This window comes from Allobosea sp. TWI1241 (genome assembly GCF_039673065.1).
In the GTDB taxonomy this organism is placed as follows: Bacteria; Pseudomonadota; Alphaproteobacteria; order Rhizobiales; family Beijerinckiaceae; genus Allobosea.
In genome coordinates, this window is the sequence record NZ_JBDJKW010000001.1 from 222,822 (window position 1) to 277,788 (window position 54,967).

At 69.1% G+C, this 54,967-nt stretch carries 53 protein-coding genes and 1 tRNA gene (2 of these 54 only partly in view); 20 read left to right on the forward strand and 34 right to left on the reverse strand.

The window, feature by feature from the left end; genetic code table 11:
* Window positions 1-890 carry the 5' portion of a glycosyltransferase family 4 protein gene (locus ABE438_RS01100; protein WP_346500382.1) on the reverse strand. 214 nt of this gene lie to the left of the window's left edge, so only the first 890 of its 1,104 coding nucleotides appear in the window; it begins with the start codon at window positions 888-890; the stop codon falls past the left edge of the window.
* Window positions 890-1,726, reverse strand: coding sequence for a UDP-2,3-diacylglucosamine diphosphatase (locus ABE438_RS01105; protein ID WP_346500384.1), 837 nt, complete (start codon window positions 1,724-1,726; stop codon window positions 890-892). Before ABE438_RS01105 ends, ABE438_RS01100 begins: the two co-directional genes overlap by 1 nt.
* A gap of 126 nt (window positions 1,727-1,852) precedes the next feature.
* Between ABE438_RS01105 and ABE438_RS01110 the strand changes: the two genes are divergently transcribed.
* From ABE438_RS01110 to ABE438_RS01125, 4 genes are all read left to right on the forward strand, one after another.
* The gene (locus ABE438_RS01110; protein WP_346500386.1) at window positions 1,853-2,632 is read left to right on the forward strand and encodes an SDR family oxidoreductase; all 780 of its coding nucleotides are present in this window, start codon (window positions 1,853-1,855) and stop codon (window positions 2,630-2,632) included.
* A 133-nt stretch (window positions 2,633-2,765) separates the two neighbouring features.
* Window positions 2,766-3,695: a DMT family transporter gene (locus ABE438_RS01115; protein WP_346500388.1), complete on the forward strand. Its 930-nt coding sequence runs from the start codon at window positions 2,766-2,768 to the stop codon at window positions 3,693-3,695.
* A gap of 106 nt (window positions 3,696-3,801) precedes the next feature.
* Window positions 3,802-4,422, forward strand: coding sequence for a helix-turn-helix domain-containing protein (locus ABE438_RS01120; protein WP_346500390.1), 621 nt, complete (start codon window positions 3,802-3,804; stop codon window positions 4,420-4,422).
* Window positions 4,423-4,566: 144 nt separating this feature from the next.
* Entirely contained in the window at window positions 4,567-5,889 is a 1,323-nt protein-coding gene (locus ABE438_RS01125) for a putative bifunctional diguanylate cyclase/phosphodiesterase (protein WP_346500392.1), read from the forward strand.
* Window positions 5,890-5,917: 28 nt separating this feature from the next.
* On the opposite strand, the gene ABE438_RS01130 is transcribed toward ABE438_RS01125, so the two are convergent.
* From ABE438_RS01130 to lysM, 6 genes are all read right to left on the reverse strand, one after another.
* Window positions 5,918-6,850 carry a cytochrome c gene (locus ABE438_RS01130; protein ID WP_346500393.1) on the reverse strand — a complete coding sequence of 311 codons (933 nt, stop codon included), beginning with the start codon at window positions 6,848-6,850 and terminating at the stop codon, window positions 5,918-5,920.
* An 83-nt stretch (window positions 6,851-6,933) separates the two neighbouring features.
* Window positions 6,934-7,365: a c-type cytochrome gene (locus ABE438_RS01135; protein WP_346500395.1), complete on the reverse strand. Its 432-nt coding sequence runs from the start codon at window positions 7,363-7,365 to the stop codon at window positions 6,934-6,936.
* A gap of 134 nt (window positions 7,366-7,499) precedes the next feature.
* Window positions 7,500-9,809 (reverse strand): xanthine dehydrogenase family protein molybdopterin-binding subunit, encoded by a 2,310-nt coding sequence (locus ABE438_RS01140; protein ID WP_346500397.1) that lies wholly within the window; start codon window positions 9,807-9,809, stop codon window positions 7,500-7,502.
* A 116-nt stretch (window positions 9,810-9,925) separates the two neighbouring features.
* The gene (locus tag ABE438_RS01145) at window positions 9,926-10,885 is read right to left on the reverse strand and encodes a YiiG family protein (protein WP_346500399.1); all 960 of its coding nucleotides are present in this window, start codon (window positions 10,883-10,885) and stop codon (window positions 9,926-9,928) included.
* A gap of 93 nt (window positions 10,886-10,978) precedes the next feature.
* Window positions 10,979-11,293, reverse strand: a complete 315-nt coding sequence (locus tag ABE438_RS01150) for a rhodanese-like domain-containing protein (RefSeq protein WP_346500400.1) — start codon at window positions 11,291-11,293, stop codon at window positions 10,979-10,981.
* 95 nt (window positions 11,294-11,388) lie between these two features.
* Window positions 11,389-11,832, reverse strand: a complete 444-nt coding sequence (lysM, locus tag ABE438_RS01155; RefSeq protein WP_346500402.1) for a peptidoglycan-binding protein LysM — start codon at window positions 11,830-11,832, stop codon at window positions 11,389-11,391.
* Window positions 11,833-12,009: 177 nt separating this feature from the next.
* Here lysM and ABE438_RS01160 point away from each other — a divergent pair, with 177 nt between their 5' ends.
* Complete coding sequence (locus ABE438_RS01160; RefSeq protein ID WP_346500404.1) at window positions 12,010-12,444, forward strand: GlcG/HbpS family heme-binding protein; 435 nt, start codon at window positions 12,010-12,012, stop codon at window positions 12,442-12,444.
* Window positions 12,445-12,483: 39 nt separating this feature from the next.
* On the forward strand, window positions 12,484-13,542 hold the full coding sequence (locus tag ABE438_RS01165; protein WP_346501019.1) for an NAD(P)/FAD-dependent oxidoreductase: 1,059 nt from the start codon (window positions 12,484-12,486) through the stop codon (window positions 13,540-13,542).
* 45 nt (window positions 13,543-13,587) lie between these two features.
* Here the strand turns inward: ABE438_RS01165 and ABE438_RS01170 are convergent, their stop codons facing one another.
* Window positions 13,588-15,984: a hypothetical protein gene (locus ABE438_RS01170; RefSeq protein WP_346500406.1), complete on the reverse strand. Its 2,397-nt coding sequence runs from the start codon at window positions 15,982-15,984 to the stop codon at window positions 13,588-13,590.
* 167 nt (window positions 15,985-16,151) lie between these two features.
* On the reverse strand, window positions 16,152-17,420 hold the full coding sequence (locus tag ABE438_RS01175) for a urate hydroxylase PuuD (RefSeq protein ID WP_346500408.1): 1,269 nt from the start codon (window positions 17,418-17,420) through the stop codon (window positions 16,152-16,154).
* A 149-nt stretch (window positions 17,421-17,569) separates the two neighbouring features.
* On the opposite strand from ABE438_RS01175, the gene uraH reads away from it, so the two are divergent.
* From uraH to ABE438_RS01190, 3 genes are all read left to right on the forward strand, one after another.
* Window positions 17,570-17,923, forward strand: a complete 354-nt coding sequence (gene uraH, locus ABE438_RS01180; protein ID WP_346500409.1) for a hydroxyisourate hydrolase — start codon at window positions 17,570-17,572, stop codon at window positions 17,921-17,923.
* A 74-nt stretch (window positions 17,924-17,997) separates the two neighbouring features.
* Complete coding sequence (puuE, locus tag ABE438_RS01185) at window positions 17,998-19,428, forward strand: allantoinase PuuE (protein WP_346500411.1); 1,431 nt, start codon at window positions 17,998-18,000, stop codon at window positions 19,426-19,428.
* 5 nt (window positions 19,429-19,433) lie between these two features.
* Window positions 19,434-20,948: a patatin-like phospholipase family protein gene (locus tag ABE438_RS01190; RefSeq protein WP_346500413.1), complete on the forward strand. Its 1,515-nt coding sequence runs from the start codon at window positions 19,434-19,436 to the stop codon at window positions 20,946-20,948.
* Here the strand turns inward: ABE438_RS01190 and ABE438_RS01195 are convergent.
* From ABE438_RS01195 to ABE438_RS01205, 3 genes are all read right to left on the reverse strand, one after another.
* Window positions 20,935-21,696 (reverse strand): SDR family NAD(P)-dependent oxidoreductase, encoded by a 762-nt coding sequence (locus tag ABE438_RS01195; protein ID WP_346500415.1) that lies wholly within the window; start codon window positions 21,694-21,696, stop codon window positions 20,935-20,937. The two genes, ABE438_RS01190 and ABE438_RS01195, sit on opposite strands and share 14 nt — an antisense overlap.
* 73 nt (window positions 21,697-21,769) lie before the next feature.
* On the reverse strand, window positions 21,770-23,230 hold the full coding sequence (locus ABE438_RS01200; protein ID WP_346500417.1) for a UdgX family uracil-DNA binding protein: 1,461 nt from the start codon (window positions 23,228-23,230) through the stop codon (window positions 21,770-21,772).
* Window positions 23,227-24,474 carry a putative DNA modification/repair radical SAM protein gene (locus tag ABE438_RS01205; RefSeq protein ID WP_346500419.1) on the reverse strand — a complete coding sequence of 416 codons (1,248 nt, stop codon included), beginning with the start codon at window positions 24,472-24,474 and terminating at the stop codon, window positions 23,227-23,229. The genes ABE438_RS01200 and ABE438_RS01205 overlap by 4 nt, the downstream gene beginning before the upstream one ends.
* Window positions 24,475-24,606: 132 nt before the next feature.
* Here ABE438_RS01205 and ABE438_RS01210 point away from each other — a divergent pair, with 132 nt between their 5' ends.
* Window positions 24,607-24,789, forward strand: coding sequence for a hypothetical protein (locus ABE438_RS01210; RefSeq protein ID WP_346500420.1), 183 nt, complete (start codon window positions 24,607-24,609; stop codon window positions 24,787-24,789).
* A gap of 10 nt (window positions 24,790-24,799) precedes the next feature.
* On the opposite strand, the gene ABE438_RS01215 is transcribed toward ABE438_RS01210, so the two are convergent.
* Complete coding sequence (locus tag ABE438_RS01215; protein WP_346500422.1) at window positions 24,800-26,239, reverse strand: DEAD/DEAH box helicase family protein; 1,440 nt, start codon at window positions 26,237-26,239, stop codon at window positions 24,800-24,802.
* Window positions 26,240-26,253: 14 nt separating this feature from the next.
* Window positions 26,254-27,213 (reverse strand): LysR family transcriptional regulator, encoded by a 960-nt coding sequence (locus ABE438_RS01220; RefSeq protein ID WP_346500423.1) that lies wholly within the window; start codon window positions 27,211-27,213, stop codon window positions 26,254-26,256.
* Between the two features lie 193 nt (window positions 27,214-27,406).
* Here ABE438_RS01220 and ABE438_RS01225 point away from each other — a divergent pair, with 193 nt between their 5' ends.
* From ABE438_RS01225 to ABE438_RS01250, 6 genes are all read left to right on the forward strand, one after another.
* Window positions 27,407-28,903: an ABC transporter substrate-binding protein gene (locus ABE438_RS01225; protein ID WP_346500424.1), complete on the forward strand. Its 1,497-nt coding sequence runs from the start codon at window positions 27,407-27,409 to the stop codon at window positions 28,901-28,903.
* A gap of 159 nt (window positions 28,904-29,062) precedes the next feature.
* Window positions 29,063-29,980, forward strand: coding sequence for an ABC transporter permease (locus tag ABE438_RS01230; RefSeq protein WP_346500425.1), 918 nt, complete (start codon window positions 29,063-29,065; stop codon window positions 29,978-29,980).
* 1 nt (window position 29,981) lies between these two features.
* Window positions 29,982-30,881 (forward strand): ABC transporter permease, encoded by a 900-nt coding sequence (locus ABE438_RS01235; RefSeq protein WP_346500427.1) that lies wholly within the window; start codon window positions 29,982-29,984, stop codon window positions 30,879-30,881.
* A complete protein-coding gene (locus tag ABE438_RS01240) occupies window positions 30,878-31,855 on the forward strand; it encodes an ABC transporter ATP-binding protein (protein WP_346500428.1) in 978 nt (325 codons plus the stop codon). The genes ABE438_RS01235 and ABE438_RS01240 overlap by 4 nt, the downstream gene beginning before the upstream one ends.
* Complete coding sequence (locus ABE438_RS01245; protein WP_346500429.1) at window positions 31,852-32,832, forward strand: ABC transporter ATP-binding protein; 981 nt, start codon at window positions 31,852-31,854, stop codon at window positions 32,830-32,832. Before ABE438_RS01240 ends, ABE438_RS01245 begins: the two co-directional genes overlap by 4 nt.
* A gap of 77 nt (window positions 32,833-32,909) precedes the next feature.
* A complete protein-coding gene (locus tag ABE438_RS01250; protein ID WP_346500431.1) occupies window positions 32,910-34,298 on the forward strand; it encodes a M20 family metallopeptidase in 1,389 nt (462 codons plus the stop codon).
* A gap of 125 nt (window positions 34,299-34,423) precedes the next feature.
* On the opposite strand, the gene ABE438_RS01255 is transcribed toward ABE438_RS01250, so the two are convergent.
* On the reverse strand, window positions 34,424-34,699 hold the full coding sequence (locus ABE438_RS01255) for a hypothetical protein (protein WP_346500433.1): 276 nt from the start codon (window positions 34,697-34,699) through the stop codon (window positions 34,424-34,426).
* A 128-nt stretch (window positions 34,700-34,827) separates the two neighbouring features.
* Here ABE438_RS01255 and ABE438_RS01260 point away from each other — a divergent pair, with 128 nt between their 5' ends.
* On the forward strand, window positions 34,828-35,148 hold the full coding sequence (locus ABE438_RS01260; RefSeq protein WP_346500434.1) for a hypothetical protein: 321 nt from the start codon (window positions 34,828-34,830) through the stop codon (window positions 35,146-35,148).
* Window positions 35,149-35,403: 255 nt separating this feature from the next.
* Here ABE438_RS01260 and ABE438_RS01265 read toward each other — a convergent pair.
* The 4 genes from ABE438_RS01265 to ABE438_RS01280 all read right to left on the reverse strand — a co-directional run bounded on the left by ABE438_RS01265 (window position 35,404) and on the right by ABE438_RS01280 (window position 39,573).
* Window positions 35,404-35,479 (reverse strand) — tRNA-Lys (locus tag ABE438_RS01265).
* A 272-nt stretch (window positions 35,480-35,751) separates the two neighbouring features.
* The gene (locus tag ABE438_RS01270; protein ID WP_346500436.1) at window positions 35,752-37,026 is read right to left on the reverse strand and encodes a solute carrier family 23 protein; all 1,275 of its coding nucleotides are present in this window, start codon (window positions 37,024-37,026) and stop codon (window positions 35,752-35,754) included.
* A gap of 215 nt (window positions 37,027-37,241) precedes the next feature.
* A complete protein-coding gene (locus ABE438_RS01275) occupies window positions 37,242-38,804 on the reverse strand; it encodes a 2-isopropylmalate synthase (protein ID WP_346500437.1) in 1,563 nt (520 codons plus the stop codon).
* A gap of 286 nt (window positions 38,805-39,090) precedes the next feature.
* Complete coding sequence (locus tag ABE438_RS01280; protein ID WP_346500439.1) at window positions 39,091-39,573, reverse strand: hypothetical protein; 483 nt, start codon at window positions 39,571-39,573, stop codon at window positions 39,091-39,093.
* A gap of 123 nt (window positions 39,574-39,696) precedes the next feature.
* On the opposite strand from ABE438_RS01280, the gene ABE438_RS01285 reads away from it, so the two are divergent.
* The gene (locus ABE438_RS01285; RefSeq protein ID WP_346500440.1) at window positions 39,697-40,026 is read left to right on the forward strand and encodes a hypothetical protein; all 330 of its coding nucleotides are present in this window, start codon (window positions 39,697-39,699) and stop codon (window positions 40,024-40,026) included.
* A gap of 107 nt (window positions 40,027-40,133) precedes the next feature.
* Here ABE438_RS01285 and ABE438_RS01290 read toward each other — a convergent pair whose 3' ends face one another.
* The 9 genes from ABE438_RS01290 to ABE438_RS01330 form a co-directional block, all read right to left on the reverse strand.
* Entirely contained in the window at window positions 40,134-42,206 is a 2,073-nt protein-coding gene (locus tag ABE438_RS01290; RefSeq protein ID WP_346500441.1) for a M3 family metallopeptidase, read from the reverse strand.
* Between the two features lie 77 nt (window positions 42,207-42,283).
* Entirely contained in the window at window positions 42,284-43,003 is a 720-nt protein-coding gene (locus tag ABE438_RS01295; protein ID WP_346500443.1) for an NUDIX hydrolase, read from the reverse strand.
* Window positions 43,000-44,121, reverse strand: a complete 1,122-nt coding sequence (locus ABE438_RS01300) for an endonuclease/exonuclease/phosphatase family protein (protein ID WP_346500444.1) — start codon at window positions 44,119-44,121, stop codon at window positions 43,000-43,002. The genes ABE438_RS01295 and ABE438_RS01300 overlap by 4 nt, the downstream gene beginning before the upstream one ends.
* A 4-nt stretch (window positions 44,122-44,125) precedes the next feature.
* A complete protein-coding gene (pdxY, locus tag ABE438_RS01305) occupies window positions 44,126-44,974 on the reverse strand; it encodes a pyridoxal kinase PdxY (RefSeq protein ID WP_346500446.1) in 849 nt (282 codons plus the stop codon).
* A 78-nt stretch (window positions 44,975-45,052) separates the two neighbouring features.
* The gene (locus tag ABE438_RS01310; RefSeq protein WP_346500448.1) at window positions 45,053-46,111 is read right to left on the reverse strand and encodes an HWE histidine kinase domain-containing protein; all 1,059 of its coding nucleotides are present in this window, start codon (window positions 46,109-46,111) and stop codon (window positions 45,053-45,055) included.
* A gap of 188 nt (window positions 46,112-46,299) precedes the next feature.
* Window positions 46,300-47,331: an ABC transporter substrate-binding protein gene (locus ABE438_RS01315; protein ID WP_465248529.1), complete on the reverse strand. Its 1,032-nt coding sequence runs from the start codon at window positions 47,329-47,331 to the stop codon at window positions 46,300-46,302.
* Between the two features lie 96 nt (window positions 47,332-47,427).
* The gene (locus ABE438_RS01320) at window positions 47,428-47,940 is read right to left on the reverse strand and encodes a hypothetical protein (protein WP_346500450.1); all 513 of its coding nucleotides are present in this window, start codon (window positions 47,938-47,940) and stop codon (window positions 47,428-47,430) included.
* Complete coding sequence (locus tag ABE438_RS01325) at window positions 47,940-48,725, reverse strand: ABC transporter permease (RefSeq protein WP_346500452.1); 786 nt, start codon at window positions 48,723-48,725, stop codon at window positions 47,940-47,942. Before ABE438_RS01325 ends, ABE438_RS01320 begins: the two co-directional genes overlap by 1 nt.
* Window positions 48,722-49,594, reverse strand: coding sequence for an ABC transporter ATP-binding protein (locus ABE438_RS01330; protein WP_346500454.1), 873 nt, complete (start codon window positions 49,592-49,594; stop codon window positions 48,722-48,724). Before ABE438_RS01330 ends, ABE438_RS01325 begins: the two co-directional genes overlap by 4 nt.
* 199 nt (window positions 49,595-49,793) lie before the next feature.
* On the opposite strand from ABE438_RS01330, the gene ABE438_RS01335 reads away from it, so the two are divergent.
* Window positions 49,794-50,330, forward strand: coding sequence for a DedA family protein (locus ABE438_RS01335; RefSeq protein ID WP_346500455.1), 537 nt, complete (start codon window positions 49,794-49,796; stop codon window positions 50,328-50,330).
* A gap of 313 nt (window positions 50,331-50,643) precedes the next feature.
* On the opposite strand, the gene ABE438_RS01340 is transcribed toward ABE438_RS01335, so the two are convergent.
* The 3 genes from ABE438_RS01340 to ABE438_RS01350 form a co-directional block, all read right to left on the reverse strand.
* Window positions 50,644-50,862, reverse strand: coding sequence for a hypothetical protein (locus ABE438_RS01340; protein ID WP_346500457.1), 219 nt, complete (start codon window positions 50,860-50,862; stop codon window positions 50,644-50,646).
* Between the two features lie 232 nt (window positions 50,863-51,094).
* The gene (ilvC, locus tag ABE438_RS01345) at window positions 51,095-52,114 is read right to left on the reverse strand and encodes a ketol-acid reductoisomerase (RefSeq protein ID WP_346500458.1); all 1,020 of its coding nucleotides are present in this window, start codon (window positions 52,112-52,114) and stop codon (window positions 51,095-51,097) included.
* 34 nt (window positions 52,115-52,148) lie between these two features.
* The gene (locus ABE438_RS01350; RefSeq protein ID WP_346500460.1) at window positions 52,149-52,799 is read right to left on the reverse strand and encodes a TetR/AcrR family transcriptional regulator C-terminal domain-containing protein; all 651 of its coding nucleotides are present in this window, start codon (window positions 52,797-52,799) and stop codon (window positions 52,149-52,151) included.
* Window positions 52,800-52,945: 146 nt separating this feature from the next.
* Between ABE438_RS01350 and ABE438_RS01355 the strand changes: the two genes are divergently transcribed.
* On the forward strand, window positions 52,946-53,500 hold the full coding sequence (locus tag ABE438_RS01355; RefSeq protein ID WP_346500462.1) for a DUF924 family protein: 555 nt from the start codon (window positions 52,946-52,948) through the stop codon (window positions 53,498-53,500).
* A 59-nt stretch (window positions 53,501-53,559) separates the two neighbouring features.
* Here the strand turns inward: ABE438_RS01355 and ABE438_RS01360 are convergent, their stop codons facing one another.
* Window positions 53,560-53,754 (reverse strand): hypothetical protein, encoded by a 195-nt coding sequence (locus ABE438_RS01360; RefSeq protein ID WP_346500464.1) that lies wholly within the window; start codon window positions 53,752-53,754, stop codon window positions 53,560-53,562.
* A protein-coding gene (locus ABE438_RS01365) for an FAD-dependent oxidoreductase (RefSeq protein ID WP_346500466.1) crosses the window boundary here: on the reverse strand, window positions 53,751-54,967 show its 3' portion. The gene runs 25 nt beyond the window's last position; 1,217 of the gene's 1,242 nt are visible here — the last part of the coding sequence; the start codon falls outside the window, past its right edge; its stop codon occupies window positions 53,751-53,753. Before ABE438_RS01365 ends, ABE438_RS01360 begins: the two co-directional genes overlap by 4 nt.

The following is a 54,967-nucleotide window of genomic DNA, read 5'->3' on the forward strand; positions in this document are numbered from 1 at the left end:
GCCGCCTGGCGCAGATCCTCGTGCAGCACCGCCGCGCGGCTGCCGGCGAAGACGTCGCTCGGCCCCTGCACCGGGAAGGCGGCGACCGGCAGGCCGCTCGCCGCCGCTTCCAGCAGCACGATGCCGAAGGTGTCGGTCAGGCTCGGGAAGACGAAGACGTCGGAGGAGGCGTAGATCGCCGCCAGCTCCGCGCCCTCGCGCGCCCCGAGGAAATGCGCTTCGGGAAAGGCCTGCGCCAGCGCGCCACGCGCCGGCCCGTCACCGACCACGACCTTGCTGCCCGGCAGGCGCAGCGACAGGAAGGCCTCGAGGTTCTTCTCGACCGCGACGCGGCCGACGCTGAGGAAGATCGGCCGCGGCAGGTCGAGCACGCAGTCGGGCCGCGGATGGAACAGATCGAGATCGACGCCGCGGCCCCAGCGCAGGATGTGCTCGAAACCATGCGCGCGAAGCTCGGCCTCGACGCTGTCGGTCGAGACCATCACGCCGGCCGCCGGCCCGTGGAAATGGCGCAGCAGCCGGTAGCTCCAGCGCTCCGGCACCGGCCAGCGCGCCGAGACATATTGCGGGAAGCGGGTGTGATAGCTCGTGGTGAAGCTGCGCTTCTGCGACAGGCAGACCGAGCGCGTCAGCCAGCCGATCGGCCCTTCGGTGGCGATGTGGATGTGATCGGGCGCGAAATCTGCGATCCGCGCGGCGATGCGCCGGCGCGTCGCCAGCGCCAGCCTGATGTCGGGATAGGACGGCAGCCCGATCTGCGCGAAGCCCTCGGGGGTCAGCATATGCGCGGTCACGCCGAAATCGGGCGCGGCCTGCGCCATGCGCTCCAGAGAGCGCACGACCCCGTTGATCTGCGGACGCCAGGCGTCGGTGGCGATCAGGACGCGCATCACGCCGCCTCACCGACCGGAACCGCGGCGGCGGGCCGGCGCGCCGGCAGCGGCACGGGCAGCGGCGGCAGCCGGTCCTCCAGCCGATGCTGCGGCCAGTGGATGATCTCGAAGCGCCCGTCATGGTGCTCGACCACCGCCGTGCAGCTTTCGACCCAGTCGCCGGTGTTGATGTAGGTCAGCCCGTCGATCTCGCGCCGGGCCGCGTGGTGGATATGGCCGCAGATCACCCCGTCGGCCTTGTGCCGGCGCGCCTCGTCGGCCAGGCACTGCTCGAACTCGCCGATATAGTTGACCGCGTTCTTGACCTTGCGCTTGGCCCAGGCCGAGAGCGACCAGTGCGGCAGCCGCAGCACGCGCCGGACGCGGTTGATGCCATGGTTCAGCACCAGGGCTGCGGTGTAGGCCCAGTCGCCGAGCAGGGCGAGCCATCTGGCGTTGCGCACCACCAGGTCGAACAGGTCGCCATGGATGACCAGCATGCGCTTGCCGTCTGCGGTCTCGTGCACGATGTCGTCGACCAGCGTGATGCCGCCGAACTGCAGGCCGGTATAGTCGCGGAGGAAGTCGTCGTGGTTGCCGGTGACGTAGATCAGCGTCGAGCCCTTGCGGACCTTGCGCAGCAGCTTCTGCACCACGTCGTTATGCGCCTGCGGGAAATACCAGCCGCTCTTCAGCCGCCAGCCGTCGATGATGTCGCCGACCAGATAGATCTTCGGCGCGTCGTAGGCGCGCAGGAAGGCCAGCACCAGGTCGGCCTGCGCGCCGCGCGTGCCCAGATGCAGGTCCGAGATGAAGATGCTGCGAACCTGCTTCGCGTCGTCCTCGTCGCCCATGCCTGCAGCCTCGTGCCGTTGCGATGGTGCGGCGTGTCTCCGATTTGCATTGCGCTTTGATGACGCGGCGGCCAAACCATGCACTGCCTCTGGCAGCTTCGACGACACGTCCGGGAGAGAACGAACATGGATCTTGGTATCGCAGGCCGCACGGCCATCGTCTGCGCCTCCAGCAAGGGGCTCGGCCGCGCCTGTGCACAGGCCCTCGCCGAAGCGGGCTGCACCGTCGTCGTCAACGGACGCGACGCGCAGACGCTCGAAGCCACCGCGAGCGAGATCCGCGCCAGCACCGGGGCGACCGTCGTCGCTGTCGTCGCCGACGTCTCGACCCGCGCCGGCCAGGACGCCCTGCTCGCCGCCGCCCCGAACCCCGACATCCTGGTCAACAACAATGGCGGCCCGCCGCCCAAGCCCTTCCGCGAGGTCTCGCGCGAGGGCCTGCTGGAAGGCGTCTCGCAGAACCTCGCCACGCCGCTCGAGCTGGTCCAGCGCGTGGTCGACGGCATGATCGCGCGCCGCTTCGGCCGCATCGTCAACATCACCTCGGCGAGCGTGCTCACCCCGCTGACCGGGCTCGACGTCTCCTCGGCTGCACGCGCCGGCCTGACCGCCTTCCTCGCCGGCGTCGCCCGCGAGGTCGCGCACGCCAATGTCACCATCAACAACATCCTGCCCGGCGTCTTCGCGACCGACCGGCTGACCAGCTCGACAAAGCGGGTCGCGGCGATGAAGAACATCTCCGAGGAGGAGGTGATGAAGCAGCGCATGGCCGAGATCCCGGTCGGCCGCTTCGGCCAGCCCGACGAGTTCGGCAAGCTCTGCGCCTTCCTGTCGAGCGAGCACGCCGGCTACATCACCGGCCAGAACTTCCTGATGGACGGCGGCTCCTTCCGCGCCAACTTCTGATCGCAATGGTTTGGCCCGCCGTCCCGCCTGCCGCCGGTCGGCCCTGCGCCACCGCCCCTTGGTCGGGGTGCCGCGAATGGGGTAAGTGGGAGGAGTCTTCTATAAGACGCCCGTCCCCGCGCAGGCCCCCTCCTTGTCTCCTCTCCTCGGCATCGGCCTCAAGCTGCTCTCGGCCTTGTCCTTCACGCTGATGTCGGCGGGGATCAAATCGCTCGCGGGCAGCTATCCGATCGGCGAGATCGTCTTCTTCCGCTCCTTCTTCGCGCTGCTGCCGCTGATCGTCTGGCTGGCCTGGCGCAGCGAGTTTCCCGAGGCGCTGCGGACCAACAATCTGCGCGGCCACATGAAGCGCGGCGTCATCGGCTCCACCGGCATGTTCCTCGGCTTCGCGGCGCTGATGCTGCTGCCGCTGACGGACGCGGTCGCGATCGGCTATGCGGCGCCGCTGATCCTGGTGGTGCTGGCCGCGCTCATTTTGAAGGAGCGGGTGCGCATCTATCGCTGGACCGCCGTCTGCGTCGGCTTCATCGGCGTGCTGCTGATGCTGTCGCCGCATTTCCGTGGTGACGCGCTGGCGCAGGGCTTCTCCAGCGGTCCGGCCTTCGGCGCGATGCTGGCGCTGGGCGGGGCTTTCTGCTCGGCCTTCGCCTCGGTTGAGGTGCGTATGCTGACGCGCACCGAGAAGACCGGCGCCATCGTCTTCTACTTCATGTCGCTGACCTCGCTGCTCGGCCTGCTCACCATCGTCATGGGCTGGGTGATGCCCGACCCGCGCGACTTCCTCATGCTCGTCACCATCGGCGTCCTCGGCGGGCTGGGCCAGATCCTGCTGGTCCAGGCCTATCGCTATGGCGACGCCTCGCTGGTCGCGCCCTTCGAGTATTCCACCATGATCTGGGCGACGGCGCTCGGCTGGTTCGTCTTCGGCGAATGGCCGGTGGTCGCCGTCCTCATCGGCTCCGCCATAGTCGTCGCCTCCGGCATCTACGTGATCTGGCGCGAGAAGCAGCTTGGCCTACTCAAGCGCGAAACGCGCGAGGTCGCGCCCTCCCGCCCGACCTGACGCGACGGGTTGCTTGCCGCCCGGTCCGATCCGGGGCAAAGTCCTTTTGGACAAACGAACGTTCGCTTTCCCAAACGGGACGGCCGTAGGGACAGATCAGGACGCAATGGGTATCGAGACCAAGGAACGCGGCGGGCGAGAGATCGAATCCGGTGCCCAGGTGATTTCCGGCCAGCTCGGCAAGACGATCCAGCGCCTGCGCAAGGCCTATAATCTCTCGCTCTCGGAGCTGGCCGAGCAGTCCGGCGTCGCCAAGTCGATCATCAGCCAGATCGAGCGCAACGAGACCAATCCGACGCTCGCCACGATCTGGCGGCTGTCGCAGGCGCTCGACGTCTCGATCGAGCGCGTCCTTTCCTCCAACGAGGAAGAGGCCTTCATCGAGAAGATTCCGCGGCCGGACACCCCGATCCTGGTCTCTGAGGACGGTAAGCTCAAGCTCGCCATCATTGGCTGGATCAAGACGGTCGAATGGCTGCAATGGTACGAGGTCAGCGCCGAACCCGGCGGCGAGCTTGATTCCGAAGGCCATCAGCGCGGCTCGATCGAATCGCTCTCGGTCACCTCGGGCGAGTTCGAGGTCGACGTCGCCGGTACGGTGCAGCGGGCCAAGGCCGGCGAGACGCTGCGCTATCGCTGCGACCGCCAGCATGTCGTGCGCTGCGTCGGCACCCAGCCCGGCACCGCCTTGATGGTCTGCATCCTCAAAGCGGCGGTGATGGACTGACGCCGCGAGGTTGCCGACGATCACCGCGCGCCCGCTAAAATAACAGTCTCATCATTGACGGCTTCGAAACGGGCCGGGCCTTAAGGCTGCATCGGCTTGCGCGCATCTGCATGGGCCCTCGACCACCGATCCGCCGGCCCGATCATGCACCGCGCCCGTTCCAAGACCGATGACGGGAAGCACTTCCTGCTTCTCTGCAAGATATCCGCCCTCATCGGCCTCGCCATCGGCCTCACCTGGGCCGCGCTCTTCGCCGCGACCCAGCATTGGCACCAGGCGGCGAGCCTGGCGCTGCTGGGCCTCTCGGTCGTGCCGTGCTGGCTCATCGCGCGGCGTGGCCATTTCTCGCTCGGCCTGCAGCTGACGCAACTCGCCTGCATGATCTTCGTGATCGCGTTCTCGCTCGTCTTCGACACGCCGACCGAGACGGTCCCGCGCACGACGCACCTGTTTCTCCTCGTCATCGCGCTCGTCGGCTACATGAACCTCCAGCGCGGGCCGTCCCTGTCTCAATGCGCGCTGATCGCTGTCTGCATGGCCGCTTTCGTCGTCCTGGCGGCGACCACGCCGATCTACCCCTTCCCCGAGCCGGTCCAGGACGAGCTGCACGCGGCCAGGGCCTGGGTCAACGCGCTGCTCGTAGCATCCCTGCTCTGCGGCGGCATCCTCGCGATGAGCGCCGAGTTCACCAAGACACAGGCCTCGCGCGAACTGGGCGCAGCGCTGTGGGGCGACCAGTTCGCGCTGTTCTATCAGCCGCAGGTCGACGCGCAGGGTAGGCTCGTCGGCGCCGAGGCGCTGCTGCGCTGGAATCATCCGAAGCGCGGCCAAATCCCGCCGGCCGAATTCATTCCGATGGCCGAGGCCAGTGGCTTCATGCCCCGTCTCGGCAACTGGGTGATGCAGGAGGCCTGCCGCACGCTCTCGGCCTGGCGCGACAAGCCGGAGATGCGCGAGGTGGTGCTGGCCATCAACGTCTCCGCCGCGCAGTTCCTGATGCCGGATTTCGCCGACCAGGTCCGGGCGACCGTGCGCAATTACGGCGTCCGCCCCGCCATGCTGAAGCTGGAATTGACCGAAAGCGTCTTCGTCGCGGACATCGACGCCGTCATCCGCAAGATGAAGGCGCTGAGCGAGGCCGGCTTCGCGATCGCGCTGGACGATTTCGGCACCGGCTACTCCTCGCTGAGCTATCTACGGCAATTGCCGCTGGCACAGCTCAAGATCGACCGCAGCTTCGTGCGCGGCATCACCGACAATCCGCGCGTCGCGGCCGTGACGCGCAACATCGTGCAGATGGGCCAGGACCTCGATCTCGAAATCCTGGCCGAGGGCATCGAGACGCCGGAACAGCTCGCGATGATGCAGGCCTATGGCTGCGCGACCTTCCAGGGCTTTCTGTTCTCCAGGCCCCTGCCGCTCGAAGCCTTCGAGGGGTTCGCGCGGCAGAGCCGGCAGGAGGCCTGATCGCGGGTTGCGTCACGCGCCGGCGGCCTCAGCCCGGATTGGCCTGCGGCCTCGCCGGGCCCTGCACCGCCGGCAGCGACTTGAGATACTCGGCCATCGCCAGCCGGTCGGCATCGGACAGCTGCGCGGTGTTGCGGATCACCACCGCCATCGATCCGCCGACGCTGTCGAAGGACGGGGTGAAGCCGCTCTTGAGCAGCTCGGCGATCTCCTCGACCGACCATTTGCCCAGCCCGCTCTCATGCTGCGTGATGTTCGGCACCCAGCCCTTGCCCTCGGGATCGGGGCCGCCGGCCAGGCGGGTCGCCGGCACGATCGCGCCCAGGCTGTTGCGGGCCGAGTGGCATTCGGCGCAATGCCCGGGGCCGTTGACCAGATAGGCGCCGCGATTCCAGCTCTCGCTCTTCGCCGGATCCGGCCGGAAGGGCGAGCCGTCGAAGAACATCAGCTTCCAGCCGCCGACGATGCGCCGGATGTCGAAGGGAAAGGCCAGCTCGTGCGCCGGCGCCCTGCCCTCCACCGCCGGCAGCGTACGCATATAGGCCAGCAGGTCGTTCAGCGCCTGCGGCGGCATCAGCCGGTAGGAGGTGTAGGGGAAGGACGGGTAGTAGTGATGGCCGCCGGGCGAGACGCCTGCGGCCATCGCCCGGATGAAGTCCGCCGTGCCCCAGTTGCCGATGCCGTCGCGCGTATGCGGCGAGATGTTGGGCACGTGGAACTTGCCGAAGGGCGAGTCCAGCACCAGCCCGCCGCCGAGGCGGGTCTTGTCGTCCTGCCCCGGCGTCGCATGGCAGGAGGCGCAGCCTCCGGCGGCGAACAGCACGCGGCCGTTCTCCAGGTTCGGCGGCGGCAGGGTGCCGATCTCCGGGCCGGGCGAGACCACGCGCGGATCGGTCAGGACGAAGAAGCCGGCCAGCCCCAGCGCGATGAACAGCAGCAGCGTGATCAGCAGGCGGCGCATCCCGTCCCCGTCTTCAGTCGGTCTTCGTCGTCTACGCACCCGGCGCGGTCCGGTTCACCCGCCCGCGCCGGGGCTCGTTCGTCTCAGCGCTTGATCCGATAGGTCTCGTGGCAGCTGCTGCAATTCTTGGTCGCCTCGCCGAAAGCGGTGCGGAAGGAGGCGAGGTCGGTCACAGCCGCGCCCTTGGCCGCGGCCTCGCCGAGGCGGGCGAACGCCGCCTGGAAGCCGGCCTTGTCTTCCCAGATCTTCGGGGAGGCAGTGGTCTCGCCGCCCATCTTCGCGGTCTCCGGATAGAACTCCGGCATCGCCTTGGCGGCGTCGGCATAGACCTTGAAGATCGCCTGCGCCTTGGCCGCGTCGAAGGGCGTCTGCTCCTTGGCGATGGCCGCGCCATCGCGGGTCGCAGCACCGACGGCCTTCATGGCGTCGCGCCGGGCCGCGATCGGGTCGGCCTGCGCGAGAACGGCGGTCATTCCGACGGCCAGGCCGGCTGCAACGAGGACGGTGCGGATCATGCGTCGATATCCCTTACACAGGCCGAGGCCGGAATCGGCCCCGTTTGGAATATCTCCAATCAAGCCGATGACGATGACGGCTCCAAGTCGCATTCGCGTGAGCGGCGGGCGCCCCTTGCGGGACGCCGCAACGCTCAGCCGTGATAGCCGGCCTCCCGCAGGGCGCGGAACACCTTGACCGGCGTCGCCGGCATGTCGATCGCGGTGATGCCGGCCGCGCGGTTCAGCGCGTCGACCATCGCGTTCATCACCGCCGGGCAGGCACCGATGGCGCCGGCCTCGCCCGCGCCCTTCACCCCCAGCGCATTGGTGACGCAGGGCACGTTGCGCGTCTCGAACCGGAAGTTCGGGATGTCGATCGCCCGCGGCAGCGCATAGTCCATGAAGGTGGCGGTCAGCATCTGGCCGCTGTCGTCGAAGCGGATCTCCTCCATCAGCGCCTGGCCGATGCCCTGCGCCGCGCCGCCATGCACCTGGCCCTGCAGCATGATCGGGTTCAGCGTCACGCCGAAATCGTCGACCACGACATAGTTGAGGATCTCGGTGCCGCCGGTCTGCGGATCGACCTCGATCTCGACCACATGCGTGCCGTTCGGATAGGTCGCCTCCGGCGGTTGCCAGCTCTGGTGGACGCGCAATTGCTCGGCACCGGCGCCCGGCAGGGCCGCCAGCGCCTTCAGGTCGATGCTGCGATCGGTGCCGACGATGCGCACGGCGCCGTCGACGATCTCGAGATCGCCGGTGCTGGCTTCCAGCGCGTCGGAGGCGAGCTGCTTGAGATTGCCCGCCAGGATGCCGGTCGCCGCGTCGAGCGCCGCGCCGCCGACGGGAATCGAGCGCGAGCCGCCCGTGCCCGAGCCGGTCGCGATCAGGTCGGTATCGCCCTGCACGACGCGGATGCGGTCCATCGGGATGTCGAGATGCTGCGAGACCAGCTGCGAATAGGCGGTCTCGTGGCCCTGCCCGTTCGACTGGGTGCCGATCAGCACGGTGACCGTGCCGTCCTTCTCCAGCATCACAGTCGCGCTCTCGGGGCCGCCGCCGCCGCAGGCCTCGATATAGCAGGACATGCCGATGCCCCGCAGCTTGCCGGCCTTGCGCGAGAGCTTGATGCGGTCGCGGAAGCCCTGCCAGTCGGCCACTTCCATGGCGCGGCGCATATGGCCCTCGAACTCGCCCGAATCGTAGACCGGCCCGGTCTGCGTCACATGCGGCATCTCGCCGGGCTTCACGAAGTTCAGCGCCCTCACCGCATCGGGGCTCTTGCCGGTCTCGCGCGCGATCGCGTCGACCAGCCGCTCGATGAGATAGGCCGCCTCGGGCCGGCCCGCGCCGCGATAGGCGTCGACCGGCATGGTGTGGGTCAGCACGCCGCGGATCTGCACATGCACCGCCGGGATATTGTAGCAGCCCGGCGTCATCGTGGTGCCGACCCAGGGGATGAAGGGCCCGTATTGCGAGAGATAGGCGCCCATCTCGGCGGCGAGGTCGACCTTGAGGCCGATGAACCGGCCGCGCTTGTCGAGCGCCATGGTCGCAGTCGTCAGGTTGGCGCGGCCATGGGTGTCTGCGAGGAAGTGCTCGGTGCGGTCCGCGACCCAGCGCACCGGGCGCTTGAGCTTTTCCGCCGCCACCATGGCGAGCGGATATTCGCGGTACATGAAGATCTTGGTGCCGAAGCCGCCGCCGACATCGGGCGTGATCACCCGGATGCGGGCCGGGTCGACCTTGAGGATGTTCTTGGCGAGGATGTCGCGCGTGCCATGGCTGCCCTGGCTGCCGAGCGTCAGCGTCCAGCGCTTGGCCGCCTTGTCGTAGTCGGCGATGCAGGCGCGCGTCTCCATGTAGTTGGAGGCGAGACGGTTGTTGACGATGGTGATCGAGACCATGCGGTCGGCCTTGGCGAAGGCGGCCTCGGTCTTGGCGCGGTCGCCCTGCTCGGCCTCGAAGGCGATGTTGCCGCCGCGGTCGGGCCAGACCTGCGGCGCGCCCTCGGCCAGCGCCTCGGCGATGCCCGTGATCGCCGGCAGGGTCTCGAACTCGATCTCGATCGCCTCGGCGGCGTCGCGGGCCTGGAGCAGCGTATCGGCCACCACGAAGGCGATGGCCTCGCCGACATGGCGCACCGTATCGGTCGGCAGCACCGGCACGGGCAGCGACGTCACCGGCTCGCCCGAGGCTGTCTTGATCAGGCCCTTGCAGGGAATGTCGCCGAGATGGGCGATGTCCTCGCCCGTCAGGATCAGGCGCACGCCCTTGCGCTTGCGGGCGGCCTCCTTGTCGACGATCCGGAACTTGGCATGGGCATGGGGCGAGCGCAGCACATAGGCGTGGAGCGCGCCCTCGACCGCGATATCGTCGGTGTAACGGCCCGCCCCGGTGGTCAGGCGCTGGTCTTCGACCCGCCGCACCGGCTGGCCCATTCCGAACTTCATCGGACGCATCGGCAGTTTCCTTCGGATCAGTCTGAAGAAAAAGTGCCGCAGCATAGGCGAGGCGCCGGCCCGGTCAAAGGCTGACCAAGCCGGCGCCTCGATAAAAAGGCCGCGCGGGCCGGCGCTCAGCGAATGACGCGCTGGGCGCTGTCGGCCATGCTGACCATCATGTTGTAGCTGGAGACCAGCCGGTTGGCGTCGCTGGCCGCGCCGCCGCGGCGGACGTCGCCCTTGGTCTTGCCGAGCTTCTCGCGGAAGTCGCGCAGGCTGCCGAGCCAGGAGCCGGCCGAGCTCTCGATCATCGGCACGCCGGAACCGTTGTTGCGGTCCTTGAATTCGTCCATCTCGCGGACCGCCCCGGCATAGCCTGCCAGCGCCACGTCGAAGGCCTTGAGATCGACGACGGGATGGTCGTTGGTCGGCATCAGGTCCATCACCGCGCGGGCGTTGATCATGATGTTGCGGATCTGCCAGCGGGCCGAACGACCTTCCGCCGCCTCGATCGCCGCCAGTTCGCGCCCGTCGACCTCCTTCTTGAAGGCGTTGAGGTGCATGTCGAACTGGGCCCGCTCGCGCAGGAAGGCCTCGGCGGCCGGCACGAGCTTCTCGTGCAGGGCGCGGCCCTCGGCGGCGCCGTCGTCGCGATAGTCCTTGCGGTCGTAATAGCGATAGGCGCGGGTGATCAGCGGAGCGAGCTCCTCATAGGCCGCGATATAGCGCTTGGCGGCTTCGTCCAGCGCCGGCTGGGAGGGCTGCGCCCCGGCCGCGGCCTGCGCCTTCTCGATCTCCGTCTTCACATCGTACAGGCTGTAGAGCCCATAGGTGATGTAGCGCTCCTTGCCGGTCGGGCCGCGCTTGAGGTCCACCCAGCTGGTGTAGCGGTTCCAGGAATCGATGGCACGCAGCGTGCGGTTGGCCAGCGAGGTGTAGGCGTTGGCCTTGGCGATCGCGGCCTGCAGGTCCGCATCCTGCGCGACAACCTTCTTCGCGGCCTGCGGCGCGCCTTGCGCGAACACCGGCGGCGAGACGGACCCGGTGCACAGCAGAGCGGCCACGGACAGACGGAGGAAGCGGGAAGCCTTCATCAGGACACCTTGGTTCGACCACGGCCAGAGCGGGCCGCGCCTGCTTATCGGTGCTTCGGACGGGCGCGGCAACCGTCGCCGTGGCGGCGGCGCTCAGCGCGCGACCGCTTCCCCATGGGCAACCCAGTCGCGGAAGCCGCCGGCGTAATGGGTGTCGACGTCGAGCCCGGCGGACTGCGCATAGGCCATGGCGTGCAGCGAGCGCACGCCGGAGCCACAGGACAGGACGAGCGTCTTGCCCGGCACGGACGGCAGGTCGGCGGGATCGAACTGCGAGAGCGGCAGCGACACTGAACCGGGGATGTGGCCGGCCATGAACTCGTGTGGCTCGCGCACGTCGACGATCAGGATGCTGCCGTCGGCGAGCCTCGCCTTGACCTCGTCGATGTCGAGCGCGTTCACGATCATGCTGGCTTACATCCGGCTGGCGCGGCGCCTGAATGACGGCGGCGCGGAAGGCCCTTGCCTACCGCGCCGCGATCGTCGCGTCGAGATGGCCGCGCTCAGCCCTGCGGCGGAATGCGCAGTACCCAGCCCGGCTGGATCAGGTCGGGGTTCTTCACCGGCGGCGTGTTGGCCTTGACGATCTCGGTGTATTTGGCGCCGTTGCCCTTGCCGTAATGCGCCTCGGCGATCTTCCAGAGCGTGTCGCCCTTCTGCACCGTGTAGAACACGGCGTCGGTGGCGGCGTTGGCGACCTTCAGCTCGGACTCGACCTCGCTGACGCCGGCCGTGTTGCCGAGCGCGAGGATGATCTTCTCGGCTTCCTCGGTCGAGGCGGCCGAGCCGGACACCTTCACCTTGCCGTCGACCACGTCGATCTTCACGTCGGCCGGCAGGCCGTGGCTGGCGAGCTCCTTCTGCAACTCATCGGCGCTGGCCGCCTTGGCCGCGCTGGAGCCGAAGATCTTGGCGCCGGCATCCTTGATGAAACTGAACAGACCCATGTGGTGCACCTCCAGATTGCAGGATGAGCATCAAGCCCTTTCGGCATGGCAAGTTCAAGACGCATGCGTGACCGCCGTCGCGGGCGCGTCTCGCGACTTCCCCCCCGCCTCCAAGACTGGCAAAAGCGGCGCAGACATAAGGCGGGCGCACCGGCGCCCCTCGCGAAAGGCCGCCCGATGACCGCCCTCACCCTCGACCAGGCCCGCACCATCGCCGACGCCGCGCTCGACCACGCCCGCGGTAACGGCCTGAAACCGCTGGCGATCTGCATCCTCGACGCCAGCGGCGTCTGCAAACTGGCAATCGCGCAAGACGGCACCAGCCTGAAGCGCGGCGAGATCGCGCTCGGCAAGGCCAACGGCGCGGTGGCACTCGGCGTCGGCCCGCGCGCCCTCAACAAGATGGCGATCGAGCGCCCTCATTTTATCAACGGCGCAGCGCTCGCCATCGGCGGCCCGCTCGTCCCGGTGCCCGGAGGCGCCCTGATTCGCGACGCCGAGGGCACGCTGCTCGGCGCCATCGGCATCTCCGGCGACACCTCTGACAATGACGAGGCGGCGGCGCTGGCCGGCATCAAGGCTGCCGGCCTCGCGGCCGAGACCGGCGCCTGAGCGCGCGACGCCGAGAACGAAGAGCCGACCATGACAGCCATGAATCCGGACGCCAGCCACGACGGCGCCCCCATCGAAACCGACGTGGTGATCGTCGGCGCCGGGCCCTGCGGCCTCTTCGCCGTTTTCCAGCTCGGCATGCTCGACATCCGCGCGCATGTCGTCGACATCCTGCCGCGCATCGGCGGGCAATGCGTCGAGCTCTATCCCGAGAAGCCGATCTACGACATTCCCGGCTTCGCCGCGGTCACGGGCCAGGCGCTGATCGACAATCTCGCGCGGCAGATCGCGCCCTTCGAGGCCGCCTTCCATCTCGGCCAGATGGTCGAGAGACTGGACGCGGTCGGCACGCCGGAGGCGCCGCGCTTCGCGCTGCGCACCGACACCGGCACGCGCTTTATCGCCAAGGCGGTACTGATCGCCGCCGGCGGCGGCTCCTTCCAGCCCAAGCGCCCGCCCATCCCCGGCATCGAGAGCTATGAGGGCGAGAGCGTCCTCTACGCGGTGCGCCGGATCGAGGCCTTCCGCGACCGCGAGATCCTGATCGTCGGCGGCGGCGATTCGGCGCTGGACTGGACGCTGGCTCTGCAGCCGGTGGCGAAACGGGTGACGCTAATGCATCGTCGCGACGATTTCCGCGCCGCGCCGCATTCGGTCGACCAGATGCGCGCGCTGGTGGCATCGGGCGCCATCGACCTGCGCATTGGCCAGGTGACCGGGCTCGAAGGCGACGGCAGCCGGCTCTCGGCCGTGATCTGTCGCGACGATCGCGGCGGCGGCTTCACCATCGCCTGCGATACGATGCTGCCCTTCTTCGGCCTGACCAAGAAGCTCGGCCCGCTGGCAGACTGGGGCATCGGCCTGACCGAGAACCAGATCGCGGTGGAGACCTCGGCCTTCGAGAGCAGCGTGCCGGGCATCTTCGCCATCGGCGACATCAACACCTATCCCGGCAAGCTCAAGCTGATCCTGTCGGGCTTTCACGAGGCGGCGCTGGCGGCCCATCGCATCCACCGCTACGTCCATCCGGACAAGCGGCTGACCTTCCAGCACTCGACCTCGTCCACGGTGATCCAGGCGAAGCTCGGCTCAGCCTGATCCCCAGTCGTGTGACGCGCGGTGCCAGCAGGCACCGGCGATCGTTCACTGGAAGCGCGGCGAGGCGGCGCGCTGATCCTCGACCGGCAGCTGGCGCGGCTCCGGCGGCTCCAGGCCGAGGCGCGTCGCCGGCGAGCCGGAGGGCCCGCGGCCCGGCGCCGTCGCGACCTCGCTCTGCGGCTCGAGTTTCTCCTCGACCCGCTCGCGCAGCTCGGCGATCGCCCCCTCGACCGGGTGGAAGCTGAAGCGGACCTTGTGCGTGCCCGCCGGCACCTGCACGGCGCGGAACAGCACATTGGCCTTCAGGATCTCGGCCGGGACGCCGTCGACCTCGGCCCGCCACCACGGATGCCAGATGTCGTTGAGCAGCACGAAGCCGGCCCGGTCGGCGCTGACGTCGATCTCGATCTGCGTGTTGCGGTAGCGCGTCAGCCGCACCTCGCCGCGGCCCGGCCCGGCGCCCTGGGGCGAGGCCATCGGCGGCTCGCTCTCGAGCAGCACCACCTGGCGGGGATCGCTCTCCGGCCACTGGCCCGTCGTGGTCATCGCGTCGAAATCGGCCATCTGCCAGCCCGAGACGAACATGGCGCGCGGCAGCGCCCGCGGGTTCTCGTAGACATAGCCGTCGCGCGTGCGGGCAACGAGGCGCAGGTCGCCGTCGTGCAGCCCGCGATCGACCTGGCCGATCGGCACCCGCGAGGCGATGAAGCGCAGGCCGAGCAGGTCGGCGAGGCGGCAATGGTAGGAGGGAAAGAGCGGCGTGAACACCCGCTCCTCCGGCGCCGCGATCGAATCGCGCGTGCCAACGGCGGCCGAGAACTCGGCGAGCCTGAGCGGATTGTAGCCGAGCGTATGGTCGAAACCGTGCACCAGCCCGGCATTCGGCCATTCGAAGCCCATGCCGAGCAGTTCGATCCGGTCGCGCCGCGGCGAGCCGGCGGGCTGCGCCGTCAGCGTCTTGAGCAGGGCCACCGTCTCGTTGCGGGTCTCGGGGCGCAGCACGTCGTAGAGCTCGGGCGCCAGCGCCGTCGACTCGTTCGGGCCATTGTTGACCGCGAGATCGGCGCCGACGAGGCCGCAGACCAGCAGGCTCGCCAGCAGCGGCGCGGCGAGGCCGCGGCGACGGGCGATCACCGCCAGCACCGCGAGCGAGGCGACCGCCCAGCCGACGGCCGAGAGGCTCGGCACCAGCGCGTCGGCGAAATGCCCGCGCTGGCTGGCCATCAGCAGCGACAGGCCGGCGATGAGCAGCGCCGCGGCCAGCGCGACGGCGACCTCGCGCAGGATCGCGACCGGCTTCTCCTCGCTCAGCAGGCGGTGCAGCAGGTAGCCGGAGACGATCGCGCCGAGCCCGCCGATCAGGAAGGTCGCGTCGGCCGGGCGGCGGAAGGCCTTGATGCCGGGCAGGAACTCGTAGGCGAAGTGGAAGAACGGCGTGTAGCGGCCGAGCGCGAACAGCACCATCAGCAGCAGCATGATGCTGAACGGCCGGATGGCGCGGTCCCAGAGCCAGCCGCGGCTCAGGCCAGGCGCGATCAGCAGCAGGAAGGGCAGCGCCCCGGCATAGACCTGCCCCATATTCTGCGAGAGGTAGAGCTCGCCGGCATGCCAGGCCGGGCTGTAGGGCCCCCAGAAATCGACCTTGGGGTCGCGGGCGCCGAAGAGGTCGGCGACGAAGGCCGTGATCAGCGAGAGCGGATGCAGCGAGCCGCGCCCGGCCTCGACGATATCGACCGCCGGCCGCGTCGAGGCCTCGGCGAAGAGCCAGGTCCACAGCAGCGGCAGCGCGATCACCGCCAGCCCGGCGATGGAGGCGGCGGCGATCGGCTTCACGCTGGCGCGCAGGCTGGCCATGCCGCCAGACAGCCAGTGCGCCACCACCATGCCGACCAGCACATAGGCCGCCAGCAGCGCGACCTGGTCGGGCTCGAGCACCATGAAGCCGGCGGCGAGGCCGGCCAGAATGCCGGCTCCGATCGTACCGCGGTCGAGCATGCGCGCGGTCAGCCAGAGCGACAGGCCGAAGAAGCCGAAGCTGGCGATCTGCCCGACATGCTGGACGCGCCAGGCAGCCGAGGCGCCGAAGGCGAAGACCAGCGCCGCGAGCAGGCCGGCGGCAGGATGCCAGCCGCGCTGGCGCGCGAACATCAGCACGCCGAGCCCGCCGCCGAGCAGGTGCAGCAGCACGTAGACGTCGACCTCGCGGAAGCTCGGCGAGGGCGAGATCAGCGCCAGCAGGATCGCCGGCGAGAAGATCAGCGATTGCGGATCGGCCACCTGCGGCGAGCCGCCGAAGACGTTGTGCGTCCAGAACGGCGACTGGCCGGAATGCAGCGCCTGCGCCAGGAACTGAATCTGGGCCTGGAAATGGGCCTTGGCATCGAAGGGGATCGTCACCGATCCGGACAGCCACGGCCAGCTCAGCACGACCCAGGCACACACGAACAGCACAGCCGCCGGCACATAGCCGGAGCCCGTCCTCAATACGGCACGCAAAACGAGCCCCCGGTCGCTGGAGATGGCCGGCGCCCCCCGCGCCGCCGGTCACATGATGGGTGTGATCCGGAGCGGACACTGCATCGGCGCAGTTGAACCGTGGCTGAACGAAATCACCGTTTCGTGATGCTCTCGCGCGGCTGCGCTACCCAGGCGGCGAGCACGCGCCGCTCGGCCTCCGTCATGCCCGACAGGTTGGCCGGCGGCATGGCGTGGGTCAGCACCGCCTGCACCGCGATGGCGCGCCGCTGCCGCGCGATCGCGACCGGATCGTGCAGGAAGACGCCCTTCGGCGCGATCTGGATGCCCGGCCACACCGGCTCGGGCGCATGGCACATGGCGCAGCGGCCGGTGACGATGGTCTCGACCTCGGGCGGCGCCGGCACCAGCCCGGCCAGCGCGATCGGCTTCGTCTCCGGCAGCGGCGCCAGCCCCAGCCGCTCGCGCCCGCCGGGCGAGGACGCCATCGCCACCCAGAAGGCCAGCCAGAGCGCCAGCGCCGCCACGGCCCAGGTCCACCAGGGCGAGCGGGCATGGTCGGCATGGCGGACATTGTAGAAGTGCCGGATCAGCGCGCCGGCCACGATGATCAGCGCCACCAGCAGCGGGATCACCGTCGAATTGGCGTAGGTCACCGGGTAGTGGTTCGCCAGCATCAGGAACAGCACCGGCAGGGTGATGTAGTTGTTGTGCAGCGAGCGCTGCTTGGCCTGCTTGCCGAGCGCGGGATCGGGCTTCTCGCCCGCCATCATCGCCGCGATGGTGCGCCGCTGGTTCGGCATGATCACGAAGAAGACGTTGGCCGACATGATCGTCGCCATCAGCGCGCCGGTATGGATCAGCGCGCCGCGACCGGAGAACACGCTGGCGAAGGCGTAGCTGGCCGCGACCACGTAGCCGAAGCCGAGCAGGCCGAGCACGACGTCGTTGCGCCCCAGCGGCGAACGGCAGAGCAGGTCGTAGAACAGCCAGCCGCCGGCCAGGGCCGCAATGCCGATCGCGCCCGCCGCCAGCGGCGAGAGCGCCATCACCGCCGGGTCGATCAGATAGAGCTCCGACTGGGCGTAATAGACCCAGACCAGCAGGAAGAACCCCGAGATCCAGGTCCAGTAGGCCTGCCATTTGTGCCAGGTCAGCTCGGCCGGCAGCGTCTCGGGCGCCACCAGATATTTGCGCATCGCGTAGAAGCCGCCGCCATGCACCTGCCAGGCGATGAACTGGGTCGGCTTCCCGGCCTCGTTGAGGGGGGCGTCCGGGGCGGCCTTCAGCGAGGCGTCGAGATGGATGAAGAAGAAGGACGAGCCGATCCAGGCGATGGCGGCGATCACGTGCAGCCAGCGCAGGAGCTGGCTTCCCCATTCCACCAGATAGGCGTCGAGCATCGTCCGGTTTCCGCTGCGGCGCCGCGGCGCCTCCCGGCCGACAGGAAACCCCGTCCCGCCGGCCCGTGCAAACGGAACCTTCGCGGGGCGCCCGCGCTTGCCGCCCCGTGCCCTGGCTGCATAATCGCGCCATCGTCACGAGGTGCCCGATGCCGCGTCTTTCGACCCATGTCCTCGACACCATGAACGGGCGCCCCGCCGCCGGCATGGCCATCACGCTCGACTGGATCGCCCCCGACGGCGCCCGCAACCGCGTCGTCCAGACCATCACCAACGCCGACGGCCGCACCGACGCGCCGCTGATGAGCGGCACGCTGGTCACCGGCGTCTACGAGCTCGGCTTCGCGGTCGGCGCCTATTTCCGCGGCCTCGACGCCGCCCTGCCTGAGCCCGCCTTCCTCGACCTCGTGCCGGTGCGTTTCGGCATCGCCGATCCGCAGGGCGACTATCATGTGCCGCTGCTGGTCTCGCCCTGGAGCTACGCCACCTATCGCGGCAGTTGAAACGGGAATCGAATCCGTTTCCAACGGGTTCGGGACGGTTCCAGACTCGTCGTGGCAAGGACTTGAATCAGTCTATGAAGGACGCCCCCTACCCGCGCGACCTGGTCGGATATGGCCGCACCCCGCCGCATCCGCGCTGGCCCGGCGAGGCCCGCATCGCCGTGCAGTTCGTGGTGAACTACGAGGAAGGCGGCGAGAACTGCATCCTGCACGGGGACGCCGCCTCCGAGGCCTTCCTCTCCGAGATCGTCGGCGCCGCACCCTGGCCCGGCCAGCGCCACATGAACATGGAGTCGATCTACGAGTTCGGCTCGCGCGCCGGCTACTGGCGCCTGTGGCGGATGTTCACCGAGCGGCGCCTGCCGGTCACGGTCTTCGCGGTCGCCTCCGCGCTGGCGCGCTATCCGGAGATCGCCGGCTCGATGCGCGAAGCCGGCTGGGAGATCGCCAGCCACGGGCTGAAATGGATCGACTACCGCGACGTGCCGGCAGCGACCGAGCGCGCCGATATCGCCGAGGCGGTGCGGCTGCAGCAGGAGATCACCGGCGAGCGGCCGCTCGGCTTCTATCAGGGCCGCAGCTCGCAGAACACGACGCCGCTGATGATGGCGGAAGGCGGCTTCCTCTACACCGCCGACAGCTATGCCGACGAGCTGCCCTACTGGCTCTCCGGCCCGCTCGGGCCGCAGCTCTGCGTGCCCTACACGCTCGACGCCAACGATATGCGCTTCGCCACGCCGCAGGGCTTCAACAGTGGCGAGCAGTTCTTCGCCTATCTGAAGGATTCCTTCGACGTGCTCTACGCCGAAGGCGAGACCGCGCCGAAGATGCTCTCGATCGGCCTGCACTGCCGCCTGGCCGGGCGCCCCGGCCGCGCCGCCGCGCTCGCCCGCTTCCTCGACTATGTGCAGGGCCATGAGCGGGTCTGGGTCGCGACCCGGCTCGACATCGCCCGCCACTGGGTCCGCCATCACCCGCCGGCCGGCGGCTATCGTCCCTCCGCCATGCCGCGCGCCCTCTTCGTCGAAGTCTTCGGCCGCATCTTCGAGCACTCGCCCTGGATCGCCGAAGCCGTCCACGCGCAGGGCCTCGGGCCCGGCCATGACGATGCCGACGGGCTGCACGCCGCCATGGTCGCGGTGATGCGCGCCGGCGGGGCCGAGCGGCACAGGGCGCTGCTGCACGCCCATCCCGACCTCGCAGGCAAGATCGCGGCCGCCGGCGAGCTGACGCCGGAATCCGCCGGCGAGCAGGGCTCGGCCGGTCTCGACCGATTGACCAGCGACGAGCGCGCCCGCTTCACCGCGCTGAACGAGGCCTACAAGGCCCGCTTCGGCATCCCCTTCATTCTCGCCGTGAAGGGCCTCGACAAATCTGCGATCCTGGCCTCCTTCGAGACGCGCCTGACCAGCACGCCCGAGCAGGAATTCGCCACCGCCCTCGCCCAGGTCGAGACCATCGCCCGGCTTCGCCTCGGCGACCTGCTGCCGGCAGCCAGGACATGAAAGAGATGATCACGAGCGGCATTCCGCCGACGCCGCGGCGCGGCGCCTTCAGGCGCGGCGTCAGCGTTGTTCTCGCCGGCGCGCTCGGCCTCGCGCTCTCCTCCTGCGCGCAGGTGCTCGACCCGCCGCTCAACGCGCAGATCGATACCGCGCCGCGCTTCTCGCCGGATTCGATTCCCGAAGGCCATGGCGACGGCTCGCTGCTGCTCGGTCTCGCCTTCTCCGGCGGCGGCACCCGCGCCGCCGCCTATGCCTACGGCATCCTGCGGCAGTTGCAGGACACCCCCGTGCCCGGCCGGCCCGGAACCAGCATGGCCGACAAGGTGCGCATGGTCTCGGGCGCCTCGGGCGGCGCGGTCACCGCCGCCTATTTCGCGCTCAAGGGCCCGCACCGCTTCGACGATCTGCGCGAGCGCTTCCTCGAGCGCGACGCCGAGAGCAGCCTCAGCACCTCGATTGTCTCGCCCGCCACCATCGCCGGCGCGCTCGGCGGCGGCATCAACGGGCGCGGCACCTTCGCGCGCTGGCTCGACGAGAACCTGTTCGACGGCGCGCGCTACGCCGCCTTCGACAAGCCAGACAAGCCGATCGTCTGGATCAACGCCTCCGACATCTGGAACTCGACACCGTTCCTCTTCACCCACGACACCTTCGCCGCCCTGTGCAGCGACCTCAATTCCCTGCCGATTTCGGAGGCTGTGGCGGCCTCCGCAGCCGTGCCGATGCTGTTCAAGCCGATCCCGCTCAAGGCCTATGGCCCGGTCTGCGGCTACAAGCGCCCGGCCTGGCTGCAGAAGGCGCTCGACGATCCCAACGTCTCGATGCGCGTCCTGGCCGACGCACGCGCCCTGGAGAACTACCAGAACCCGAGCCGGCTGAAATATGTGAAGCTGCTCGACGGCGGCCTCACCGACAATTTCGGCCTGAGTGGCTTCACCATGAACCGCATGGCCTCGGACACGCCCTATGGCCCGCTCTCGGTCCGGCAGGCGGTCAGGCTGCGCACGATGCTCTATCTCGTCGCCGATGCCGGTCGCCGCGAGGACATCGCCTGGGGCGAGACGCTGCGCGGCCCCGGCGCTGCGCAGATGGTCGAGGCCACCGCCAACACCATGGTCGACGCCTCGGTGCGCCATGAATACGATGCGATGCAGCTCGCTTTGGCGAGCTGGCGCCGCGAGCTGGTCGCTTGGCGCTGCTCGCTCTCGCCGGCCGAGGTGCTGCGGCATCGCGGCTCGCTCAAGGGCTGGGACTGCCGCGACCTCGAGATCATCTTCGACGCCGTGTCCTTCGACGATCTCACCCCGCCGACGCAGAACTCCTTCCGCAAGGTCGAGACGCGCCTGGTTCTGCCGCAGGATCAGGTCGAGACCAGCGTCGCGGCCGGCCGCGAGGCGCTGTTGCGCAATCACGGCTTCCGCACCGCGCTGAAGCATGTCCGCACCGGGACGAGCCGCCCGGCCGAGGGCGTCGGCGCCGCGAGCGCCGACGTGGGAGCGGAGCTCGCTAGAGCCCGCTGACCAGATGGCCTCCGTCCACCGCCAGGACGGAGCCCGTCATATAGCGGCCGGCATCGGAACAGAGCAGCAGCAGCGGCCCGTCGAGATCGTCGAGATCGCCCGGCCGGCGCATCGGGATGCGCCGCACCAGCGCCTCGCCCGGCTCGCTGGCGAAGAAGTCGCGGTTGAAGTCGGTGACGACATAGCCGGGCGCCAGCGCATTGACCCGGACCCGGTGGCGCGCCCATTCGAGCGCCAGCGCCTTGGTCATCTGGATCAGTCCGGCCTTGGAGATCGCATAGGGCGCCACGGCCGCCGCGACCCGCTCGCCGAGAATCGAGGCGATGTTGACGATCGCGCCGCCCGTCTCCTGCCCGGCCATGGCCCGGGCGGCGGCCTGCGCCATGAAGAAGCAGCCCTTCAGGTTGACGTCGAGTTGCGCGTCCCACCCCGCCTCGTCGATATCGAGCGCCCGCCGGCTCTCGACCACGCCGGCATTGTTGACCAGCACGTCGAGCCCGCCGAGCCGCTCGCAAACCTCGCGCACCCCGGCCTCCACCGCCGCCACCGATGCGACGTCGAGCGCCAGCGGCAGAACCTCGCCCTTCGCTCCCGCGCAGGCTTCGGCCAGGGCCGCGAGCCGGTCGGTGCGCCGCGCGGCGGCGACGACACGGGCGCCATGGCTGGCGAGAACCGCGGTGAAATGCGCGCCGAGCCCGGAAGAGGCCCCGGTCACCAATACGCGCTTGCCATCCAGATCCGCGAACATCGTCCCTCCGCTCGTGCCGCGCTCCGGCGGCTGGGGCCGAGAGGACAATGGCGGCCCCTGCGGGTCAACCCGCTCAGGCCGCAGCCTGCAGCCGCATCGCCGGCAGCAGCGCATGGACGAGGCCGAGATCGGCGAGGAAGCGCTCGGTCTCGCGCTGGCGCGCCGCCTCGTCCGGCAGGCGCAGCAGATAGGACGGGTGCACGGTCGCGACCAGCGGCGTGCCGTCCGCCAGCGCCAGGCGCCGGCCGCGAAAACCGGACAGCGGCGCCGTCTCGCCGCTCAGCGCCCGCAGCGCCGTCCCGCCCAGCGCCAGCACCAGCCGGGGCCTGACCAGCCCGAGTTCCAGCGTCAGCCAGGAGCGGCAGGCGTCGATCTCGCCAGCGCCCGGCTTCTGGTGGATGCGCCGCTTGCCGCGCAGGGTGAAGCGGAAATGCTTCACGGCATTGGTCAAGTAGGCCCGCCGGCGATCGAGCCCGACCCGCGCCATCGACAGGTCGAACAATTCGCCAGCCGGCCCGACGAAGGGGCGCCCCGCAAGGTCTTCGCGATCGCCCGGCTGCTCGCCGACGATCATCAGCGGCGCATCTGGCGGGCCTTCGCCGAACACGGTCTGGGTCGCGTCGCACCAGAGCCCGCAGCGCCGGCAGTCGCGCGCCGCGGCGGCCGCCTCGCGCAGATCGCCCGGCTCGTCGACCTGCGCCGGCAGCGGCCGCAGGGCCTCGCGCGGCAGCGCCGGGCGCCGCTCCGGCCGGGAGGCGGGCGCGGCGATCATCGCATCGGTGCGGCGCGACGCCTCGGCGATCAAAGGCGCGATCAGCTCGGCCTCCGGCAGGTTGCGCCAGTATTTCACCGGCATCTCGGCCCGCATCGCCGCCGGGTTGAGCCGGGCTGGATTGAAGATCGCCGCGTAATAGGTCCGCCACCAATCCTCCATCGCGTCACCGCCCGGCGCCTGCGTGCGCCGCGCCGCCTCGCCGATGCGCAGGCTCCCGCCGTCCCAGACCAGCGAGCCGCGCGGCGTCAGGATGCTCCAGCGCATCCCGGCGAAGCGCCTGACGAAGAAGGGCGCCACCGCCTCGAGGATATGATGCTCCGGCTCGAACCAGGCGATGAAGGCCTCGCCATCCTCCGCGTCGCGCACCAGGCGGAAGCGGACGAAGGCGGTCATCTTGTGGAGGTCGCGCCGCACCGCCTTGGCCAGCATCTCGGCGCGACGGATGTCGGGATCGGTCGCGACCTGCAACAGGGCGCGCTCGCCCTGCAGGCGCAGCAGCAGGCGATAGAGCAGGCCGAAGCGCTGCGGATCGCTGTGCAGCACGACGAGGCGCCCGAGTTCGAGAAAGCCGCGCGGCACGACGAGGCCCCGCTCGCCCGCCGCCTCCGGCAGCGCTTCGCCGTCGAAGAGCCCGCCGGGATCGTCGCCAACGCGCCACTCCACCGCGTCGGGCGCGACGGCGGCCGCGGCCAGTCGCCGCGCCAGAGTGCGCCAGCCGTCGAAATCGGCCGGATGAGACAGGCGCGCGACGATCGTCATAGCAGGGCCAGCTGCACCGGCCTGGGCGCCACGCGCGCCCGCAGCCGCTCGGCGTCGAGCTCGCCGCCTGGCCGCCAGTCCGCCGCCTCGATGAAGGGCCGCACCGCGCCGACCGAGCGCACCAGCCGGCCGACATCCTCCAGCCGGAGCCGGCGATGGCGGCGTGCGGCGAGGATACGGTCGACGCTGCGCGTGCCGAAGCCCGGCACCCGCAGCAGAAGCTCGCGATCGGCCCGGTTGACGTCGACCGGGAAGCGCCCGCGATGGCGCAGCGCCCAGGCCAGCTTGGGATCGACGCCGAGATCGAGCATGCCGCCCGGCGCCGCATCGAGGATCTCGTCGACCTCGAATCCGTAGAAGCGCGTCAGCCAGTCGGCCTGGTAGAGCCGGTGCTCGCGCAGCAGCGGCGGTTCGCGCAGCGGCAATTGGCTCGACGCATCCGGGATCGGGCTGAAGGCGGAATAATAGACCCGCCGCAGGCCGAAGGCGGCGTAGAGATTGGCGCTGCGCCGCAGGATCAACGCATCGTTCGCCCCATCCGCGCCGACGATCATCTGCGTGCTCTGCCCCGCCGGCGAGAAGGCCGGCGCCCGCCGCGAGCGGGCGCGCTCGTCGGCATGCTCCTCGATCTTGAGCCGCAGGCCACCCATGGCGGAGCGGATGTCGCCGGCCCGCTTCTCCGGCGCGAACCGGCTCAGCGCCTCCTCGCTCGGCAGCTCGACATTGACCGAGACGCGGTCGGCATAGAGCCCGGCCTGCGCCACCAGCCCGGGGCTGGCGCTCGGGATCAGCTTGAGGTGGATGTAGCCGCGGAAGTGATGGACCTCGCGCAGGGTCTGAGCCACGCGCACCAGCTCGGCCATGGTGTAGTCCGGCGAGCGGATGATCCCGGAGGACAGGAACAGCCCCTCGATGTAGTTGCGCTTGTAGAAGTCGAGCGTCAGCGCCACGACCTCCTCGACGCTGAAGCGCGCCCGCCGGACATTGCTCGAGGCCCGGTTGATGCAGAACACGCAGTCATAGGTGCAGACATTGGTCAGCAGGATCTTGAGCAGCGAGATGCAGCGCCCGTCCGGCGCATAGGAATGGCAAATGCCCGACCCGGTGGTCGAGCCAATGCCCTTGCCGTCGCGGGAATCGCGCTTCGCGCCGCCGCTCGACGCGCAGGACGCATCGTACTTCGCCGCATCGCTCAGGATCTCGAGCTTCTCGAGGGTGGAAAGCCTCGCCAAGGCCGCCTCCATGTTCACTCTTTGTTCTAGGATAGCGATCCTTCCGTCGGAACGCCAGCCCCCTCTCCGGTCTGTCCGCGGGTCAAGCGGCGGAACATGCCGGCGATGGCCGCGTTCCGACTGCTTATCGAGAGGACGTCTACCATGTTCCGCATCCTGCTTGTGCTCGTCGTCATCGCGCTCGGCTATGACGCGATCGTCCATCGCGGCGCCTATACGCGCTCGGTCTGGTACAGGCTGCTGGACAGCACCGAGCAACTGGTCGGCGGCACGCCGCGGCCGGCGACTCCGGTCAACAATGAGGCGCCGCCGGAGCGCCGCGACTGAGGCCGGGGCGCTAAGGGGTCTCCCGCGACAGGGCGGCGCGCTCGATCTCGCGGGCGATCGCCTCGATCATCCCGGTCTCGTCGCCGGCCATGCCCTCCATGGCCGCCATGCGCGCGAGCGCGGTCGCCGCGACCTTCTCCTCCACCGTCTCCTCGGCGAAGGCATAGAAGATCGTGGCGTGCTGCCCGTCGCGATGGCAGCGGCCCTCGATCTGCTGGAGCTGGATCGCGCTGTGGCGCAGATCGTGGACGACGAGCGCGCGCTCGCGCTCCCCGCCCGGCATCTCGCCCCGATGCAGCGAGATCGATTCCGTCACGGTGAACACCACCGCATCCAGCGCGCCGGTCTGGAAGGCGAGCCGCGTCGCCTCGTTGGCCTCGCCCGAATACTCGCCGGAAATGGTGCCGACCCGCCAGCCGAGCCCGGCGAGCCGCTCGACCAGCATCGCCCCCGTCTCGAGGAAGGCGACGGAGATCGCGACCTGGTGGCCGGCCTCCAGCAGGTCGTCGCAGAAGGCCGCGGTGCCGGCGACGCGCAGCAGGCTCGCCTTCTGGCGGAAGCGCAGATCGGCCGCCCAGCCGGCAGGCTTGCGGGTGGAGCCGCCGGCCAGCCCGAGCTCGCGCCGGAATTCGCGCCAGGTCGCCTCGTAAAGCTTGCGCGCTGCGGCATCGAGCGCAACCGGCGCCAATTCGCGCTGCACCTCCGGCCAGCCGGCGATTTCCTCCGGCCGCCTTCGCAAACCGATCGCCCGCGCGCCACGATAGAGCAGGTCGGCCATGACCTTGCGGTCGGCCTCGTTCGGCTCCCAGCTCCAGTTCTTCCAGCGCCCCTTGGCGCGCCCGATCTTCAACCGCTTCATCAGCGCGCGGAAGCCGTCGAGATCGCCGCCCGGCAGGCCGGCCGCGTCGGCCAGCGGCGCCGCGAGATAGGAGAGTTCGTGCGGCGCCTGCCCGGCCGTGGCGCTCATATAGATCGTGAAGGCGGCGCTCGCGGCCATCTGGCGGCAGACCAGCCCCTGCTGCGAGTGCGGATTGCGGATGCGGTGGGCCTCGTCGATCACCACCAGCGGCCAGACGCGCCTGGGCGTGCCGTGCCGGGCGAGTTCGTTGTTCTTCGCCCGCGTCGAGCGCTTCGTGCTCGCCGGCGGCGGCGCCAGCAGCGACTTGGTCCGCTCGAAATTCATCAGCGTCACCTGCTTCTCGGCGCCGACGCCCGAGAGCGCCATGGTGCGCCGCCATTGCGGGATCGCGCCCTTGGGGCAGATCACCAGCACCTCGCGCTCCGGCATGGCGGCGATGGCCAACCAGGCCGAGAGCGTCTTGCCGAGCCCCGTCAGGTCGCCGAGCAGGAAGGCCGAGCGGCCCGCCGCCCGCGCCGACAGGATGGCGGCGCGCGCCTCGCGCTGGTGCGGATGCGGGATCATGCGCTCCGTCGGCGCTGTCGTAGTCATGGTCATGGTCATGGTCACGCCGAGGCCTCGCCGCGCCGGCCGAGATTGCCGGCCCTCTCCTCGAGATAGTCGACCTCGTCCAGCTCGGCCTGGAGCCGCGAGACCAGCAGCGAGACGAAGCCGCTCACCGATTTCGGCAGGGCCCGCCCCTGCATGGTCTGCACTTCGAGCCTGCGCGGCGGCAGTTCGCTGGTGCGCAGCGGCAACGCGACGATGTCGCCGGCCCGCAGCGCCGCGCCATAGGTGATGCTGGCCGCGAACATCACCGCGCCGCCCAGCCTGCAGAAATGGCGCAGACTCGCGACGTTGCTGGAGATCAGCACCGGCTCGATCGAGAGCCCGCGCGCCGAGACATAGCTGTCGACGATGCGCCGCACTGTGTTCTCGCCGTCGAGCGCCGCGATCGGATGCGCCAGAACCTCCTCGATCGAGACGGTCTCGCGCGTCGCCAGCGGGTGGCCCGGTGCGACGAAGGCGTAGCTGCGCGCGGCGCGCTGCCACTGCACGGCGACGCCGCGTTCATGGCTCAGCACAAAGGTCAGCCCGATGTCGACGAGGCCGCTGCGAACCGTCTCCGTCACCATCTGGGGCGACACCACCTTGAGGTCGAACACGATGCCGGGATGGGCCTGCCGGTAGAGGAGGATCGTCTCCGGGATGAAGGTGGCGGCGAAGCCCTCGGTGACGCCGAGCCGGATCAGGCCCTTCTCGGCGTCGCGCACCTCGCGGATCTCGTTGATGATCTGCTCGTCCTCGATCGCCCGGCGCTGGGCATAGGCGAGCAGGGTCTGGCCGGGCTGGGTCAGGATCATGCCGTGCGAGCGCCGCTCGAACAGCGGGCAGCCGAGTTCCTTTTCCAGATTGGCGATGCGGCGGCTGACCGCCGATCCGGCGATGCGCAGGCGCTGCGCCGCGGCGCTGACCGAGCCGGTGCGGGCGACCGCGAGGAAGCATCGCAATGCTGCATTCTGCAAGGCTGACCCTCCGACCATTGCCAGATTGGCAACGATACGTTCGATTCATTCTTATTGCAGCAACCAAAGCGCTTGGGCAGACTTTTGCGTCATGGCGGAGCAAGCGCGGTCGGGAGCCGCGCGACCGCCCCAGCCGACAACAAGCGACGAGGGGACGATCATGCGATTTTTCGGAAGAGGCCTGACATTCGCCGTGGCCGCCACGGCCATCGCCGCGATCAGCGCTGCGCCCGCTTATGCCCAGAAGGCCGCCGACACTGTCCGCTTCGCCTATGACCAGGCGCCCGAGAACGTCGATCCCTTCTTCAATAACGTCCGCATCGGCGTGATCATCGGCGCCAATGTCTGGGATACGCTGGTCTATCGCGATCCGCAGACCAACGAGTACAAGGGCCAGCTCGCCAAGAGCTGGACCCAGGTCGACGACAAGACCATCGACTTCGAGCTGCGCGAGGGCGTGAAGTTCCACAATGGCGAGGAGTTCGACGCCGACGACGTCGTCTACACGCTGAACTTCATCTCCAAGCCCGAGAACAAGGTCGTCACCCAGGGCAACGTCAACTGGATCGCCAAGGCCGAGAAGCTGGACAAGTACAAGGTCCGGCTGACCACCAAGGAGGTCTTCCCGGCCGCGATCGAATATCTCGCCGGCCCGGTGGTGATGCATCCCAACGAGTATTACGAGAAGGTCGGCCCCAAGGGGCAGAACGAGAAGCCGGTCGGCTCGGGCCCCTACAAGGTCACCAACTACGTGCCGGGCAAGTCGATCACGCTCGAGCGCAACAAGGACTACTTCAAGGATTCGCCGAAGCCGCAGCCGACCATCGGCAAGGTCGAGATCCGCTTCATTCCCGACCGCCAGACCCAGATGGCCGAGATGCTCTCGGGCGGCGGCGACCTGATCATGCACGTGCCGAAGGACCAGGCCGACCAGCTCGCGGCGGTGCCGACGCTGCAGGTCGTCTCCGGCGAGACGATGCGCATCGTCTTCATGCAGATGAACGTGCTGGAGAACACGCCGGCGCCGGCCCTCAAGGACGAGCGCGTCCGCAAGGCGATCATCCACGCCATCGACCGCGAGGCGATGGTCAAGAACATCGTCGGCGACGGCTCGCGCGTCCTCAACACCATCTGCTTCCCCAGCCAGTTCGGCTGCACGGACGAGGGCACCGCGCGCTATCCCTACGATCCGGCCAAGGCCAAGGCGCTCCTCAAGGAAGCCGGCCATCCGAACCTCACCCTGGACATCGTCGCCTATCGCGAGCGCAACCAGACCGAGGCCCTGATCGGCTATCTCAAGGCGGTCGGCATCAACACCAATCTGCGCTTCCTGCAATACGCCGCGATGCGCGAGCAGATCGCCACCGGCAAGGCGATGCTGACGCACCAGACCTGGGGCTCGTTCTCGGTGAACGACGTCTCGGCCGCGACCCCGAACTACTTCGCCTTCCGCAGCGAGGACATCACCCGCGACCCGACGGTCCGCGACGCCCTCAACAAGGGCAACAATTCGGTGAACCCCGACGCGCGCAAGGCGGCCTACAAGGAAGCCCTGTCGATCATCGCCGACAAGGCCTACGCCGTGCCGCTCTACTCGCTGCCGGTCTACTACGTCGCGAACAAGGACCTGAACTTCAAGGCCTATCCCGACGAGTCCGTGCGCTTCTGGGAAATGACCTGGAAGAAGTGAGGCGCTGACGAGCCTCCCGGCCGGATGCCAAAGCGCACGGCCGGGAGTCGAGACGATGCCTGATCGGGCCGGCAGCGCGCCGGCCCCCCATGCCCACAGAACAGTCCCGCCCGCAGGCTCACCTGCGGGCGCCGGAACGCCGCAAGCGAAAGCCCCTCCATGCTCGGCTTCATTCTGAAACGGCTCGGCCTGGCGCTCCTCGTCGCGCTCGCCGTCTCCGCCATCGCCTTCTTCCTGCTGCGCCTCTCCGGCGACGTCGCCGCGGCGATCGCGGGCGAAGGCGCGCAGGAGGCGGATATCGAGCTGATCCGCCAGACCTACGGCCTCGATCGGCCGCTGATCGTCCAGTATCTCGAATGGCTCGGGAAGACGCTCTCGGGCGATTTCGGCACCTCGATCTACTTCAAGACCGACGTGGCCTCGCTGGTCTTCGCCAAGCTGCCCGTCACCCTGATGCTGGGCGTGACCTCGCTGCTCTTCGCGCTGGCGATCTCGATCCCGCTCGGCGTGCTCGCCGCGATCTACGCCAACAGCTGGATCGACCGGCTGGCGCTGACCGTGGCCGTCGTCGGCCAGGCGATGCCGAACTTCTTCTTCGCGCTGATCCTGGTCATGCTGTTCTCGATCACGCTGCGCTGGCTGCCGGTCTCCGGCTCAACCACCTGGCAGCATTACGTGATGCCGACCATCGCGCTCGGCTATTACGCCGCGCCGGCCTTCATGCGGCTGATCCGCGCCGGCATGATCGAGGTCCTCTCGGCCGACTATATCCGCACCGCCCGGGCCAAGGGCCTGCCGGCCCGCAAGATCATCTTCAAGCACGCGCTGCGCAACGCCGTGGTCCCGGTGGTCGCGCTCGCCGCCGTCCAGCTCGGCTTCCTGCTCGGCGGCTCGGTGGTGATCGAGACCATCTTCGCGCTCGATGGGCTGGGCTACCTCGCCTACCAGAGCATCACCTTCAAGGATTTCCCCGTCATGCAGGTCGTCGTCCTGCTGCTGTCGGTCGTCTACGTCCTGCTGACGCTGGCCGCCGACATCGCCAATGCCTGGCTCGATCCGCGGATCCGGGTGGCCTGAGATGACAGACACCACGCCCCTCTCGGTCGCCGACGCGCCGGAACTTTCCGAAGGCCGCAAGCTGCTGCGCCGCTTCCTCGGCCAGAAGGCCTTCGTCATCGGCTTCGGCCTGCTGCTGGTCTTCGTCGCCATCGCGCTCGCGGCGCCGCTTCTGGCCCCGCACGACCCCTATCTGCAGAACCTGACCGCCCGCAACGTGCCGCCCTTCTGGTATCCGAAGGGCAACTGGGTCCACCCGCTCGGCACCGACCCGCTCGGCCGCGACTATCTCTCGCGCCTGCTCTATGGTGCGCGGATCTCGCTGCTGATCGGCATCAGCGTCGTGCTGATCTCGGGCATCATCGGCACCACCATGGGCCTGCTCGCCGGCTATTTTGGCGGCCGGGTCGATATGGCGATGACCTTCCTGGTCACCACGCGCCTGTCCATGCCGGTCATCCTCGTGGCGCTCGCCGTCGTCGCCATCGTCGGCTCCTCGCTGTGGATCGTCATCCTGGTGCTCGGCCTGCTGAAATGGGACCGCTTCGCCGTGGTGATGCGCAGCGCGACACAGCAGGTCCGCTCGCTCGACTATGTCGCCGCCGCCCAGGCGGCCGGCGCCTCGACCCCGCGCATCGTGCTCGGCGAGGTGCTGCCCAACATCGCGCCGCACCTGATCGTCGTCGCGACGCTGGAAGCCGCCAGCGCCATCCTGCTCGAAGCCGCCCTCTCCTTCCTGGGCCTCGGCGTGCAGCCGCCGCTGCCGTCCTGGGGGCTGATGATCTCGGAGGCCAAGGCCTACATGTTCTTCTCCTTCTGGCTGATCGCCCTGCCCGGCACGGCGCTCGCCCTGCTGATCTTCGCGATCAACCTCGCCGGCGACGGGCTGCGCGACGTGATCTCGCCGGAGGGCCGCACATGATCTCGCAGGCCATCCTCGAGATCGACGGGCTCTCCGTCGACATCGCCACCCCGCGCGGCCAGCTGCACGCCGTCCGCGAGATCTCCTTCAAGGTCGAGAAGGGCAAGACGCTCTGCCTCGTGGGCGAGTCCGGCTGCGGCAAGTCGATGACCTCGCTCGCCATCATGGACCTGCTGCCCAAGGCGGCGAAGAAGAGCGCCCGGCGCCTCGCCTTCGCCGGCGAGGACATCGCCAAAGCCTCCGCCAAGCGCATCAACGCGCTGCGCGGCGACCGCATGGCGATGATCTTCCAGGAACCGATGACGGCGCTGAACCCCGCCTACACCATCGGCGACCAGATGACGGAGGCCTACCGCCTGCACCGCAAGGCGAGCGAGCAGGAGGCGCGCGAGCGTGCGATCCTCTTGCTCGGCAAGGTCGGCATCGCCAATGCCGAGCAGCGGCTGGGGCAATATCCCCACCAGCTCTCCGGCGGCCTGCGCCAGCGCGTGATGATCGCCATGGCGCTGATGTGCTCGCCCGACCTGCTGATCGCCGACGAGCCGACCACCGCGCTCGACGTCACCATCCAGGCGCAGATCCTGCGCCTGCTCGCCGATCTCCAGGAGGAGCTCGGCATCGCCATGGTGCTGATCACCCACGATCTCGGCATCGTCGCGCGCATCGCCGACTGGGTGGGCGTGATGTATGCCGGCCAGATCGTCGAGGAAGGCCCGACCGAGGCGATCTTCCGCAATCCGCGCCACCCCTACACGCAGGGGCTGATCGCGTGCATCCCGGTGCCGGGCCGCACCGAGCCCGGCGGCGAGCTCGGCGTCATCCCCGGCGTCGTGCCCTCGCTGGTCGGCGAGGTCCGCGGCTGCAGCTTCCGCGACCGCTGCCGCCACGCCCGCCCCGAATGTGCGTCCGAGCCGCCGCTGCGCCGCACCGATGACGGGCACAGCTGGCGCTGCATCCTGGAGACCGCGGCATGAGCACTTCCCAGCCCCTGCTCGAGGCCCGCAACCTCACCCGCTCCTTCTCGGTCAGCCAGGGCCTGTTCAAGGGCCGCCGCACGCTGCACGCCGTCAACGGCGTCTCGCTGGCGATCGCCAAGGGCGAGGTCCTCGGCATCGTCGGCGAATCCGGCTGCGGCAAGTCCACCCTCGCGCGCATGCTGCTCGGCCTGCTGCCGCCCTCGGGCGGCGAGATCGCGCTGGCCGGCGAGCCCGTCGGCACGCTCGGCCGCCTCGGCATGGCCCGTCGCGTCCAGCCGGTGTTCCAGGACCCCTATTCCTCGCTCAACCCGCGCCGGACCATCGCCTCGATCGTGGCGCTGCCGCTCGCCGTGCAGGGCATCGGCACGGCCAAGGAGCGGCGCGAGACGGCCATTGCCATCCTCGACAAGGTCGGCCTGCCCCGGCGCTTCGCCGACCGCTATCCGCGCGAGCTTTCGGGCGGCCAGCGCCAGCGCGTCGCCATCGCCCGCGCGCTGATCCTCAAGCCGGAGATGGTGGTCTGCGACGAGCCGACCTCGGCGCTCGACGTCTCGGTGCAGTCGCAGATCCTCAATCTGCTCAACGACCTGCGCCGCGAGCTCGGTCTGACCTATGTCTTCATCAGCCACAATCTCGTGGTGGTCGAGCATATCGCGACCCGCGTGGCGGTAATGTATCTCGGCCGGGTCGTCGAGCTGACGGACACCGCGACGCTGTTCAAGGCGCCGCGCCATCCCTACACCAAGGCGCTGCTCGCCTCCGTGCTGACGCCGGAGCCCGGCAAGGGCATTCCGGAGACCGGGCTCGGCCTCGCCTTCCCCGATCCGCTCAACCCGCCCTCGGGCTGCCCGTTCCACCCGCGCTGCCCGGCCCGCATGGACCGCTGCTCGCGCGAGGAGCCGGCGCTGCGCCAGGACGCGGCGGGGCTGGTCGCCTGCCATCTCTACGACGAGCCGGCGGCCGCCAGCGCCTGATCCATTCCGCCGGGCCGGTGCCGTCGCGGCCCGCCCGGCATCGCCCACCCATCCGTGACGAGACCACGAGGACAGCCATGACCCGCGCCAAGGCGATCGCGCATGCGCACGACTATTTCGACACCGGCCGCTTCAGGGACGATCTCTCCCGCCTCGTCGCCATGCCGACCGAGAGCCAGAACCCGGACCGCGCCCCGGTGCTGGGCGAGTATCTCGAGACCGAGATGCGCCCGCTGCTCGAAGGGCTCGGCTTCACCTGCCGGACGCTGACCCACGCCAAGGCGCGCGGCCCCTTCCTCTATGCCGAGCGCATCGAGGATCCGGCCCTGCCGACGATCTTCGGCTACGGCCATGGCGACGTGATCCGCGGGCTCGACGCGCAGTGGAGCGAGGGGCTCTCCCCCTGGACGCTGACCGAGCGCGGCGACCGCTGGTATGGCCGCGGCGTCGTCGACAACAAGGGCCAGCACGTCATCAACATCAACGGCCTCAAGGCCGTGCTGGAGACGCGCGGCAAGCTCGGCTTCAACGCCAAGTACCTGATCGAGATGGGCGAGGAGAGCGGCTCGCCGGGCCTGCGCGAGCTCTGCCAGGACCATAAGGAGCTGTTTGCCGCCGACGTGCTGATCGCCTCCGACGGCCCGCGCCTCAATGCCGAGCGCCCGACCATCTTCCTCGGCTCGCGCGGCGGCGTCACCTTCGACCTCTCGATCAATGCCCGCGACGGCGGCCATCACTCGGGCAACTGGGGCGGCATCCTCTCCGACCCGGCGATCCAGCTCGCCCACGCCATCGCCTCGATCGTCTCGCCGACCGGCCAGATCCGCATCCATGAATGGGTGCCGACCGAACTGCCGGCCGCGGTGCGCGAGGCCCTGGCCGATTGCGAGATCGACGGCGGCCCTGACGGCCCGACCATCGATCCCGATTGGGGCGAGCCCGGCCTGTCCCCGGCCGAGCAGGTCTTCGGCTGGTGCTCCTTCGACGTTCTGGCGATGAAGTCGGGCGTGCCCGAGACCCCGGTCAACGCCGTGCCGCCGAGCGCCTGGGCGCGCTGCCAGTTGCGCTATGTCGTCGGCATCGACCCCAACGAGGTGCTGCCGTCGCTACGCCGCCATCTGGCCCGCCAGGGCTTCCCGATGGTCGACGTCAGGCTCTCGCGCGACGAGATCTTCCACGCCACCCGCCTCGATCCCGAGGATCGCTGGGTGAAGTGGGCGCTCGCCTCGATCGCCAGCACCACCGGCAAGAAGCCGGCGCTGCTGCCCAATCTCGGCGGCTCGCTGCCCAACGACATCTTCTCGGACATTCTCGGCCTGCGCACGATCTGGGTGCCGCACTCCTATCCCGGCTGCTCGCAGCACGCGCCTGACGAGCACCTGCCCGTCGCCATCGCGCGCGAGGGCCTCGGGATGATGGCCGGGCTCTACTGGGATCTCGGTGAGAGCGGCCGCCCGGCGGTCTGAGACGATGAAGATCGATTTCTTTGTGATCGATGAGACGCGCACCGCCGATTCCGGGCAGCGCCAGGCAACGCAGCTCGCCGCTCCTCATCCGCGCGACGCCCGCTCTGCCCCACTCCTGCTCTGCCCTACTCCTGGGGCTCGCGCGGATCGCGTCCCGGCGGCAGGTCGACAGGGCTCGCCGGCGGGCCTTCCGGCGGCGCGTCGGGCGGCAGCTCCGGCGGCGGGTCGTTGGGGATGCCGACAGGCTCGTTGTCCGGCGGGTTCTCGATCGGCGGCGAGGGCGACACCTCGCCCGGCGTCATCGGCGGCAGCTCCGGCGGCGCCTCCGGCACGGCGGGCGGCTGGCCCGGCCCCGACATTTGGCTCGACATTTCGATGCCTGACATCTCGACATGGCTCATCTGCTTCTCCCTTCCCGAGCCAACGCGCCAGCGGCCGGGAAGTTCGCAGCCATGCCCCTCGCCCCAGCGGAACAATCGCCGCCTGGGCGGCTTGGTGAGGCAGGAGACAGCCATCAGGGAGAGCGACCATGCCCGCCAGCCAGCAGGACCAGCAGACCCGCGAGAACCCCGCCTTGCTCGACGAGCGCATCCCGGGAGAGTCCGTGCGCCCCGAGGACGCCTCGTTGCGCCCCGAGCCCGACGCCCCGCTCACCGACCGCCGCAGGGCCAGCGACGAGACCGCGGTGCACGACCCCGGCAGCGACGCCAACGAAACCGTGGACGGGCTCAACGAGCAGGAGGAGGCGGTCAGGCAGGCGGCCGAGGAAGCGCCCGCGCCCGACGCCGCCGACAAGCCCGAAGACGCGACGCCCGTCTTCGACAGGGGCAAGGAACAGACCAAACTCTGATCGCGCGGGCGATGCGAACGGCGCAGCCGACCTTGCACACCACGGGGAGCATACGGAGCACGCCATCTCGAAGGCGGTCGCGTGGCATAGCAACGTTCGATCAGCATCAAACCGGGCGCAGCTGAAATCAGCGGATCAGAACGCCGTGCGAACGTGCGACGCATGCGAAGGCTTCGCGCCTCGCATAATCCGGCGCGCGCCTCGCGAAAGCAATGCGCTTAACCGCCTAAGCCTTTGATTGTAAAGGAAGGTTCGTGGTGGGTGATGTAGGGCTCGAACCTACGACCCGCTGATTAAGAGTCAGCTGCTCTACCAACTGAGCTAATCACCCAACGCCACGAAGACGTTTGCCAAGCGGCGCAAACCGCGTCGACAGGCGGGCATTTAGCAAAGCCTTCGGACCCTGTCCACTCGTTTGCGACAGAAATATGCAGGCTCCGCTCGACAATCTTTCGGGCTGCGCGCCAACCCCGCGAAAATCGGCTTTTCCGGGCGATATTCGGCAGATCGTCCTCACTGCTGCATGACGAAAAAACGAGGGGCGCGGTACCCATTGTGGATACCGCGCCCCTCTGCAACAGCGAATCGTGAGATGCGGGCCGCTCAGGCGGCGCGGCGATTCAGCAGATGGTAGAGGCCGATCGCGGCGAATGTCGCCGTACCGATGCCGCCGAGCTCGAAACCGAAGATCGGCAGCTTGAGGTCACCGGCGCCGAGGATGAGCGCGGTCGCCACCGTCAGCAGGTTCTTGGGCTGCGAGAAGTCGACCTTGTTCTCCACCCAGATGCGGCCGGCCGCCGCCGCGATCAGGCCGAACACCACCACGGCGAGGCCGCCGAGCACCGCCACCGGGATGGTGCCGATCACCGCGCCGAACTTGGGCGAGAAGCCGAGTACCAGCGCGATCACGCCGGCCGCGACGAAGACCAGCGTCGAATAGACCCGCGTCACCGCCATCACGCCCATGTTCTCGGCATAGGTGGTGACACCGGTTCCGCCGCCGGAGCCGGCGATCATCGTGGCGACGCCGTCGGCGATGAAACCGCGGCCGATCAGCCCGTCGAGATTGCGCCCGGTCATCACGGCGATGCCCTTGATGTGCCCGAGATTCTCCGCGACGAGGATGATCGCCACCGGCGCGATCATGGCGATCGCCTTGGCGTCGAAGACCGGCGAGACGAAGGCCGGCAAGCCGAACCAGGAGGCCGCGCCGATGCGGGCGAAGTCCACCGCCGGCGCGCCGAAGCTGGTCGCCGTGGTGGCGTAGAGGATATAGGCCGCGAAGCCGCCGATCAGCACCGGCAGGCGCTGCACCAGCCCGCGCCCGTAGACCGCGATCAGCGCCACCGCGAGCACCGTGAACAGCGCGATCCACTTGGTGTAGGGGCTGGCCGAGATCATGTTCATCGCGACGCCGGTCAGGTTGAGACCGATCGCGGCGACCACCGCGCCAGTCACGACCGGCGGCAGCAGCGACTCGATCCAGCGCGTGCCGACCGCCATCACCACCAGGCCGATCGCGGCATAGACCGCGCCGCAGGCGATGATGCCGCCGAGCGCGATGCCGAGATTGGGGTTGGGCCCGCTGCCGGCATAGCCGGTCGCGGCGATCACCACCCCGATGAAGGCGAAGGACGAGCCGAGATAGCTCGGCAGCCGACCGCCGGTGATCACGAAGAACAGCAGCGTCGCGATGCCGGAGAAGAAGATCGCGACGTTGGGGTCGAAGCCCATCAGGATCGGCGCCAGCGCGGTGGCGCCGAACATCGCCACCACATGCTGCAGGCCGGCGATGACGGTGTGGCCGAGCGGCAGGCGCTCATCGGGCATCACGTCGCCGGAAGTCTTCAAGGTCCAGTTCGGAAAATAACCGGCCATCGCGCTGCTCCCCGCCAATCGCGCCCCTGCGCGTCAGGCGGGATTAGTGGCGAGAATGGGGCCGCAGCCAAGATGTCGCACCTCGCCGTCCACTGCAATCACGCGGCAGCAGGCCGAAAAATCGCCAGGACGACAGCAAAACCAGCCCGCACGAACGAAAAAGGCCGGCACGCGCGGTGCCGGCCTTTCGATCGTGATCGATGCGGGAGACGGCCTTACTCGGCCGCCGCCTGAGCATGGACGCGCTCGCCGCGCGCCATCAGCTTGTTCAGCGCTACCAGATAAGCCTTGGCGGACGAGACCAGCGTGTCCGGGTCCGCACCGCGGCCGGTGACGGCGGCGCCGCCCTGCGACAGGCGCACCGACACCTCGGCCTGCGCATCGGTGCCCTCGGTCACCGCGTGCACGTCGTAGAGCTCCAGCTCGGCCTCATGCGGCATGATCGCCTTGATCGCGTTGAACACCGCATCGACCGGGCCGTTGCCCTCCGCCTCCTCGGTGACGGTGCGGCCGTCGATGTCGAGCTTCAGCGTGGCGCGCTGCGGGCCGCGCGTGCCGGCGATCACCGTCAGCGAGACCAGCTTCACGCGGTCATGGGCGGTGGCGATGTTCTCATCGACCAGCGCCTCGATATCCTCGTCGTAGACGTGCTTCTTGCGGTCGGCCAGCGCCTTGAAGCGGGTGAAGGCGTCCTCGAGCTGGTTGTCGCCCAGGTCGTAGCCCATGTCCTTCAGCTTGGAGCGGAAGGCGGCGCGGCCGGAATGCTTGCCCATCACCAGCGAGGTCTTGGTGACGCCGACCGAGGCCGGGGTCATGATCTCGTAGGTCTGCTGGTGCTTCAGCATGCCGTCCTGGTGGATGCCGCTCTCATGGGCGAAGGCGTTCCGGCCGACGATCGCCTTGTTGTACTGCACCGGGAAGGAGCAGGCGGTCGACACCGCCTTGGAGGCCCGCGTCAGCATGGTCGCCTCGATGCCGGTGTCGTAGGGCAGCACGTCGCCGCGGACGCGCAGCGCCATCACCACCTCTTCCAGCGCGGCGTTGCCGGCGCGCTCGCCGATGCCGTTGATGGTGCACTCGACCTGCCGCGCGCCGCCCTCGATCGCGGCCAGCGAATTGGCGACCGCCAAGCCCAGATCATTGTGGCAATGCGCCGAGAAGATCGCCTTGTCAGCGTTCGGGACGCGCTCGCGAACCGCCTTGAACATGGCGCGGTACTCGTCCGGCGTGGCGTAGCCGACCGTGTCGGGCAGGTTGATCGTGGTGGCGCCGGCCTTGATCGCGGTTTCGACCGCGCGGCAGAGATACTCGATCGGGGTCCGCGTGGCGTCCATGCCCGACCATTCGACGTCCTCGACCAGATTGCGGGCCTGGCTGACGGTGCGGGTGATGATCTCCAGCACCTCCTCCTCGCTCTTGCGCATCTGGTGCTGCAGATGGATCGGCGAGGTCGAGACGAAGGTGTGGATGCGCGGCTTGGCCGCATGGCGTACCGCCTCGCCGGCCCGCGCGATGTCGGCGCTGATCGCCCGGGCGAGGCCGGCGACTGTGGCGCGCTTGATGCGGCTGGCGATGGCGGATACCGCCTCGAAATCGCCATCGGAGGCGATCGGGAAGCCGGCCTCGATGATGTCGACGCCCATCGCGTCCAGCATGTCGGCGACCTCGAGCTTCTCCTCGAAGGTCATGGTGGCGCCGGGGCACTGCTCGCCGTCGCGCAGGGTGGTGTCGAAGATCAGGACGCGATCTTTCGACGAAGCGGTGGTGCTGGTGGTCATGATGGTCGTCCCTGGCTCTGGTCGCGCGGCCCTTCGAGGCTCATTGCGCGGACAAGTGGTGAAGTCCGTTCCGCCGATCCCCTGAGCGCCCAGGCATGCATGCCCGGCCGGCCCTCAGGGGCTGGTAAGGAGAAGGAGCTCGCCGAGGGTCGAGGGAACGCGCATGCAGACGGTCCGCGCAGCGGCGCGGGTCTTCGTCAGGGCATGGGCGGCGGGCTGGGCCACGGGGATTCCTCGAATGCGTGAAATTATCTAACCGATCCGGACGCCACAGCGCAAGCTCTGATCAGCGCAGCACCGCGACGCCGGCCTTCAGCGTCCGCACCGGAGCCGGCGGCGCAGGCCAGAGCTGCAGGCGGTAGAAGTCGTCGCCCTCCATGCCGTCGTCGCTGACCGTGGCCAGCCCGGCATAGGAGGCGCGCAGCCGGTAGCTGCCCGGCGGCAGCGCGATGCGGACGGCGTCGGGCAGATAATCAGTGCAGCCGAGAATGGCGACGCGGCCCGAACGCACGGTGAAGGAACACTCGTTGACCAGGTCCCATTCGCCGAAATCGTCCTCCGGCTCGTCCGCATGCACGGAGACCGCGACCGGCACGTCGCGATTGCGCGCCGTGCCGATGCCGACGCTGCTCTCGGCCACGGCGAGCAGCCGGCCGACGGCCTCCTCGGTCCAGAGCTGGCCGAAATCCTCGTTGGCGGATTCGTCCTGCAGGTAGAACTGGAAGTAGTCGGCGAAGAGCGACAGGGTGAGCGTGGTCTGGTCGGTCATGGCCGAGATGTCCCCCAGCGGCGTGTCGAGACTGTGGCCGCCAGGAGCGCGGCTACCCGGCCCGGTTTGGCTGTCCCCGCGGAATCGGTCATGGTCGGGCCCGAACCAGCAGGGATGACCACCATGCGCGCCGCCCTCCTCGCCTCCGCCCTCGGGCTCAGCCTCGCGGCCTGCCAGACGGCCGGCCCGCCGCCCGCGCCGCCGCCGGAGAACGCTCCGACCGGCGTGACGCCGAACACCTTCCGCATGCCGGCCGGCGCCGGCTGCACCGGCGAGGTCGAGCGCTTCCAGGCGATCATCGACAATGATCTCGCCACCGGCCACACCACCAAGGGCGTGCACGACCGCGTCACCGCCGAGATCACCCGCGCCCGCGCCAGTTGCGCCGCTGGCAATGATGCCGGCGCCACCGCGCAGGTCCGCGCGACCCGGAGCAAATTCGGCTACCCGTGAGCCTCTCGAGGCGCCGATCGACCGGAAAGGGCCGCCAGCGGCCCCTTCCCTGATGATCCGGCTCGCCCTGCCGCGCTTCGCATAGCGGTTCGCCGACGGGGCAGCGCTCAGCCCGCCAGCCCCCGTTTCCCCAAGAGCGCGTCCGGCGTCGGCAAGCGCCCGCGGAACAGCGTATAGGCCTCGGCCGGGTCGCGCGTATCGCCGGCCGAGTAGATGTAGCGCTTCAAGCGTTCCGCCACCGCGGGCGAGAACACGTCGCCCGTCTCGGTGAAGGCGTTGAAGGCGTCGGCGTCCATCACCTCCGACCAGAGATAGCTGTAATAGCCGGCCGAATAGCCGTCGCCCGAGAAGACATGGGCGAAATGCGGGGTGCGGTGGCGCATGGTGATCTGAGCCGGCATGCCGATCCGGGCGAGTTCCGCCGCCTCGAAGGCGAGCGGATCGACCTCTGCCGGCGCCTCCAGCGAATGGAAGGCGAGATCGACCAGCGCCGAGGAGGTGTACTCCACCGTGGCGAAGCCCTGGTTGAAGGTCTGCGCCCGCCGGATCTTCTCGATCAGCGCCTCGGGGATCGGCTCGCGGGTCTCCGCATGCAGGCAGAAACGGCGCATCACCTCCTCGGTCAGGAACCAGTGCTCGTAGAGCTGCGAGGGCAGTTCGACGAAGTCGCGCGACACCGAGGTGCCGGCGAGCGAGCCATAGGTCACGTCCGAGAGCAGCCCGTGCAGGGCATGGCCGAATTCGTGGAAGAGCGTGCGCGCATCGTCGATCGAGAGCAGCGCCGGGCGCCCCTCCGCTGGCTTGGCGAAGTTGCAGACGTTGACGATGATCGGGCGGACCTCGCCGTCGAGCCGGCGCTGGCCGCGATAAGCGCTCATCCAGGCGCCCGAGCGCTTCGAGGCACGGGCGAAGTAATCGCCGAGGAAGAGCCCGATATGGCGCCCTGTCGCGGCCTCGCTCACCTCCCAGATCCGCACGTCGGGATGGTAGCCGCGCAGGTCCCGCCGCTCGGCGAAGGCCAACCCGAACAGCTTGCCGGCGGTATCGAAGGCGGCGGCGACGATGCGGTCTAACTGGAGATAGGGCTTCAGCTCGGCCTCATCGAGCGCATAGGTCTTCTGGCGCACCTTCTCGGCGTAGTAGCGCCAGTCCGAGGGGCGGATCGGCCGGTTCTCGCCCTCCTCCTGCGCCAGCGCGGCGAGATCGGCGGCCTCCTGCGCCGCCCGGGCGCGCGCCGGCGCCCAGACCAGCTCCAACAACTCGCGCACATGCGCCGGCGTCTTGGCCATCGAATCGTCGAGCTTGAAATGGGCGAAGGTCGGGTAGCCGAGCAGCCTGGCCTTCTCGGCCCTGAGTGCCACCGTCTCGGCGACGATGGCGCGGTTGTCGGTGGCGCCGCCGTTCTCGCCGCGCCGGCTCCAGGCGGCAAAGGCCTCCTCGCGCAGCGCCGTGCGGGTCGAGAAGGTCAGGAAGGGCTCGATGATCGAGCGCGCCAGCGTCACCGCATGCTTGCCGGGATGGCCGCGATCGGCGGCGGCGCGCGCCATCGCCGCGACGACGAAGCCGGGCAGTCCGTCGAGATCCGCCTCGTCGGCGATGATCAGCGCATAGTCGGCCTCGTCCTTCAGCAGGTTCTGGCCGAAGCTGGTGCCGAGCGCCGCCAGCCGCTCGCCGATCGCGGCGAGGCGCGCCTTGTCCTCGGCGCCGAGTTGCGCGCCCGCGCGCACGAAACCGCGATGGGTCCGCTCCAAGAGCCGCAGCTGCTCCGCGTCGAGCCCGAGCGCGTCGCGCCGGGCGAAGACCGCGTCGACGCGGGCGAACAGCGCCGCGTCCATCATCACCGCCGACCAGTGCCGCGACATCAGCGGCGACATCTCGCGCTCGATCGCCTGCAGCGCCTCGTTCGTATCGGCGCCCGCGAGGTTGTAGAACACCCCGCCCAGCCGGCTCATGCCGCGCCCGGCCCGCTCCAGCGCCTCGATCGTGTTGGCGAAATCGGCCGGCGCGGGCTCGGCCTTGATCGCCTCGATCTCGGCGCGATGCCGGGCAAGTGCCGCAGGAAACGCCGCGCGGATATGCTCGGGCGTGATCTCGGCGAAGGGCGGCAGGCCGAACGGCGTCTCCCAGACCCGCGCGAACGGGTTGCCTTCGGGCAGGTCCAGGGCTTCCGGAGCGGTCATGGCGGATGGCCTTTCAACATGCATGGCAAGGCGCGCGCCGGAGGGGCGCCCACCGTGGTGCCGAGGGGAATCGGCGGTCAGTCCTGCCCGAAGATATGGGCGAGATAGTCGATCATGAAGGGCGGCATGTCATGGGCCGCGCAATCGGCCAGCGAGCGGATGATCACGATGTCGGATAGCTCCTCCTCCGGCAGCGTCGCGATCCGCTCCAGCATGCGCGCCCGCGCCTCCTCGGCCGCCCAGCGCACCGTCACCGGCCGCATGAAGGCGATGCGCCCGGTCGAGACCAGCGCGGTCCAGCCTTGGCCGACGGTGACGTCGGCCGGCCCGAGCCCGGTCTCCTCCTCCAGCTCGCGGGTGACGCTGCCGGCGAGGTCGAGGCTGCCATCGGCGCGGACATCGCCGCGATCGGGCGTGCCGGCGGCGAAATAGACCTTGCCGGCATTGGCCGTATGGTCGCCCATGCGCCCGAGCAGGAAGGCGCCGTCGGCCGCCCGCAGCGCCGCCATGGCGAAACCGTTGCGGATCACCGGGCCGGGATGGCCGAGATCGCGCCAGGTCATGAAGGCGGCATAGTCGGTCTCGAAATAGCCGGCGCTGAACACGCCATCCGCCACGGCGGCGCGGTGCTGCAGCATGACCCGGCCGTTGAACATCGCCGGCTTTCCGGCGCTGATCCTGGCCCAATGCGCGACGATCGCCGCCTCGTTCTCTCGGGCGAAGGCCCAGTCGTAAGGCTCGACCCGCGCCTCGACCCGGTCGAGCGCGAGGATCTGGCCGTCGCGGACTTCGGTCATCGCGCGCCCTCCGGCAGGGTGATCTCGAGGATGAGCGGACAATGGTCCGAGGCCTTGGGCCGGTCCCAGCCGACGCGCGGATAGCGGTCGTTGGTCAAAGCGAGCTTGGCCATGGAGCGGTCGGCCTCGCGCGGATCGAGCGGCACCCGATAGGGCAGCCCGCGGCGGATCATCTCCATGCGCGGGCGCAGATTGGCCGCAGCCAGCCCCGGCGAGAGCAGGATGTGGTCGAGCGGCATGTGGCTGTCGATCAGGCGCTGGCGGCTCTCGGACCAGTAGCGGCGGAAATGCGTCCAGCGCTCGTGCGCAGGCAGCGCCCGCATCGGGTCGACGGCGAAATCCTCGAACAGCGGCTCGATGCCGCTCTCGCCCTCGTCGACCGGCGCCGCGAGCGGGCCGAGCCCGGTCCGGTAGCCGTTGAGATCGCCGAGGATCGCCCAGTTGGCCTGGCGCCACTGCGCCCCGAACATGTCGTGGACGATCCGCTTCACCGCGATCGCCTCGGCCCGGCGGATCGGCAGCGTCACCTGCCGGCCGTCCTCGCGGCCATTGTTCATCGACTTGAAATGGCATCCGAACAGGGTCAGCTCGCGGTCGCCGAAATCCAGCGTCACGGCCAGGCAGTCGCGCGCGAAGACCTTGTCCTTCGGCCCGATGCCGAAGGCCGCGATCTCGGGCCCGTAGGCGCCGGCCTCGGCGAAGCTCATCGTCGCATGCGAGCGTACGCGGACCTGCGGCGGCGCCACCAGATCGCGCCGCGCCGCGAAGCCGATATCGATGCTCCGGCGGTCGTTGCCGTCGACCAGCGCGAAATGCCCGTAGCGATAATCGGCGATGCGGTGGACGTAGTTGGCGAAGAAGGCCTGCAGGCTGGCGAGCGAATCCACCTCCTGCAGCATCCAGAGATCGGCGCGCGCCTCGGCGATGGCGAGCGCGGTCATCTGGCGCTTGTCGTCTTCCAGCGCGACCGCGAGCGAACGCTCGACCGCGTCGCGCTCGTCGGCGCGCGGGAAATGGAACAGCGACATCGCCGCCGAGGTCTCGGTCCGCCCGGCCTGGTCGAAGCGGTGGCGCGTCAGCAGGTTCTCGACGTTGAAGGTGCCGAGGCGCAGCTTCATGCGCTCAGACCGCCTCGGGCACGAAGGTCCGCGAGGGCGTCACGAATTCGTCCTGCGCCGCGACGGTGAGGATCTCGCGCGAGCCGGACTCCTTGGTCCGCCGCAGCAGCCCGTAGACCGAGCCGGCGGCCTTGGCGAGCGCGCTCGCCGCCGAACCGTCGCGCAGATAATGCACGTAGAACAGCGCGGCGATGGCGTCGCCGGCCCCGTTGACGCTGATGTCGATCTTCGGCGTGCGCACGCGGAAGCTCCCCTCCCCGTCGGCCGCCAGCAGGTCGATGGCGTCGGCCGGCGTGTCCTCGGTCAAGAGCGAGGTCACCAGCACCACCTTCGGCCCCACCGCACGCAGAGACGCCACGGCGCGCTGGGCGTCGGCCAGGGTCGTCACCTCGGAATCGGTGAGGAGTTCGAGCTCGAACTGGTTCGGCGTCACGATGTCGGCCGCCGGCACCGCCTGCTCGCGCATGAACTCCGGGATGCCCGGGCGCACGAACACGCCGCGGCCGACATCGCCGATCACCGGGTCGCAGCACCAGCTCGCCTTGGGATTGGCGGCGCGCACGCGCTCCACGGCCGAGACGATGGCGTGGCCGATATCGGCCGAGCCCATATAGCCCGAAAGCACCCCGTCACAGGACGGCAGCACGCCGCGCTCGGCGATGCCCTCCATCACCTCGTCGATCATGCCGCCGTCGAAGACGCGGCCCTTCCAGTCGCCATAGCCGGTATGGTTCGAGAACTGCACGGTGTGGATCGGCCAGACCTCGACGCCGAGACGCTGCATCGGGAAGACGGCCGAGGCGTTGCCGACATGGCCATAGGCGACATGGGACTGGATGGAGAGGATGTTCATCGCTGGCAGGCCGACTCGGGAAACGGTGAGCGACCCTAGCGCCGGCCGCGCCGGCGGCACAAATCGAAAGACGTGGCCTCAGCCATCACCACGACGCTGAAGACCGTCGGCGAGATGGACCATGGCGGTCTCCAGCCGGTAGCGGAAGCCCGCCTCGCCATAGACCAGCGCCGTCTCGCCGCGGAAGTCCTGCGCCACGATCGTCTCGATCAGCCGCGAGCCGAAGCCCTTGCGCCGCGGCTTCTCGGCCGGCGGCCCGCCCTGCTCCACCCAGTCGAGCACGAAGGTCTCGTCGCTGTTCGGCCGCCCCTTGCGCCAGGTGACGGCGACATTGCCGCCATCGCGCGACAGCGCGCCGTACTTCATCGCGTTGGTGGTCAGCTCGTTGATCGCCAGAGCCAGCGTCAGCGCGTGGCGCGCGCCGACCTCGATCGCCGGGCCCGACAGCGTGACGCGGCCCTCGACGATGCGATGCGGCGCCAGCGCGCCCTCGATCACCGCGCGCACCGGCGCGCCGCTCCAGCTCGAGGCGGTGAGGATGGCATGCGCCTCGCCGAGCGCCGCCAGCCGCTCGCCGAGCACGGTCTGCGCCGCCTCCAACGAGGTCGCGGAGCGGAAGGTCTGGCCGGCGACCGCGTTGATGATCGCCAGCACGTTCTTCATGCGATGGGCGAGTTCGGCATTGAGCAGCCGCGCATTGCGCTCCGACAGCATCTTGGCGGTGGTCTCGACCACCGTGTCGATCATGCCGAGGACGGTGCCGGTCTCGTCGCGGATCGGGCTGTAGCAGAAGGTGAACCAGGCATCCTCGGGATAACCGTGGCGGTCGATGACCAGCGGCAGGTCCTCGAGGAAGGTCGGCTCCCCGGCGAAGGCCTTGGCGACCATCGGGGCGATATCGTCCCAGACCTCGGCCCAGACCTCGGAGAACGGGCGCCCCAGCGCCTCGGGCTTGTCGCCGAGCAGCGGCCTGAAGCCGTCATTGTAGAGCGTGATGAGCTCCGGCCCCCAGACGATGCATTTGGGGAAGCGCGAATTGACCATCATGCCGACCGCGATCTTCAGCGCGTGGGGCCAGCCGTCGATCGGCCCCAGCGGGGTCTTCGACCAGTCGAACGCACGGATCGCAGCGGCCATCTTGCCGCCGCCTTCGAGAAAGCCCAGTCGATCGGTCAAAGGTGGGGAGGTCCGTTGTGCCGCCGAGTCACTGCGCGGCGGGCCCATAAGAGGCTATGAGATTTCGGCGCGCAAGCCCCCACTTTCGGACCGTTTTCAGCTTCCCCTAGGGCAAATGGCGGGGCCCGGAGGCCCCACCACGCGTATTCTCAGGAGCCCGAGCCCGCCTTCTTGGCGAAGGTCTCGATGAAGGTTTTCGACAGGTCGATATCGGTCTTGGCGATCTCGGGATCGAGCACCTTCAGCGACTCGTACATGCTCTTCATCGCCTCGGGCGTGGAGATGCCGGTGCGCGAATAGCTTTCGAGCGAATTCTGCACCGAGCGCAGATAAAGCGGCTTGTCGCCGAGATGGTATTCGGCCGGCACCAGATCGGCCACGTCCTCCGGCTTCGCCTTCGCCAGCCATTTCAGCGACTTCATGAAGGCGTTGACCAGCTTCTGCGTGGTCACCGGGTTCTTCTCGGCGAACTCGGCCTTGAGGTAGAGCACCGCCGCCGGGTTCGCGCCGCCGAACAGCGCCTTGGTGCCGGCCTCGGTGCGGGTGTCGATCAGCGCGGTGATGTCGCCGTCGGCCTCCAGCTTCGAGATGACCGGGTCGAGATGCGAGATCACGTCGACCTGCTTGTTCTTCATCTGCGCCACGGCGCTGGCGCCGCCGCCCACGCCGATGATCGGCGCATCGGTCGCCTTTAGCCCGGCCTTGATCATGGCGTACTGCGCGGTGAGAGCGGTCGAGGAGCCCGGTGCCGTCACGCCGATCTTGAGGCCCTTGAAGTCGGCGGCCGACTTCACCTTGTCGGCGAGGTCCTTGCGCACCGCCAGCACGATGCCGGGGAAGCGGCCGAGTTCGACCACCGCGCGGATGTCCTGGCCCTTGGCCTGCATGCGGATGGTGTGCTCATAGGCGCCCGTCACCACGTCGACCGAGCCGCCGACCAGCGCCTGGAGCGACTTCGCCCCGCCGCCGAAATCGTTGATGGTGACGTTGAGCCCCTCCTCCTTGAAGAAGCCCTTCCGCTCCGCGACCGTCAGCGGGAGATAATAAAGCAGCGGCTTGCCGCCGACGCCGAGCGTCACATCGGCCTTCTCGGGAGCCTGCGCGAGGGCACCGGGCGCGGAGAGCCCGATGGCGGCGGAGCAGGCGAGCGCGGCGAGCGCCGTGCGGCGGGTCAGGATCATGGAATTCCTCCGGTCAACGATATGATCGCGCTTCTGTCGGGCGCATTGGGTTGGGACGATAGGCGACATCGCGCGGCTGCGGCAACCCGCACGGGATCAGCCGTCGAGGCAGAGCTCGCGGAAGCGCGCGACCTGCCGCGGCACGGCCGCAAGATCGAACTCCGCCCTGTGGCGCTCGCGGACCGTGAAGGCGATGCGCGGCGCCGCCAGCACCGGCCCGAAGATCTCGACAGCCTCCCGGCCGCCGAGCGCCAGGAATTCGTCCTGCTCCAGCATGCGGTGGGTCACGTTCGGGCGGCCGGGCTGCGAGAACACCACCGCCTCGCCCTCGACGTTCCAGATCGCGCCCAGGCCGAAATCGAGCGCTGCGCCGAAGGTGCCGGGGCTCTCGACGCGGCAGGAGAAGGCCAGCGTCACGTCGCGCCCCTCAGTGGCGGTCGCGGTCAGGATCAGCCGGTGGCGGTTCGCCCCGGCCCTGCCCGGTACGTCGACCTGCAGCGTGGCGCGCGTCTCCGCCAGCACCGGCGCGGCAGGCAGCGCACCGGCCGCGAGCCCGAGCACCAGCATGGCGAGGAGCGCGCGGCCGGGGGCTGAGCGCCGCGCCTGCATCAGGTCGTCGTGCTCTGGCCCGGCCGCCAGACCAGGAGCCGCTTCTCGACCAGCGTCACCAGCGAGTCGATGGCGATCACGAAGATCGCCAGGATGACCATGCCGGAGAACACGCCGGTGACGTCGAACACGCTCTCGGCCTCGTGGATCTTGTAACCGAGCCCGGCCGAGGAGCCGAGATACTCGCCGACCACCGCGCCGACCAGCGCGAAGCCGACCGAGGTGTGCAGCGAGGAGAACATCCAGGTCATCGCCGCCGGCCAGTAGACGTGCCGGAAGAGCTGGCGCTCGTTCATGCCGAGCATGCGGGCGTTGGCGAGCACGGTCGGCGAGACCTCGCGCACGCCCTGGTAGACGTTGAAGAAGACGATGAAGAACACCAGCGTGAAGCCGAGTGCCACCTTCGACCAGATGCCGAGGCCGAACCACAGCGCGAAGATCGGCGCCAGCACCACGCGCGGCAGGGCGTTCGCCGCCTTGATATAGGGATCGAATACCGCCGCCAGCAGCTCGCGCCGCGCGAAGGTGAAGCCGAAGAAAACGCCGGCCGCCGAGCCGATGACGAAGGCGAGCACCGTCTCCAGCAGGGTGATGCCGAGATGGTAGTAGATCTCGCCGCCCGTGAGCTGGGTCCAGGTCCGCGAGATCACCGCCCAGGGCGTCGAGAAGAAGAACTGCGAGGTGCGGACGTCGCCGAAGATCGGATAGGCGGTGACCACGTGCCAGATCGCCAGGCAGACGACCATGACCATGATCTGGAGGACGAACAGCTTGATGCGGCTCACGACGGCTCTCCCACGAGCTCGCGGCCTTCGCCCATGGCGTAGGCTTTCTGGACCTCGACCCTGAGCGAGGCCCAGATGTCGCGATGGATGTCGTGGAAGTCCTTCTCCAGCCGGATTTCCGCGATGTCGCGCGGCCGCGGCAGCGTCACGCGGTAATCGGCAACGATGCCAGCGGCGGGGCCGGCGGACATCACCACCACCCGGTCGGACAGCGCGATCGCCTCCTCGAGATCATGGGTGACGAAGATCAGCGCCTTGCGGTCGCGCGACCAGAGGTCGAGCAGGAGATTGCCCATGATCTGGCGCGTCTGGGCGTCGAGCGGCCCAAAGGGCTCGTCCATCAGCAGGATTTCGGGGTCGCGGATCAGCATCTGCGCCAGCGCGACGCGCTTGCGCTGGCCACCGGAGAGCATGTGCGGATAGCGATCGACGAAGGCGCGCAGGCCGACGCGGGCCAGCCAGTCGCGGGCGCGCTTGTCGGCCTCGGCGTAGGAGACGCCCATCGGCTCGAGCGCGACCTTGACGTTGTCGAGCGCCGTCTTCCACGGCATCAGCGCGTCCTGCTGGAAGAGATAGCCGGCGCGGCGGTTCAGGCCCGACAGCGGCGCCCCGAAGATCTCGACACGGCCGGCGGAGGGTACCAGCAGCCCGGCGGCGGCGTTGAGCAGGGTCGACTTGCCGCAGCCGGTCGGCCCGACCACCGAGACGAACTCGCCCGAGGAGACGTCTAGGTCGATGTTCCTGACCGCCTGATAGCGGTCGCCGCCTTCGAGATGAAAGGTGATGTCGAGCCCGCCGAGACGGACCGCCGGCCCGTCGGAACTGCTCGTGCCACCGGCCCCGGCGGGCCGGTTCGTCGTCGACTCCATGGATCCGCTTCCCCTGCGAGGACCGGCGAGCCTCGTGCCCCGCAGCCCCTTCCCTGTCGTTGAGACCGGGCAGAGTAGGCAAACGACCGGCGAAGGCAACCGGCGAAACCGAGGCGAAACGCGCTTTCCCGCGCTCCGTTAGCGAAAACGCTGCGGTTCTCGTGTATCGCTCCGCCCGCAACGAGGAGAATCACCGTCCATGCAGCAGCTCGAGCAATGGATGCACGCGCTCGTCGAGTTCATGCGTGCCAATCAGGAATGGGCGGTTCCGATCGTCTTCCTGGTGGCCTTCGCCGAATGCGTCGCCATCCTGTCCTGGCTGGTGCCGGCCACGGTGTTCTTCACCGCCTTCGGTGCTGTCGCCGGCGCTTCGGGGCTCAATCTGATGCCGCTCTCGCTCGCCGCCTCGCTCGGCGCGGCCGCAGGATTCTGGGTGTCCTATTGGGTCGGCCTCGTTCTCGGCCCGCGCGTCAACGACTACTGGCCGCTGCGCGACAATCCCGCGCTGCTGCGGCGCGGGCACGACTTCTTCGAGAAATGGGGCGTGGCGGGCATCATGATCGGCCATTTCTTCGGGCCGATCCGCGCCGTCATCGCCATCGTTGCGGGGATCGTGCGGATGCCGTTCTGGCCGTTCCAGCTCGCGAACTTCGCCGCGTCCTTCGCCTGGGGCTTCGGACTGATCTACGGCGCCGGCCGCGTATCGCAATACATGATGCAGTTCACCGGGCGCTGACGGCCACGGCTACAGCAGTTCCGGCGAAATCAGGTTCGCCGGAACTGCTCTGAATTTTTATTTTATTGCATTTTCTTCACGCGAACCGGTGTCCACTTCGCTCGAAAATGCTCTAGATCACGCCGAGCACCACCAGGATCAGCATCGCGAAAGACATCGCCAGGGCCAGCTGCGCCAGTACGAAGCGCAGGCTGAACGAGGCATGCAAGGCCCTGATCGTTTCCATTGGCTCCTCCCTCGATGTCTGTCCCCCGGCCGCCGCGTCGGGCTGCGCCTCAAAGACCTTCGAACGTCACGGCGCGGAGGCCGCCGGTCAGGCGACCAGCTCCACCACCACCCAGGCCGCAGCCGCGAGCACCAGCCCCCAGACCAGCACCATCAGCACCGGCCGGCCCAGGAAGCCCTGGCGTGCCTCGACCGGGGTCTGCACCGCCGGATCGGCGTTGCTGTGGTCGTCGGCCCGCATCGGCGGGATCGGCTGACCGCCCTCCTTCGGCATCTGCTCGGCGCGTGCCTTGGCATCCTGGTCCATGTCATCTCCTCTGTCCGGACGGCGGCCGGGACCTTCGTCCTGTCCGGCCTGCCGGGTGCGATAGCGATTGCAGCACCAACGTGCGGCGGGCCCCGCTGTTCCCCATGGGCAAGCCTGAGCGCCCGGCACCACCACGGCCGGAACGCGAAACGGGCGCCCTTGCGGGCGCCCGTCCTGCCGGCGCATGCCGGAAACCGCTGGCCGCGGGCGTCTCGACGACGCCCGGGAAGCCTCAGTTCTTGCTCTTGTCGACCAGGGCCTTGGCCTTGATCCAGGGCATCATGTCGCGCAGCTTTTCGCCGACTTCCTCGATCGGATGGGCGGCGTAGCGGGCGCGGGTCGCCTTGAACGAGGTCTGGTTGACCTTGTTCTCCAGCATCCAGTCGCGGGTGAACTTGCCCGACTGGATGTCGGTCAGCACGCGCTTCATCTCGGCCTTGGTCTCGGCGGTGATGATCCGCGGGCCGGTGACGTACTCGCCGTACTCGGCCGTGTTCGAGATCGAGTAGTTCATGTTGGCGATGCCGCCCTCGTAGATGAGGTCGACGATCAGCTTCACTTCATGCAGGCACTCGAAATAGGCCATCTCGGGGGCGTAGCCCGCCTCGGTCAGCGTCTCGAAGCCGGCCTTGATCAGCTCAACCAGGCCGCCGCAGAGCACGACCTGCTCGCCGAACAGGTCGGTCTCGCACTCTTCCTTGAAGGTCGTCTCGATGATGCCGGCGCGGCCGCCGCCATTGGCCGAGGCGTAGGACAGGCCGAGATCATGGGCGTTGCCGGTGGCGTCCTGGTGGATCGCGATCAGGGTCGGCACGCCGCCGCCGCGCTCGTACTCGGAGCGCACGGTGTGGCCGGGGCCCTTCGGGGCGACCATCAGCACGTCGAGGTCCTTGCGGGGCTCGATCAGGTTGAAGTGGACGTTCAGGCCGTGGGCGAAGAGGAGCGCGGCGCCCTCCTTCATGTTGCCGGCCAGCTCGTCGCGATAGATGTCGGCCTGCAGCTCGTCCGGCGTCAGCATCATGACGACGTCGGCCCACTTGGCGCCCTCGGACGGGGTGAAGACCTGGAAGCCGGCGCCTTCCGCCTTCTTGCGGGTTGCCGAGCCGGCCTTGAGCGCGATCGCCACGTTCTTCACGCCGGAATCGCGCAGGTTGAGCGCATGCGCATGGCCCTGCGAGCCATAGCCGACGATCAGGACGTTCTTGCCCTTGATCAGGTTGATGTCCGCATCGCGGTCGTAATAAACGCGCATCTTGAGCGTCCTTCCTCTGGATAGGCTCTTGGTTTCAGGCTTTCGGTACGGCGCCATGCCGCCCGTGAAGGGTGAGAAACTGGTCGGCGGCGCGCGCGGCGTCGCGGTGGATCTCGGCCTCGCTCGTCGGCAGCGCATCGCCCAGCAGCAGCCGGATCTGCACGTCGCGGCCGACGAGGCCGAAGAAGGTCCTGAAGGCGGTCTCGCTGTCGTCGAAGGCCAGCAGCCCCGCCTCGCGCCCGGCTTCGAGCACGGGCTTCAGCCGGTCGCCGATCGCGACGCGGCCATTGGACAGCACGATGTCGCCGAGATTGCTTTCATGCGAGAGCGCATGGCTGATCGCCAGCCGGTTGAGCGCGATCGAGGTCGGGCTGGAGATCACCTCGAGCCAGTTGGCGGCGAAGCGCGTCAGGCTCTCGCGCAGCGCCGAGGCATCGAGCCGCTGGCGGTCGTAATTGCCGGCCCGGACCTTGGAGGCCTGCCACTGCACCGTCGCGGTCAGCAGGCCATCACGGTCGCCGAACCATTTGTACAGGCTTTCCTTGGAGCAGCTGGCGCGGCGCGCCACGGCGGTCATGGTGAGCTGCCCGCCCTTCTCGACCATCAGCGACAGCACCGCGTCGAGCACGGCCTGCTGCCGCGCGCTCAGCGTCTCGCCCTGTTGATCGGAAACGGCTTCGCTCATCGCCCTTGGCCAGTACCGTACGTTACGGTTCCGTCGTCTACAGGAGCGCCGTGAGGCTGGCAAGCGGGCCTTGCGGTTTTCCGGTCGCGAAACGCCCACCCGCTGCCTATATCGCGCTCAGCCCTTTTCGACGACGGAGACAGCCCATGCCCGCCACGCCGCCGAGCGCCGCCACCGAGATCCTCGCCTTCTGGCGCGAGGCCGGGCCCGAGAAGTGGTTCGCCAAGGACGAGGCCTTCGACGCCGAGATCCGCCGGCGCTTCCTGCCGCAGGTCGAGGCGGCGGCACGCGGCGAGCTGGCCGCCTGGGAGGAGACGCCGGAGGGCGTCTATGCCCTGCTGCTCCTGCTCGACCAGTTCCCGCGCAACCTGTTCCGCGGTTCGCCGCGCGCCTTCGCTGCCGACCCGCTGGCCCTCGCCGTCGCCGAGCGGGCGCTGGCCCGCGGCTTCGACGCGGCGTTCGAGAACCCGGAGAAGCGCTTCCTCTACATGCCCTACATGCATTCGGAGGAGCTGCACCACCAGGAGCGCTGCATCGCGCTCTGCGAGGCGGCCGACGATCCCGAGGGCGTGAAATACGCGGTGATCCACCGCGACGTCATCCGCGATTTCGGGCGCTTCCCGCATCGCAACGACGTGCTCGACCGCGACACCACCGCGCAGGAGCAGCGCTTCCTCGACCAAGGCGGCTTCGCCGGCTGACGCAGCAGACGCCGAAACGCGCGATCATCCTGACCGCGCCCGATGTGAGGTGCGACAGTCTACTGCGCCGCCATGCGCTGCAGGTAGACGGCGAGCGCTGTCAGCACCAGCCCGGCCCACCAGAGCGGGGAGCGCAGTCCGCTGCGCTCCTGAGGCTGCGGGTTGCCGTTGATGCGCTGCAGGATCGGCCAAAGGAAGCAGCACAGCCCGGCGAGGCCGAGCCCGAGCGAGAGCGTGGTCAGGTCGAACGTCATCCGGTCCCTCGCGCGGCCACGCCGCGTCGCGATGCCTCGATACCCCGGAACGGCGCCGCGAACCGGCCCGCCACGAGCAGTGCCAGCATCCTGTCGATTCCCGGCAGGCGCGCAAGCGGCGGCACGAGCCTGTCGCGGATCGCCGGCAGCACCGTGCCGTCCGACTGGTAGAACGGCGTGAAGAGCAGGCTGGCCGCCTGATAGAAGCGCACATGCCAGCGGCGCAGCCGTGCATAGAGACCGAGCGCCGCCTGTGGGTCGCCCGTCTGCTCCAGCGCCGTGGCGAGCGCCAGGGCGTCGAGCAGCGCCATATTGGCGCCCTGGCCGAGCTGCGGGCTGGTCGCATGGGCGCAATCGCCGACGAAGGCGATTCCCGTACCATGCGGCACCGGCAGGGTCTGGTGGCGATAGGAGGCGAGCAGGAGTTGCTCGGGATCATCGATCTGCGCCAGCAGCGGCGCGACCTGCGGCCAATGCCGCAGCACCTGCGCCTTCCAGGCGTCGAGCCCGGCCGCGCGCCAGGCGTCGTAGCGCTCCGGCTTGAGACTCCAGAACAAGGAGGCCAGCGGCTCCCCTCCCTCGCCGAGACGGCCGATCGGCAGCACGCCGACCATGACGCTGGCGCGCCGGTAGCGCTGCTCCAGCGCAGTGGGCTGGAAGCCGTGCTCGCCGAGCCGGACATTGGTCCACAGCGCGCCATAGCGCAGCGGGCGCGGCACCGCGGCACGCGCCGCATGGCGCAACAGCGGCGAGCGCGCGCCCGACGCGTCGATGAGCAGGTCGAACGGGCCGATCCGGCGGCCCCGCGCGGTGACGAAGCTCGAGCGCCCATCGCCATGGCGGTCGAGATCCGTGACCTCTGCCGCGGTCTCGATGCGCATGCTCGTCGCGGCTGCGGCGCTGAACAGCGTATCGAACAGGCTGGCACGGTGGACGCCGAGGCCGAAGACTTCCGGTCCCAGCGGGGCATAGCGCACGTCGAGCACGACGGAGCCGGTCGCGGCGCTGAGCCCGAAGAGGCGATCGATCCGGCTGCCCTGCGCGATCAGGCGCTCGGCGAGGCCGAGCTCGCGCAAGACGGCGAGCCCGGTCGGCTGCAGGATCAGCCCCGAGCCGAGCGGACGCGCCGCGTCGAAGCGCTCGACCAGGGTGACGCGGTGCCCTTGCCGTTCGAGCAGGAGCGCGCTGGCCAGCCCCGCCGGCCCGCAGCCGG

Excerpts from the sequence above, each read along its gene's own strand:
- ABE438_RS01105 (WP_346500384.1), bottom strand. The coding sequence starts at position 1,726 with ATGGGCGACGAGGACGACGCGAAGCAGGTTCGCAGCATCTTCATCTCG.
- ABE438_RS01110 (WP_346500386.1), top strand. The coding sequence starts at position 1,853 with ATGGATCTTGGTATCGCAGGCCGCACGGCCATCGTCTGCGCCTCCAGC.
- ABE438_RS01120 (WP_346500390.1), top strand. The coding sequence starts at position 3,802 with ATGGGTATCGAGACCAAGGAACGCGGCGGGCGAGAGATCGAATCCGGT.
- ABE438_RS01125 (WP_346500392.1), top strand. The coding sequence starts at position 4,567 with ATGCACCGCGCCCGTTCCAAGACCGATGACGGGAAGCACTTCCTGCTT.
- ABE438_RS01130 (WP_346500393.1), bottom strand. The coding sequence starts at position 6,850 with ATGCGCCGCCTGCTGATCACGCTGCTGCTGTTCATCGCGCTGGGGCTG.
- ABE438_RS01135 (WP_346500395.1), bottom strand. The coding sequence starts at position 7,365 with ATGATCCGCACCGTCCTCGTTGCAGCCGGCCTGGCCGTCGGAATGACC.
- ABE438_RS01140 (WP_346500397.1), bottom strand. The coding sequence starts at position 9,809 with ATGCGTCCGATGAAGTTCGGAATGGGCCAGCCGGTGCGGCGGGTCGAA.
- ABE438_RS01145 (WP_346500399.1), bottom strand. The coding sequence starts at position 10,885 with ATGAAGGCTTCCCGCTTCCTCCGTCTGTCCGTGGCCGCTCTGCTGTGC.
- ABE438_RS01150 (WP_346500400.1), bottom strand. The coding sequence starts at position 11,293 with ATGATCGTGAACGCGCTCGACATCGACGAGGTCAAGGCGAGGCTCGCC.
- lysM (WP_346500402.1), bottom strand. The coding sequence starts at position 11,832 with ATGGGTCTGTTCAGTTTCATCAAGGATGCCGGCGCCAAGATCTTCGGC.
- ABE438_RS01160 (WP_346500404.1), top strand. The coding sequence starts at position 12,010 with ATGACCGCCCTCACCCTCGACCAGGCCCGCACCATCGCCGACGCCGCG.
- ABE438_RS01165 (WP_346501019.1), top strand. The coding sequence starts at position 12,484 with ATGAATCCGGACGCCAGCCACGACGGCGCCCCCATCGAAACCGACGTG.
- ABE438_RS01175 (WP_346500408.1), bottom strand. The coding sequence starts at position 17,420 with ATGCTCGACGCCTATCTGGTGGAATGGGGAAGCCAGCTCCTGCGCTGG.
- uraH (WP_346500409.1), top strand. The coding sequence starts at position 17,570 with ATGCCGCGTCTTTCGACCCATGTCCTCGACACCATGAACGGGCGCCCC.
- puuE (WP_346500411.1), top strand. The coding sequence starts at position 17,998 with ATGAAGGACGCCCCCTACCCGCGCGACCTGGTCGGATATGGCCGCACC.
- ABE438_RS01190 (WP_346500413.1), top strand. The coding sequence starts at position 19,434 with ATGATCACGAGCGGCATTCCGCCGACGCCGCGGCGCGGCGCCTTCAGG.
- ABE438_RS01195 (WP_346500415.1), bottom strand. The coding sequence starts at position 21,696 with ATGTTCGCGGATCTGGATGGCAAGCGCGTATTGGTGACCGGGGCCTCT.
- ABE438_RS01200 (WP_346500417.1), bottom strand. The coding sequence starts at position 23,230 with ATGACGATCGTCGCGCGCCTGTCTCATCCGGCCGATTTCGACGGCTGG.
- ABE438_RS01205 (WP_346500419.1), bottom strand. The coding sequence starts at position 24,474 with ATGGAGGCGGCCTTGGCGAGGCTTTCCACCCTCGAGAAGCTCGAGATC.
- ABE438_RS01210 (WP_346500420.1), top strand. The coding sequence starts at position 24,607 with ATGTTCCGCATCCTGCTTGTGCTCGTCGTCATCGCGCTCGGCTATGAC.
- ABE438_RS01215 (WP_346500422.1), bottom strand. The coding sequence starts at position 26,239 with ATGACTACGACAGCGCCGACGGAGCGCATGATCCCGCATCCGCACCAG.
- ABE438_RS01230 (WP_346500425.1), top strand. The coding sequence starts at position 29,063 with ATGCTCGGCTTCATTCTGAAACGGCTCGGCCTGGCGCTCCTCGTCGCG.
- ABE438_RS01235 (WP_346500427.1), top strand. The coding sequence starts at position 29,982 with ATGACAGACACCACGCCCCTCTCGGTCGCCGACGCGCCGGAACTTTCC.
- ABE438_RS01240 (WP_346500428.1), top strand. The coding sequence starts at position 30,878 with ATGATCTCGCAGGCCATCCTCGAGATCGACGGGCTCTCCGTCGACATC.
- ABE438_RS01245 (WP_346500429.1), top strand. The coding sequence starts at position 31,852 with ATGAGCACTTCCCAGCCCCTGCTCGAGGCCCGCAACCTCACCCGCTCC.
- ABE438_RS01250 (WP_346500431.1), top strand. The coding sequence starts at position 32,910 with ATGACCCGCGCCAAGGCGATCGCGCATGCGCACGACTATTTCGACACC.
- ABE438_RS01255 (WP_346500433.1), bottom strand. The coding sequence starts at position 34,699 with ATGAGCCATGTCGAGATGTCAGGCATCGAAATGTCGAGCCAAATGTCG.
- ABE438_RS01260 (WP_346500434.1), top strand. The coding sequence starts at position 34,828 with ATGCCCGCCAGCCAGCAGGACCAGCAGACCCGCGAGAACCCCGCCTTG.
- ABE438_RS01270 (WP_346500436.1), bottom strand. The coding sequence starts at position 37,026 with ATGGCCGGTTATTTTCCGAACTGGACCTTGAAGACTTCCGGCGACGTG.
- ABE438_RS01275 (WP_346500437.1), bottom strand. The coding sequence starts at position 38,804 with ATGACCACCAGCACCACCGCTTCGTCGAAAGATCGCGTCCTGATCTTC.
- ABE438_RS01280 (WP_346500439.1), bottom strand. The coding sequence starts at position 39,573 with ATGACCGACCAGACCACGCTCACCCTGTCGCTCTTCGCCGACTACTTC.
- ABE438_RS01285 (WP_346500440.1), top strand. The coding sequence starts at position 39,697 with ATGCGCGCCGCCCTCCTCGCCTCCGCCCTCGGGCTCAGCCTCGCGGCC.
- ABE438_RS01290 (WP_346500441.1), bottom strand. The coding sequence starts at position 42,206 with ATGACCGCTCCGGAAGCCCTGGACCTGCCCGAAGGCAACCCGTTCGCG.
- ABE438_RS01295 (WP_346500443.1), bottom strand. The coding sequence starts at position 43,003 with ATGACCGAAGTCCGCGACGGCCAGATCCTCGCGCTCGACCGGGTCGAG.
- ABE438_RS01300 (WP_346500444.1), bottom strand. The coding sequence starts at position 44,121 with ATGAAGCTGCGCCTCGGCACCTTCAACGTCGAGAACCTGCTGACGCGC.
- pdxY (WP_346500446.1), bottom strand. The coding sequence starts at position 44,974 with ATGAACATCCTCTCCATCCAGTCCCATGTCGCCTATGGCCATGTCGGC.
- ABE438_RS01310 (WP_346500448.1), bottom strand. The coding sequence starts at position 46,111 with ATGGCCGCTGCGATCCGTGCGTTCGACTGGTCGAAGACCCCGCTGGGG.
- ABE438_RS01315 (WP_465248529.1), bottom strand. The coding sequence starts at position 47,331 with ATGATCCTGACCCGCCGCACGGCGCTCGCCGCGCTCGCCTGCTCCGCC.
- ABE438_RS01320 (WP_346500450.1), bottom strand. The coding sequence starts at position 47,940 with ATGCAGGCGCGGCGCTCAGCCCCCGGCCGCGCGCTCCTCGCCATGCTG.
- ABE438_RS01330 (WP_346500454.1), bottom strand. The coding sequence starts at position 49,594 with ATGGAGTCGACGACGAACCGGCCCGCCGGGGCCGGTGGCACGAGCAGT.
- ABE438_RS01335 (WP_346500455.1), top strand. The coding sequence starts at position 49,794 with ATGCAGCAGCTCGAGCAATGGATGCACGCGCTCGTCGAGTTCATGCGT.
- ABE438_RS01340 (WP_346500457.1), bottom strand. The coding sequence starts at position 50,862 with ATGGACCAGGATGCCAAGGCACGCGCCGAGCAGATGCCGAAGGAGGGC.
- ilvC (WP_346500458.1), bottom strand. The coding sequence starts at position 52,114 with ATGCGCGTTTATTACGACCGCGATGCGGACATCAACCTGATCAAGGGC.
- ABE438_RS01350 (WP_346500460.1), bottom strand. The coding sequence starts at position 52,799 with ATGAGCGAAGCCGTTTCCGATCAACAGGGCGAGACGCTGAGCGCGCGG.
- ABE438_RS01355 (WP_346500462.1), top strand. The coding sequence starts at position 52,946 with ATGCCCGCCACGCCGCCGAGCGCCGCCACCGAGATCCTCGCCTTCTGG.
- ABE438_RS01360 (WP_346500464.1), bottom strand. The coding sequence starts at position 53,754 with ATGACGTTCGACCTGACCACGCTCTCGCTCGGGCTCGGCCTCGCCGGG.